Raw genomic sequence first — 56,559 nt, forward strand, 5'->3', positions numbered from 1 at the left:
ACGAATTACGCACCGAAAGCGGCCCGGCGGCCTACCAGGCTGATTGGCCGGTGGTGGCCATGGGGCCGGAAAAACACCTGGCTTATGCCGTGCAGTGGTTCGCCATGGCGATCGCCCTGCTGGGCCTTTATCTCTATCTCGGTTGGCACAACGCAAAGGAGAAACACCATGGGAGCGGCCATGAATCCACCCAGCATGTCTGAGGCGAAATCCTCATCGAGCCGGCGCAAGGGGCGCGTGCAGTTGCTGCTTATCCTGTTGGGGGTGATCGGTCCGATGGTCCTCGCCACCGGCATGTACAAATTGCAGTTCTGGGTGCCGGAGGGTCGCAGTTACCACGGTGAACTGATCGGCAACGGACAGACCCGCGCCGATCTCGGCGTGCAGGCCCAGGACGACCGCTGGCAGGTGCTGGTGACGGCGCCCAAGGCGTGTTCGGTGGACTGCCAGCAACTGGTGTATCTGGCGCGCCAGATCCAGATCGGCCTCGGCCGCGATGCTTCCCGCGCCAGCCATGCATTGGCTGCCGCACAACCTTTGAGCGGCGACTACGAAGCCAAGCTGACCCGCGAATACCCGCAGCTACAGCGCTATCCCATGGACCTGACCACGTTCAGTAAAACCACCGGGGATCAGGCTGCACCGCAGCTGTGGATCATCGATCCCCACGGCAACCTGGTGCTGCGTTATGGCCCCACTGTCAAAGGCAAGGACCTGCTCAACGACCTGCGCCATCTGCTGAAACTGTCGAACATCGGATAAGGGCATCGTCATGGCCAAACCTGGATTTCGCCTCGCGCTGTTTGCCACCTTGCTGGCACTGATTGTCGTGTTGCTGGGTGCCTACACCCGGCTGACCCACGCTGGCCTGGGCTGCCCGGACTGGCCGGGGTGCTACGGCTTTATCAGCGTGCCGAAAAGCGAAGCCCAACTGGCCCATGCCGAGCTGCATTTTCCCGACACCCCGGTGGAAGCCCACAAGGGCTGGAACGAGATGATCCACCGCTACTTCGCCGGCACCCTGGGCCTGCTGATCGCGCTGTTGGCGGTGCGCGCCTGGACCCATCGCCGGCATCCCGACCAACCCTTGAAGCTGCCGTTGTTCCTGCTGGTAGTGGTGTTTGCCCAGGCCGCCTTCGGCATGTGGACGGTGACGCTCAAGCTCTGGCCACAGGTGGTGACCGGGCATCTGCTCGGCGGGTTTGCCACCTTAAGCCTGCTGTTTCTGTTGACCTTGCGCTTGTCCGGGGTGCTGCCGGCATTGATTGTGCCGCGCCGCTTGCAGTACTGGGCAACGGCCGGCTTGCTGCTGGTGATCGGACAGATCGCCCTGGGAGGCTGGGTCAGCTCCAATTACGCGGCGGTGGCGTGCATTGACTTCCCGACCTGCCATGGCCAGTGGTTGCCGCCGGCGGATTTTGCCAACGGTTTTCACCTGACCCAACACATTGGCCCCAATTACCTGGGTGGGCAGTTGGACAGCGATGCGCGCACGGCCATCCACCTGACCCACCGTATCGGTGCCTTGCTGGTGACCTTGGTGTTGCTCGGCCTGGCCTTGCAACTGAAGGGGGTCGGCATGACCCGCCTCGCCGGCCTGGTGCTGGTGGCCCTGGCAGCGCAAATCAGCCTGGGTATCAGCAACGTGCTGTTCCATTTGCCCCTGCCGGTCGCCGTGGCCCACAACGCGGGTGGCGCGGCATTGTTGCTATGTCTGGTGCTGGTCAACTATCACGCCCGCACCAGCCTGGTCCGGGTCAAGCAGCCGGCGCTGCGACGCTGGCGCTTCAGCCCCCGTAAACATGCGGCCGGGCTCATAACAATAAAAGGAGAAATGCCATGGCGACTCTGATCGGCGAACGGCCCAGCCAGGCGATTTGGCGCGATTACCTGGAGCTGACCAAGCCCAAGGTGGTGGTGTTGATGCTGATCACCTCGCTGGTCGGCATGTTCCTCGCCACCCGCGCGGGCGTACCCTGGACCGTGCTGGTGTTCGGCAACCTGGGCATTGCCCTGTGTGCCGGAGGGGCGGCGGCGGTCAATCATGTGGTGGATCGGCGGATCGACGCGGTCATGGCCCGCACCCATAAGCGGCCGCTGGCGGAAGGCCGGGTGTCACCCGCAGCAGCGCTGACCTTCGCCCTGGTGCTGGCGCTGAGTGGCCAGGCGTTGTTGCTGGCGTTCACCAATCCGTTGACGGCCTGGCTGACCCTCGCATCCTTGCTGGGTTATGCGGTGATCTACACCGGCTTCCTCAAGCGTGCGACGCCGCAGAACATTGTCATCGGCGGCCTGGCCGGTGCCGCCCCACCCTTGCTCGGCTGGGTCGCCACCACCGGGCACGTCAGCGCAGAGCCCCTGCTGCTGGTGCTGATCATCTTCGCCTGGACCCCGCCGCACTTCTGGGCGCTGGCGATCCACCGCAAGGAGGAATACGCCAAGGCCGATATCCCGATGTTGCCGGTAACCCACGGCGAGCACTACACCAAGGTCCACATCCTGCTCTACACCTGCGTGCTGTTGGCGGTGAGCCTGATGCCGTACGTGATCCACATGAGCGGCCTGCTGTACCTGGCCTGTGCGCTGGGGCTGGGCGCGAGGTTTCTGCAATGGGCCGTGGTGCTGTACCGTGGCACTCGGCCGCACGCGGCGATCAACACCTTCAAGTACTCTATTTACTACTTGTTCCTGCTGTTTATCGCCCTGCTCGTAGACCATTACCTAATGTTGAACCTATGACTCGAACCCAGAAAACTGTCTTCATCCTTGTTGCCCTGATCGCGCTGGTCCTGGGGCTGACCATCAACAAGGTACTGTCTGGCAAAGGCCAGGGTGACCCGACTGCGCTGATCGACGCCGGGATCATCCTGCTGCCGCAAAGCCGCACCTTGCCGGCCCTGCAGATGACCAACCAGGATGGCCAGCCGGTGATGGTCAACGAGTTGAAAGGCAAGTGGAGCCTGCTGTTCTTCGGCTATACCTTCTGCCCGGACATCTGCCCGACCACCCTGGCCCAGTTGCGCCAGATCAAGAGCGAGCTGCCGGCCGATGCGGTCGACAAGTTGCAGATCATCCTGGTCAGCGTCGACCCTCATCGCGATACTCCCCAGCAGCTCAAGCAGTACCTGGGCTACTTCGATCCGCAATTCATCGGCCTGACCCCGACTTCGGTCGAGGAGCTGCAAAAAGTCGCCAACGCGGTAAGCATCCCGTTCATCCCGGCGGACACCAGCAAGCCCAACTACACCGTCGACCACAGCGGCAACCTTGCCGTCATCGGCCCGGACGGCACCCAGCGTGGCTTCATCCGCGCGCCGCTGAACAACGCGAAGCTGGTGGCGCAGTTGCCGGTGATGCTCAGCCGGCAATGACACCCGCCCCCACAAGGGCTGGTGTTTTGGGCACAAAAAAGGGGCGCAATCAATGCGCCCCTTTTGTTTTGTCGCGTGTTTCGTCAGATCAGAACGCCGGCAGTACCGCGCCTTTGTACTTCTCCAGGATGAAGGCTTTCACTTCTGGAGTGTGCAGGGCCGCTACCAGCTTTTTCATGGCATCGCTGTTCTTGTCGTCTTCACGCGCTACCAGGATGTTCACGTAAGGCGAGTCCTTGCCTTCGATGGTCAGCGCGTCCTTGGACGGGTCCAGCTTGGCTTCCAGGGCGTAGTTGGTGTTGATCAGCGCCAGGTCGACCTGGGTAAGCACGCGCGGGATGGTCGCCGCTTCCAGCTCACGGAATTTCAGGCCCTTGCTGTTCTCGGCGATATCCTTGACGGTCGACAGGATGTTGGTCGAATCCTTGAGCTTGATCAGGCCGGCCTTGTCCAGCAGCAGCAGCGCGCGGCCGCCGTTGGTGGCGTCGTTCGGGATCACCACGGTGGCGCCGCCAGGCAGGTCGGCCAGGGCCTTGAACTTGCTGGAGTAAGCGCCCAGCGGCTCGATGTGCACGCCCGCCACGCTCACCAGGTGAGTACCCTTGGCCTTGTTGAACTCATTGAGGTACGGCTGGTGCTGGAAGAAGTTGGCGTCCAGGCGTTTTTCCGCAACCTGTACGTTGGGTTGCACGTAGTCGGTGAAGACCTTGACCTTCAAGTCCACGCCTTCCTTGGCCAGGGCCGGCTTCACGAACTCAAGGATTTCCGCATGCGGCACCGGGCTGGCGGCCACGGTCAGGGTTTCGGCGGCTTGGGCAGAGAACGCGGCAACGGCGGCGAACGCGACGAGTAGTTTTTTCATCCGGCAAACTCCTTGTGAAGCGCCCTTTCGGGCGCCTGCCAGCATGATGCCGGCGATTGCATTTATTTTCGGGAAAAGTGCACCACCAGCTTATCGCCGACGGTTTGCAGTACCTGGACCAGCACCAGCAGCAACACCACGGTCACTACCATCACGTCCGTCTGGAAGCGCTGGTAACCGAAGCGGATCGCCAGGTCACCCAGGCCACCGGCGCCGACCACACCGGCCATCGCCGTGTAGGACACCAGTGTGATGGCGGTCACCGTGATTGCAGCAAAGATGCCTGGGCGCGCTTCCGGCAGCAAGGCATTGGTGATGATCTGGCGGGTGCTGGCGCCCATCGCCTGGGTGGCTTCGATGATGCCGCGATCAACTTCACGCAGGGCGGTTTCCACCAGGCGCGCAAAGAATGGCGTAGCCCCTACCACCAGCGGCGGGATCGCACCGCCGACACCCAGCGAAGTGCCGGTAATCAATACGGTGAACGGGATCATCACAATCAGCAGAATGATGAACGGCAGCGAGCGCAGGATGTTGACGATCAGCGACAGCAGCGCGTAGACGCCCTTGGCCTCGAGCAACTGGCGCGGGCTGCACAGGAACAACAGCACGCCCAGGGGCAGGCCCAGCAAGACGGTGAACAGCAGCGAGCCACCAAGCATCAGCAGGGTGTCGCCGGTGGCCAGCCAGATTTCATACCAGTCGATATTGGCGAAGAAACTTGTCAGCAGTTCCATTAGCGCAGCACCTCCATGTGGACATCGGCTGCGGTGAAGTGGGCAAAGGCCGCTTCCATGTCACCGCCAGTGATGGCCAGGGTCAGTTGCCCGTAAGGGACGTCTTTGATGCGGTCGATGCGGCCGGCGAGAATGCTGTAGTCCACCCCCGTTTCGCGGGCCACAGTGCCCAGCAGCGGCGCGTAGGTGGCATCGCCCTGGAAGGTCAGGCGCACGATACGGCCCGGTACGTGGGCGAAGTCATCGCGTTGTTCGCTTTCATCGACTTGCTCGTCTTCCTGGACGAAGCGCTTGGTGGTCGGGTGCTTGGGGTGCAGGAATACCTGGGCCACCGGACCTTGCTCGACGATCACGCCTGCGTCCATCACGGCCACCTGGTCGCAGACTCGGCGAATCACGTCCATTTCATGGGTGATCAGCACGATGGTCAGTTTCAGCTCGCGGTTGATCTCGGCCAGCAGTTGCAGGACCGACGCCGTGGTTTGCGGGTCCAGGGCACTGGTGGCTTCGTCGCACAGCAGGATCTTCGGTTTGGTTGCCAGGGCACGGGCGATGCCTACGCGCTGCTTCTGGCCACCCGACAGCTGCGCCGGGTATTTCTTGGCATGGTCGGACAGGCCCACCCGGGCCAGCAACTCGGCCACGCGCCGGTCGATGTCGGCGCGCGACAGTTCACCGGCGAGCGTCAGCGGCAGCGCCACGTTGTCGGCCACGGTCTTGGAGGCCAGCAGGTTGAAGTGCTGGAAGATCATCCCGACTTGCTGGCGGAAACGGCGCAGCGCATTGGCGTCCAGCGCAGTGACTTCCTCGCCATCGACGATGATCTTGCCGCCGCTGGAGTCTTCCAGGCGGTTGATCAGGCGCAGCAGGGTACTTTTTCCTGCGCCGGAATGGCCGATCAGGCCAAACACCTGGCCGTTCTCAATCGTCAGACTGGTCGGGTGCAGGGCAGGAATATCCCTACCGGCAACGCGGTAGGTTTTATGGACGTTTTGAAACTCGATCACGTAGCGAACCTTGTGGGGCGCGTTAGAAAAGGATCAGCGGTTAGCCGGGCGCGCATTTTAGCCTGTCCGTATAGAGGTTCTTAGCATTTATTTCGTATTCATCCTTTCATTTGGCAATAACGCGATCAAAGGTCATAAAAAAGGAACGGCCCCACTCCACGTCAGTCACTACTTCAGCACTGAAAAACACCCGGGACCGTGCCTGGGGACTTAGCTCATGGATCTCGCCGTACGCGCGAATCCCCATCGAGGAGTTCAGCACTGATGAGTACCAAAAAACCTGACGCCGGCAAGAGCCAACTGGCCGGCACCGATACCCCGGACCGCGCCAACAGCAACGCCAAGCTGCAAAGCCTGGAAGCCTTTCGTTCGGACGCCAGCGAACAAGCGTTGCGCACCAATCAGGGGGTAAAGGTCGCCGATAACCAGAATAGCTTGAAGGCTGGCGCGCGCGGGCCTTCGCTGCTCGAAGACTTCATCATGCGGGAAAAGATCACCCATTTTGACCATGAGCGGATTCCCGAACGCATCGTGCATGCCCGGGGCACCGGGGCGCATGGCTTCTTTCAGAGTTACGAGAACCACGCCGAGCTGACCAAGGCCGGTTTCCTACAGGACCCCGGGCATAAAACACCGGTGTTCGTGCGGTTTTCCACGGTACAAGGCCCGCGTGGCTCCGGTGATACCGTGCGAGATGTGCGTGGGTTCGCCGTGAAGTTCTTCACCGAGCAAGGCAACTTCGACCTGGTTGGCAACAACATGCCGGTATTTTTCATCCAGGATGCCATCAAGTTTCCTGACTTCGTCCACGCCGTAAAACCCGAACCCCACAACGAAATACCTACCGGTGGTTCGGCGCACGATACGTTCTGGGATTTTGTGTCACTGCAGCCAGAGTCGGCGCACATGGTGATCTGGGCCATGTCCGATCGGGCGATTCCCAAAAGCCTGCGTAGCATGCAGGGCTTTGGTGTCCACACCTTCCGCTTGATCAATGCGGCCGGTAAGTCGCGTTTTGTGAAGTTCCACTGGCGCCCCACCGCAGGCACCTGCTCGCTGGTGTGGGATGAAGCCCAGAAGCTTGCGGGCAAAGATACCGACTATCATCGCCGCGACCTGTGGGACGCGATCGAGATGGGCGACTATCCCGAGTGGGAGCTGGGGGTTCAAGTCATCGAGGAGGAAAACGAGCATGCCTTCGATTTCGACATCCTCGACCCCACCAAGTTGATTCCCGAGGAGTTGGTGCCGATCACTCCGCTGGGCAAAATGGTGCTCAACCGTAACCCGGACAACTTTTTCGCCGAAACCGAGCAGGTGGCGTTCTGTCCTGGGCATATCGTGCCGGGGATCGATTTCTCCAATGACCCGCTGCTGCAAGGCCGGCTATTTTCCTACACCGACACGCAGATCAGCCGACTCGGCGGACCGAATTTTCACGAGATACCCATCAATCGTCCTATCGCGCCGTTCCACAACGGCCAACGTGATGCGTTGCACCGCACCACCATCGACAAGGGGCGCGCGGCCTATGAGCCGAACTCCATCGATGGCGGCTGGCCGAAAGAAACCCCTCCGGCGGCCGTTGATGGCGGCTTCGAGAGCTATCCCGAGCGCATCGACGCCAACAAGATCCGCCAGCGCAGCGAATCCTTCAGTGATCACTTCTCCCAGGCGCGGCTGTTCTTCCACAGCATGAGCAAGCACGAGCAGGAGCACATCATCGCGGCCTACAGCTTCGAGCTGGGCAAGGTCGAACGTGAATTCATCCGGGCGCGGCAGGTCAATGAAATCCTTGCCAACATCGACCTGGATCTGGCCGGGCGTGTAGCGCAGAACCTCGGACTGCCGGCACCCAAGGCGGGCACCGTGCAAGTGCGCAAAACCGTGCTGGAGCGCTCTCCTGCGCTCAGTCAGGCCAATTTGCTGCCGGAAAACATCAAGACCCGCAAAGTCGCGATCCTGGCGGCCAACGGCGTCGATGGCGCGGCGATCAATGCCATGAAAAAAGCCCTGGAGGCAGAAGGCGCACATGCCAAGCTGTTGGGGCCGACGTCGGCGCCAGTGAAAACCACAGATGGTAAAAGCCTGCCGGTGGATGGGTCCATGGAAGGGTCGCCGTCGGTGGCTTTCGATGCGGTGTTCGTGCCGGGTGGCGCTGCGTCAATCAAGGCGTTGAGTACCGATGGCGTGGCGCTGCACTACCTGTTGGAGGCGTACAAGCACCTCAAGGCGATCGCGCTGCAGGGCGAGGCCAAGCAATTGCTCGATGTGTTGAAGCTGCAAGCCGATGCCGGGCTGTTGGTGGGCGCGGGTGCCACGTTGACCAAGGGGTTCTTTGCCGCGATCGGGCAGCATCGGGTGTGGGATCGTGAGGCGAAGGCCAAGGCGGTGCCGGCGTAGGCAAAAAGAGCGCTTTCGCTGGCGCCCGCTTTGTGGCTCGCCAGCGAACAGCGCTTATCAATCCTTGCGCGGTGCCAAGACCATTTGCGCCGGAATGTGGCGCAGGATCTGCCGCTCGATCTTCAGGTCAAAATCGGGGTCGAGTTTCTTTACCCGCTTGCTCAGCAAGGTCGCCAGCCACGGGTAATCCTGGGTGCGGGGTGCCTGGATGCTGACGTCACACTGGTAATTCACTACATCGGCGGCAATCGCATCCAGTTGGCGCCGAAGTTGCCGACTATCGGTGATGTTCAGTGCCACGGTGGTACTTTCGGCGGTCGGGTCGATGACCTTGGCCTGGGGTTTGGCAGCGGCAGCCAAGAGGGCGGCCTCGGCTTTTTCCAGCTCGGCTTTACGGGCCTCGGTGATGGCACCGTTGACGCCGCCGGTCAGTGCCGGCGCCTTGGGCATCAGCACCCGTGCGCGGCTAAGGGCAGTGGCTGCCGCGTTGACGTCACCTTTTTGCAGGACGATCTGGCTGCGCTGCAAATAGGCTTCGGCCAGTTGGCGCTGGTATTGCTCCAAGGACTGGTCGTTGGGCGATTGCGCCTGCAAGGCCGCCAGTTGATCTTCGGCGGTGGCCAGCTCATTGCTGGCCAGGCTTTGTTCCAGCTGGGCGATGGCCGTCGCGCGCGCGTCCGGGATCTCGGGCGCTGGCGGTGTGCTTTGGCAGGCGCCCAGCAGCAAAAATGCAGCAAGGAGCAGATAACGGGAGGCGAACGGCTTCATTCCTGCGACTCTCTGATTGCGCAAAAAACGAGCAAGTCTACACCCCTCGGCGGGGCAGGACAAAACTCAGCAGAAACAGCGCGGCGGCAACGACCACAATCGAGGGGCCGGCCGGCGTGTCCTTGAACCACGACAGCGCCAGGCCACCGCAGACCGCGAGTATACCCAGCAAGCTTGCACCCAAGGCCATTTGCTCGGGCGAGCGAGCGTGGCGTTGTGCCGCAGCCGCCGGAATGATCAGCAATGAGGTGATCAGCAACACCCCGACGATTTTCATCGCCACCGCGATCACGACCGCAATCAACAGCATCAAGGTCAGGCGCAACGCCGCCACGGGCAGGCCTTCGACCATGGCCAGCTCTTCGTGCACGGTAATGGCCAGCAATGGCCGCCACAGCGCCACCAGCAACAGCAGGACAGCCGTACTGCCGCCGAGGATCCAGGCCAGGTCGCCGGGGCTGATCGCCAGCAGGTCGCCGAACAGATAGGCCATCAGGTCGATCCGCACTTCATGCATGAAGCTTAGTACCACCAGGCCCAGAGAGAGGGTGCTGGGTGCAAGAATCCCTAGCAGGGTGTCTGAGGCCAGTGGTTGACGCTGTTGCAGGGTCACCAGCAGCACGGCCAGCAACAGGCAGCCGACGGTGACGGCGATGGTCGGGCTGACATCCAGCAAGAAGCCCAGGGCCACGCCAAGCAAGGCCGCGTGGGATAGGGTGTCGCCAAAATAGGCCATGCGCCGCCAGACCACGAATGATCCCAGAGGGCCAGCCACGACGGCCAGGGCCAGGCCTGCGAGCAGGGCATACAACAGAAAATCAGCCATGCTTGCAGCCATCTCCGTGAACGTGGGTATGAGCGGCGGGCGCCGCGCTGACGACCGAGCCGTGCAGGTCGTGGGCATGATCGTGATGGTGGTGATAGATCGCCAGGCTTTGCGCGTTCTTGCCGAACAGCTCGACAAAGGCCGGGTCGCCGCTGACCTGCTCCGGGTGGCCGGAGCAGCAGACATGGCGATTGAGGCAGACCACCTGGTCGGTGGTGCTCATCACCAGGTGCAGGTCGTGGGAGACCATCAGCACACCGCAGCCGTGACGGTCGCGCAGGCGGGTGATCAAGCTGTACAGCTCGGCCTGCCCGGCGACATCGACACCCTGGACCGGCTCGTCGAGCACCAGTAGTTGCGGCTCGCGCAGCAGCGCCCGGGCCAGCAGCACGCGCTGCATTTCACCGCCGGAGACGCTCTGCACCGGGCTGTCGATCACCTGTTCGGCACCGACTTCCTTGAGTGCGGCCAGGGCTCGTGCCCGGTCCACGCCGGGCACCAGGCGCAAAAAGCGCAGTACCGACAGCGGCAGGGTGGGGTCGACGTGGAGTTTTTGCGGCATGTAGCCGACCCGCAGCTTCGGCTTGCGCCACACACTGCCGCTGTCGGGCTTGAGCAGGCCGAGCACGGCGCGCACCAGGGTAGTTTTGCCGGCACCGTTGGGGCCGATCAGGGTGACGATCTGCCCTGGCTCGACGCTGAGCTGGATGTTGTCCAGTACGTTTTGTCCGGCAAAGGTCACCGTCACCTGTTCCAGGCGAATCAACGCAGTGCTCATCAAGCCCCCTGGCAGCCCGAACAGAGCCCGACCACTTCGACCGTCTGGCCTTCGACCACAAAGCCAACTTCGCCGGCGCTGTGGATGATGCTGTCGCTGATGGTTTTCTGTTCCAGCTCGATAGCCGCGTGGCATTCCCGGCAGATCAGGAACTGGCCCTGGTGGGCGTGCCCTGGGTGGTTGCAGCCAACGAAGGCGTTGAGCGACGAGATGCGATGCACCAGGCCGTTGTCCAGCAGGAAGTCCAGGGCGCGGTACACGGTGGGCGGCGCGGCGCGACGGCCGTCCTGCTCACTGAGCACTGCCAGGATGTCGTAGGCGCCCAGCGGCTTGTGGCTCTGCCACACCAGCTCCAGCACCCGACGGCGCAATGCAGTCAGGCGCAAGCCTTGGCGTGCGCAGATCGCATCAGCCTCGGACAGCGCGGTGTGCACGCAATGGGAGTGGTCGTGGGGACGACTGGCAAGCGGTGTTTTAGGCATGAGCGGCGACGAATTTTGTGAGAGACGTTATTATATTACCCGTTCTCGCCTCTTTGAGTGGTCATCGTGTCCAGACTTTTTGCCATCCTTGTCACATTTGCTGCCAGTTTCTTCACGATCAACGCCGCTCACGCCGAAGTCAGGGTCCTGACCAGTATCAAGCCGGTACAGCTGATAGCTGCTGCGGTGCAGGACGGCCTCGGCGTGCCGGAAGTCCTGTTGCCGCCGGGCGCTTCACCCCATAACTACGCCTTGCGACCTTCCGACGTACGGCGCGTGCAGTCGGCAGACCTGCTGTACTGGATCGGCCCCGACATGGAAGGTTTCCTGCCCCGAGTCCTCAAGGGGCGCAACTTGCCATCGGTGGCCCTGCAGGGGCTGCCGGGCCTGAAGCTGCGCCATTTTGCCGAGGACAATCACTCCCACGCCGAAGAGGCCGACGAGCACGATCACGATCATCGCCCCGGCAGCCTCGATGCCCATCTGTGGCTATCGCCGGTGAATGCGCGGGTGATTGCGGCGAAAATCGCTACTGACCTGAGCGCTGCCGATCCGGCCAATGCTCCGCGTTATCAAAACAACCTGAAGGCTTTCGATGAGCGTCTCGATGCGCTGGACCTGCGTTTGAAAGCACGCCTGGCGGTGGTCGAAGGCAAGCCTTACTTCGTGTTCCACGAAGCGTTCGACTATTTTGAGGACGCCTACGGTCTCAAGCATGTGGGTGTGTTCAGCGTGGCCGCCGAAGTGCAGCCGGGTGCCCAGCATGTGGCGGCGATGCGTGCGCGCCTGCAGGCCGTCGGCAAGACCTGCGTGTTCAGCGAACCGCCACTGCGCCCTCGTCTAGCGGAGACCCTGGTGGCCGGTTTGCCGGTGAAGCTGGCCGAGCTGGATGCGCTCGGCGGCTATACGCCAGCAACTGCCCAGGGTTATGAGCAGGTGTTGGATAAGCTGGGCAATGACCTGGCAGGGTGCCTGGAGTCGCTGTAAGCGCCGAGATATGTGGCGATCCTATCGCGGGCGAGCCTTGTTCCTACAGGCGCAGGAATTGCTCTGCGTAGGGGCGAGGCTTGCCCGCGAAGCTTTTAAAGCGCGAACGGCAACGGCGTACTGACCTGCTGGCGCTGGGCCAGACGCTGCTCGAATTCCATCGGATCGTGAATCAGCACGTCTTGCCCGGCAAAGGATTCGGCAGCGATCAGGCGTGACAGCCAGAACCGCACGCAGGCCACGCGCAGCAGGGTCGGCCACAGTTCGGCCTCGGCAGCGCTGAACGGGCGCAGCGCCGCATAGGCCCCGAGCAGGGCCCGTGCGCGTGGGCCGTCGATCAGGCCATCGTCGTCCGAGCACCAGTCGTTCAGGGCGATGGCCACGTCATAGAGCATCGGGCCGGAACAGGCGTTGTAGAAGTCGATCAGCCCGGTCAGGTGAGTGCCTTCGAACATCGCATTGTCGCGGAACAGGTCGGCGTGGATGTTGGCCCGTGGCAGGGCGAGGATCTTCACCTTCTGCTCGTTGATCTCGTCCAGGGCGCGTTGCAGCAGTTGGCGCGACTCGTCGCCCAAGTGCGAGAGCAACTGCGTGCCTTCTTCGAGCATCCAGTCCAGGCCGCGATCGGTCTTGCGCTTGATCATCTGGTCCTTGGTCGCCAGATGCAGGTGCGCCAGCAACTCGCCGACTTGCGCGCAGTGCTGCGCGTTGGCCACCTTGATGTGCTTGCCCGCCAGCCGCGGCTGCAACAGCGCAGGTTTGCCGGCCAGCTCGCGCAAGGCGACGCCATCGGTAGTGCGCAGGGCGTAGGGCACCGGCAGGTTGGCGTTGTGCAGGACGTCCAGCAGTTCGATGAAGAACGGCATTTCCTGCACTGGGCCGCGCTCGACCAGGGTCAGGACGAACTCGCCCTGTTCCAGGCTGATGAAAAAATTGGTGTTTTCGCTACCAGCGGCAATCCCCTGGAAATCAAGCAGGCGGCCAAGCCCATAAGGGGCGAGAAAGGTTTCCAGCTCGGGCCGAGCCAGGGGGGTGAACACAGACATGGTTAAAAACTGCTCAGTTCGGGCGCGGCGATCAAGCCAGCGCCGATTAAAGTTAAGAAACTACTTCCACTCAAAGATCTTCCACGCCGGGATCAGCATATCGGGCTGATCCGAGCGAATAAAGTTGGCATCCGTACCGTCCGAGCGCACCAGGAAGTACGGCTTGCCACCCTTGGGGGTGACCTTGATCGCATACAGGAAGCCGTTCTGGCGGTACTCCTGGATGGTCTTGTCGCCTTCGGTACGGATGGTGACTTCCGGATCCGCAGTCGGTGCATCGTCCGCCGCCATGGCAGCCAATGGAATGAAGCTAAACAAGCCAGCCAGCAACAGGCGATTGAGTGTGCGCATGATAACCTTGTCCCTTTGTCGTCAACGGTCCCGCTATTCTAGCGCCGGACCCGCCGAAAAGGTTGATCCTGCTCATGAGCCAAGCCCCCCTCGTCCTGGTGGACGGTTCTTCATACCTGTACCGCGCCTTTCACGCGCTGCCACCTTTGACCACTTCCAAAGGCCTGCCGACCGGAGCGGTCAAGGGCGTGCTGAACATGCTCAAGAGTCTTCGCAAGCAGTACCCGGACAGCCCGTTCGCCGTCGTGTTCGACGCCAAGGGTGGGACCTTTCGCGACGACATGTACGCCGAATACAAGGCCAACCGACCGAGCATGCCTGACGACATGCGCGTCCAGATCGAGCCCCTGCACGCCAGCGTGATCGCCCTCGGCTTCCCGCTGCTGTGCGTCGAAGGCGTCGAGGCGGACGATGTGATCGGTACGCTGGCCCGCAGCAGCGCGGCCGCTGACCGCCCGGTGGTGATTTCCACTGGCGACAAGGACATGGCGCAACTGGTCGACGGGCACATTACCTTGGTCAATACCATGACCGGTAGTTCGATGGACGTGGCTGGCGTGAAGGAGAAATTCGGTGTCGCTCCCGAGCAGATCATCGACTACCTGGCGCTGATGGGCGACTCCTCCGACAACATTCCCGGGGTTCCGGGGATTGGACCCAAGACCGCATCCGGCCTGTTGGTTGGGGTGAACGGCGGTCTGACCGAACTCTATGCGCAGCTCGATATGGTCCCGAGCCTGCCGATTCGTGGCGCCAAGACACTGCCGGCCAAGCTCGAAGAACATCGGGAAATGGCGTTCCTGTCCTACCAGTTGGCGACCATCAAGGTCGATGTACCGCTGGATGTGGGCCTGGATGACCTGCACCTGCGCGAGCCGGACCGCGACAAACTGGCCGAGCTGTATGCCCTGCTCGAGTTCAAGAGCTGGTCCGACGAATTGCAGCGTGATACCAAGCGCGTCGAGCTGGCGGCAGCGGCTCAGCCCGAGCCCGCGACCGATCTGCTGAGCGCGGTCGAGACCGACGTAGCCGTTGCAGAGCCCGTGGCGGCTGAGGCGCAGTACGAAACCATCCTCGATCAGGCGCGTTTTGAGGTCTGGCTGCAGAAACTCAGCAACGCCAAGCTGTTCGCCTTCGATACCGAGACCACCGGCATCGACGCCCAGCAGGCGCAATTGGTGGGTCTGTCCTTCGCGGTGCAGGCCAACGAAGCGGCCTACATCCCGCTGACTCATTCCTACATCGGCGTGCCGGAACAGTTGGACCGCGACACGGTCTTGCGCGCGCTCAAGCCGCTGCTCGAAGACCCTGCAAAGCTCAAGGTCGGCCAGCACGCCAAATTCGACATGAATATCCTGGCCAACTGCGCCATCGGTGGCGATCACGCGTGTGGTATCACCGTGCGTGGAATTGCCTTCGACACCATGCTTGAGTCCTACGTACTCAACTCCGTAGCCACCCGCCATGACATGGACAGCCTGGCGCAGAAGTACCTGGATCACACCACCGTCAGCTTCCAGGACATCGCCGGCAAGGGCGTCAAGCAACTGACCTTCGATCAGATCGCCTTGGAACAGGCTGGTCCGTATGCCGCCGAAGATGCCGACGTGACCTTGCGTCTGCACCAGACCCTGCACGAAAAACTGGCGGCCATCCCGAGTCTGGCCAGTGTCCTGAGCGATATCGAGATGCCGTTGGTGCCCGTGCTGGCGCGGATCGAGCGTCAGGGCGCGCTGGTAGATGACAAGCTGCTCGGCGAACAGAGCGTCGAGTTGGGCAACAAGCTGGTGGCGCTGGAGCGTGAAGCCTTCGAGATTGCCGGTGAGGAATTCAACCTCGGCTCTCCCAAGCAGCTTGGAGTGATTCTTTACGAAAAACTCGGCTACCCGGTGTTGAAGAAGACTGCCAAGGGCCAGCCGTCCACCGCCGAAGAGGTACTGGCCAAGCTCGCGGAAGAGGACTACCAACTGCCCAAGGTACTGATGCAGTACCGCTCGATGAGCAAGCTGAAAAGTACCTACACCGACCGACTGCCTGAGCAGATCAACCCCCGTACCGGCCGTATCCACACCTCCTATCACCAGGCGGTGGCATCTACCGGGCGGCTGTCCTCCAGTGATCCGAACCTGCAGAACATCCCGGTGCGCACCGCCGAAGGCCGGCGCATCCGTCAGGCCTTCATTGCGCCGAGCGGCTACAAACTGCTGGCGGCGGACTATTCGCAGATCGAGCTGCGGATCATGGCCCACCTGTCCCGCGATGAAGGCCTGCTCAATGCCTTTCGCAACAACCTGGACGTGCACACCGCCACGGCTGCGGAAGTGTTTCGGGTGGAGCTGGCGGATGTCACCACCGAGCAGCGCCGCGGCGCCAAGGCCATCAACTTCGGCCTGATCTACGGCATGGGGGCACAGAAGCTGGGCAAGGACATCGGCGTCGACACCAAGACCGCCAAGGCTTATATCGACACCTATTTCGCACGCTACCCGGGCGTGCGTGAATACATGGATCGCACCCGCGCCCAGGCGGCGGAACAGGGCTATGTCGAGACTCTGTTCGGTCGCCGGCTGTACCTGCCGGAGATCAACTCCAATAAGCCGCAGGAGCGCGCCGGCGCTGAACGCACCGCGATCAACGCACCGATGCAAGGTACGGCGGCGGACATCATCAAGAAGGCCATGGTGGCTGTGGATAACTGGCTGGAGAGTTCTGGGCTGGACGCCCGGGTGATCCTGCAGGTACACGATGAACTGGTGCTGGAAGTTCGCGAGGACCTGGTCGATCAAGTGCGCGAAGAAATTCGCCAGCACATGAGCGCTGCGGCCACCCTCGATGTGCCACTTTTGGTGGAAGTCGGCGTTGGCAACAACTGGGATGAGGCTCACTGAGCCGTTTTTTCGCGATTTTTTGCGGGGAGCGCCGCGGCATAGTGTCGCGGCAATTGCGGGGTTCAAGGCGCTTAGGTCGAAAAAATCTTGGGCTTATTGCTAATCGATTTTGTCGCCGTCAGGAACTAAACCCGTGAAACACCACTCAGAGTTACTGAATGGGTGGTGAAGCCCTTCGATGCTCCTATGTTGTGTTAAGTGTTGGCAGATATCTGGACCCCGCCCTAGCGGTCCAGAAGCTTAAACCCCGAATTTCTCCCTCCCCATATGAAATTCGGGGTTTTTTTTGCCTGCGACTTTTACTCGGTCGCCTCGGCGCCCTTGTCCGCAAGCTCCATCCAGTCCGCCAAAACAGTGTAGGCGTCTTCCAGACCCAAGCGTTTGGGGGCCGAGAACAGCTGGATGGTCACGGCTTCGCCCCAGCCTTTGCGGATTTCCGCCTGGACCTTGAGCAGGGTGTTTTTCGCTGCGCCGTAGGTCAGCTTGTCGGCTTTGGTCAGCAGAATGTGCATCGGCATGCCGCTGGCCACGGCCCAATCGAGCATCAGCAGGTCGAAGTCGGTCATTGGATGACGGATGTCCATCATCAGGATCAGACCCTTCAGGCTCTCACGGCTGCCCAGGTAGGCTTCCAGGTGGCGCTGCCAGTGCTGCTTCAGTGGGATCGGTACTTTTGCGTAGCCGTAGCCAGGAAGGTCGACCAGACGCCGTTCTTCGTCTAGTTTGAAGAAGTTCAACAGCTGTGTGCGCCCTGGCGTCTTGGAGGTGCGCGCGAGGCTGGCGTGGGTCAGGGTGTTCAGCGCACTGGATTTACCGGCGTTGGACCGCCCGGCGAACGCCACTTCGAAGCCTTCGTCGTCGGGGCATTGATCGACTTTGGCAGCGCTGAGCATGAAGGTGGACTGTTGGCACAGACCGAGGATGGGGTTCTTGAGTTGCATGGGATTTCCGATGTGGGCGGTGCCGAGATTGGTCGCAAAGAGCAGCGTCGTTTCCGTTTCAGTGACGCCAGTATATAATGCCGCAGATTTTGTGTGCGCTTTGTCCCAGCGTAGGATGAAGTTCACGAGAGCGATTGACCTTGATTGCGCATTAGAACGCAGCACGCTCTCAACCCTGAAAAGGTCGTTTATGACGAAATGGCTGCTAGCTGCCGGTGTCTTGATGCCGCTATATGGCGCGCAGGCTACACAGGATCCGGAAGCTGTGTACAACCGTGTTTGTGGAGCCTGTCATTCCGGCCAACTGCCAATGGCGCCTCGAAAGGGCGACCAGCAGGCATGGACGCCAAGACTGGCGCAAGGTATGGAGACGCTGGTGCAACACGTGACCCAGGGTTTCAAGGCGATGCCGCCGCGTGGTTTGTGCATGGACTGCAGTGCCGAGGATTACCAGGCCATCATCCAGTGGATGAGCGAGTGATCCCGGTCCATAACTCTTTAACCCTTAGCCGTAGTTGGATTAGCTGATGAACAAATTGATCGTGAGTCTGCTGTTGACCGTGGGGATCTCCGGCATTGCCCATGCTGCAGGTGATGCGACTGCTGGTCAGGCGAAAGCCGCAGTATGTGGCGCTTGCCATGGCCCGGATGGCAACAGCATGGCGCCAAATTTTCCAAAACTGGCGGGTCAGGGTGAGCGTTACCTGAACAAGCAACTGCACGACATCAAGTCGGGCAAGCGCACCGTTCTGGAAATGACCGGCCTGCTGACCAACCTGAGTGATCAGGACCTGGCAGATATTTCTGCCTACTTCGCCAGCCAGAAAGGCAGCGTCGGCGCAGCGGATCCGAAAGTCGTGGCTCGCGGTGAAGAGTTGTTCCGCGGCGGCAAGCTGGACCAGGGCATGCCTTCCTGCACCGGTTGCCACTCGCCTAACGGCGCTGGCAACGCAGCAGCGGCCTTCCCGCACCTGGGTGGTCAGCATGCGCAATACACCGCCAAGCAACTGACCGATTTCCGTGAAGGTAACCGTACCAACGACGGTGACGCGAAAATCATGCAAAGTGTTGCAGCGAAGCTGAGCAACAAGGACATCGAAGCCGTGTCCAACTACATCCAGGGCCTGCACTAAGGCCGGTTGAGCGGACGCTGCGCGAGGTATCGTCCCCGCGCGACGTTAACGCTCGATTAATCCTTCGATGCAAGCATAAAAAGGGTGGCCTAGGCCGCCCTTTTTTGTGGCCGCTGCCGTTACACTAGAAAACTGATGCCCGCCATGACCTGCCAGACCGCAGGTCGCGCGAGGCGAGCCAATGTGTCCAGGAGCAAAGCATGCGTAATCTGATTCTCAGCGCCGCACTCGTCACCGCCAGCCTGTTCGGCATGACCGCCCAGGCTGCTGAACCGCTTGAAGCCGGTAAACAATATGTCGAACTGAGCAACGCCGTTCCGGTGGCGGTGCCTGGCAAGATCGAAGTCGTGGAACTGTTCTGGTATGGCTGCCCGCATTGCTATGCATTCGAGCCGACCATCAACCCATGGGCCGAGAAACTGCCTGCCGACGTGAACTTCGTGCGTATTCCGGCCATGTTCGGCGGTATCTGGAACGTCCACGGCCAAATGTTCATCACCCTGGAAGCCATGGGTGTGGAGCACAAGGTCCACAAGGCCGTGTTCGAAGCGATCCACAGCGGCAAGAAACTCGCGACCCCGGAAGAAATGGCCGAGTTCCTGGTCGGCGAAGGCGTCGACAAGGACAAGTTCCTCAGCACCTTCAATTCGTTCGCCGTCAAAGGCAAGGTCGAGGACGCCAAGAAAAAGGCCCAGGCCTACCAGATCTCCGGCGTACCGACCATGGTCGTCAATGGCAAGTACCGCTTTGACCTCGGCACCGCCGGTGGCCCGGAAGGCGCCCTGAGCGTGGCTGATCAGTTGATCGCCAAGGAGCGCGCCGCTAAGTAAGCGGCGCACGCCATGCGCCGCTGGAGTACTGAACGCATCGTTGGCCGGCATGATCCGCGGGTCAACGAGCACCACCTGGAGCCCTCGGGCTTGCCCGCAGACAGCCGTCTGCGCCTACTCAGCTTCAACATCCAGGTCGGTATCAGTACCGAGCGTTATCGGCATTACCTGACCCGGGGCTGGCAGCATCTGCTGCCACACACCGGGCGTGCCGACAATCTGCAGAAGATTGGCAACCTGCTGGGCGACTATGACCTGGTCGCGTTGCAGGAAGCCGATGGCGGCAGCCTGCGTTCAGGCTACGTCAACCAGGTCGAACACCTGGCCCAGCTCGGCGCCTTCCCCTACTGGTACCAACAGCTCAACCGCAACCTCGGTCGGCTCGGCCAGCACAGCAATGGCGTGCTTAGCCGTCTACGTCCGTGGGTGATCGAAGATCACCCATTGCCCGGGCCCAAGGGGCGCGGTGCGATTCTGGTGCGGTTTGGCGAAGGGCCAGAGGCGCTGGTGGTGGTGATGATGCACCTGGCACTGGGCGCCCGGGTCAGGACCCTGCAACTGGCGTACATACGCGACCTGATCGGCGACTATAAGCACCAGGTGCTCATGGGCGACATGAATACCCACGCCAGTGACCTGCTGCAAAGCTCGCCCCTGCGTGATCTTGGCCTGCTCGCGCCCCAAGTCGAGGCGACCTTCCCCAGTTGGCGTCCGCAACGCTGCCTGGACCACATTCTACTCAGCCCGTCGCTGACCCTCGAACGGGTCGAAGTGCTGGCGCAACCGATTTCCGATCACCTGCCGGTCGCGGTAGAGATTCGTCTGCCGGGTTCGCTCACGGCTGATGCATTGCCCGCGTTGAGTCCTGCCCCTCGCGGAACCCCTGAATGAGCGACGAAGCCAACCGCTGGAAAGAGAAGTACCTCAAAAGCATCGAACAACAGGAAAAACTCGAACGTCGTTGGGATGCCCGCCTCGACTTGCTGCGTCGTGGCCTGGTGCGCAGCACGCTGGCGGCAGAAGGCACAGACCGCGCGGTTGACCAGTGCATGAAGGAAATGCGCGAAGTCATCCGCACCGACGACATGGATGCAGGCCTGGCCGCCCTGCTGCCGCGCCTGGAAAAAGCCGTACTCGACTCCGAGCAGCGGCGCGAGACCCGGGTCGATCAAATCGGCACGGCGTTGTCCGAGCTGGTCCGGCAACTGCAGCGCTTGCCCCTGCCCCGTGAGGTCAGCCGGCCGCTCAAGACCTTTGCCAAGCAACTGGATGGGCGCGTCGGCCATGCCCGCGAGATACCGCTGCTGTTGGGTGAGTACAGCGGCTTGCAAGGCCAGGCGCTGAACCTTCTCGACAATCCCGCGGAGCTCAATCGCCCGGGGTTGTTGCAACGTCTGTTCGGTGCTCGCGATCAGGAGCTGGATTTGCTGCCGGCCGTTGCGACACACGCTGCGCCAGCAGCCCCTGAGCTGTTGATAGAGACGCCATCATCAGCCGCTCCGGCGGTAGTCGCCCCAGCAACAGTGGCGCCTCAGGCCCAGCTTGAGGTCGAGGCTGACGTGGCGTTGCTGCAGGAACCTGTCTTCGCCCCGCTGCCGGAGCCGGTTGCCGAATGCGCAGCTGCTGACGCGCAACCGGACGACGAAGCGCCCCCGGCGCCAGCGGACGAATTGCCTACAGCCCCTGCCCTGACAGACGTCCTTGCCGAGCAGGAGCCGCAGCCGGGCGAGCCGGAGCTGTTCTACGCGCTGCCGGATTCGCCAGAACCATCCTATAGCTCGGTGGCCAAGCACATAGAAAGCACGCTGTTGGGGCTGTTGGATGATCTGTCCTTGCCCGAACGCCATCGACCGCAAGCCGAAGCCATGCGCGAGCGCCTGAAAAACGGGTTGAACTGGTACGAACTGCTGCCGATCCTCGATGATCTGGCGGTGTTGATGCTGGCGATCACCGACAGTGGCCAGCATGAGTTCGAGGTCTACCTCAAGCAGCTCAACGAGCGCCTGGAGTCGTTTCAGAGCAACCTGCAGGCGGCCAGCGCAGGCCACGCCGACAACCGCTCGGCGGCGCGGGAGCTGGATACGCAGATCCGTGAACAGGTCGACGGCTTGCAGAGCAGCATGCAGGAGGCTGCTGACCTCGAGGGGCTCAAGCACGTGCTGGAGAACCACCTTGAAGGTTTGCTGAGCACCATGGATCAGCACCAGAAGCAACGTGACGAGCGCGAGCAGGAAGTCGCGGCGCGCCTGCAGGGCCTGGCCGCGCGGGTGGCCAGCATGGAGCAGGAAGCCCAGGGATATCGCGAGCACCTTGAAGAACAGCGCCAGAAAGCCCTGGTCGACCCATTGACCGGCTTGCCCAATCGCGCGGCCTGGAGCGAGCGCCTGGAGCATGAAGTCGGCCAATGGCAGCAACACGGCAATACCTTGTTGCTGGCGATGCTCGATCTCGACCATTTCAAGCACATCAACGATAACTACGGCCACCTGGCCGGCGACAAGGTGCTGAAAATCATCGCCACGGTGTTGCGCAAACGCCTGCGCGGTACGGATTTCATCGCCCGCTTTGGCGGTGAAGAGTTTGTCCTGCTGATGCCTGCAACCGCGCTGGTAGCGGGGGTCAAGTTGCTGGAAAGTTTGCGCGCCGCAATTGAAGCCTGCCCGTTTCATTTCAAGGGTGAGCCAGTGACCATCACGGCGTCCATCGGCGTGTCGGCGTTCAAGGCGGGAGAACACAGCGATCTGGTACTCAAAAGAGCCGATCAGGCGCTGTACCGGGCAAAAAATGCCGGGCGCAACCGTGTCGAGGCGGGTTGAGGGCATTTGTCCCATTTTGTTTAAATGGCGGGCTTTTGCCGGTCTGGAATCGGGCGGTACGTTACGCTTGTTGCATTATTGTCCGCAGAGTACTGCCCTCCTCATGAAATTCATCGCCCTGCTTGTATCCCTCCTAGTCCTGGCCGGTTGCGCCAGCGGTCCGCGTATCGATACCAGCCATCCCTCGGTCAATCAAGACAACCGGATCCAGTTCGTGGTGGTGCATTACACCTCCGCTTCGCTGGAGCGATCGTTGGCGTTGTTGACCCGTGGCGAAGTCAGCAGCCATTACCTGGTGGGCGATGACAAGAACGCAACCATCTACAAGCTGGTGGATGAGAATCGGCGCGCCTGGCATGCCGGGGAAAGCGAATGGCAAGGGCGCACCTGGCTGAACTCCAGCTCGATCGGCATCGAGATCGTCAACCCGGGGTTCACCGATACGCCGACTGGGCGCGTCTGGTATCCCTACAGCGAAGCCCAGGTGCAATCGCTGATCTTCCTGCTCAAGGACATCAACAAGCGCAATGGCATCAGCCCGCGGCAGGTGATCGGTCATAGTGACATTGCGCCACTGCGCAAGCTCGATCCGGGTCCGCTGTTCCCATGGAAGCGCCTGGCCGAGGCCGGGGTTGCGCTGTGGCCCAATGAACAGGCGGTGGCGCGCCAGCAAGCGCAGTTTGCCGCCCAGTTGCCAAGTATCGGTTGGTTCCAGGAACAGTTGTCGCACCTGGGCTACACCACGCCGCAGACCGGCGAGCTGGATGTCGCCACCCGGCACGTCCTGGCGGCCTTCCAGATGCGCTTTCGCCCGACGCTGTTCGACGGTACGCCCGATGCGCAGAGTGCGGCGATCCTGCAGGTGTTAAATCAGACAAAATAATGACGCCCGCCCGACGGTCAGCGCTAAATCTCAATCAGTAGCTATAACTCATTGGTAATCCTTTGGATGTTCAATGATGGCCGCCGCACGAGAGACCCTGCGCAGTTGGTTTTATCGCCCTTGGTCTTTGGCGATACTGGCGGCTGCGTTGAGTGTTGCTTTACTGCTGGCCGGCAGCCTGGGCGTGGCTTTGCGTCAGGTGCAACTGCGCGAAAGCGAACAGATGAACAGCCAGGGCGAACGTTTTCTCGAACGTCTCGAGCAGTTGTTCGGGCAGTTGCGTGAAGGCCTGGACGACCTCGAGGCCCAGCCATTGCGCGGCTGCGACATGAAAATGTTCACCACCCTGCAGCAGGTCAGTTTCAGCTACCGCTTCGTCTATGAAGCGGCCTACATCGACCAAACCCAATTCTGCTCCAACCGTCCACACCAGGATGCCCTCTCGGCCATCCGCCCCCCTGACATCAAGGGGCCGACCTACAGTTATTGGCTCAACACCTCCACCGAACCCGATGAAAACCGCGCGGCGTTGATGCTGGGGCGTGGCAGTTTCCGGGTGGCGACCTCTCGCGGGCATTTGACCGATATGGTCGACCTGTCACCCGGCAGCAGCCTGCTGGTAGTGCTCGACCATGGCACCCGGGCAATCCCGGTCCTGGGGGCTCCGCAAGCCTGGCCACCGTCGGAGCCCTGGTCGCCGTTCAGCAATGAGCCGTTGCAGATCACCCAGAACCGCCTGATCTACCGCATGCCGACCAACAACCCGGAATATCAGCTGGTGCTGATTTCTCCACGCACCGCCATGCACCTGCCGACCTTGTGGTGGTGGCTGGTGCCGGCGAGCCTGATGCTGGGCTTGAGTATTGGTGCGCTGGTGTTTCTGTTAGCCCGCCAGCGCCAGTCCATGGGCGGCGAGCTGCAGGGCGCCCTCAAGCGCGGCGAGTTGCAGGTGCTCTATCAACCGATCTTCGATCTACGTAGCCGTAATTGCGTGGGCGCCGAGGCCTTGTTGCGCTGGCGTCGACCGGACGGCACCCTCACCAGCCCCGACCTCTTCATCCCTATGGCCGAAGACAGCGGGCAGATCCGGCAAATCACCGATTTCGTCCTGCAGCGCCTGTTGGAACAGCTGGGTCAACTGCTGCGCGCCAACCCGCAGCTGTACATCTCCGTCAACCTGGCGGCGTGCGATGTGATGGTGCCGAGGATCGGCGAAGTTATGTCGCGCTTGCTGGCCTTGCACCGGGTGGCGGCCCGGCAGATCGCGTTTGAGGTCACCGAACGCGGCTTGATCGATGTGGTGGTCGCCCGGGAAAACCTGCAAGCCCTGCGCGACGCCGGGCATCAAGTGTTGATCGACGACTTTGGCACCGGTTATTGCAGCCTGGCGTATCTGCAAACCCTGCCCGTGGATTGCCTGAAAATCGACAAGGCCTTCATCGATGCCCTAGGTCATGACGCGGCCAGTAGTGGCGTCGCGCCCCATATCATCCGCATGGCCCATGCCCTGGAGCTCAAGGTGATCGCCGAAGGCATCGAGCACGAAGCCCAGGCCATGTACCTGAGCAGCGAAGGCGTCAACTACGGCCAGGGCTGGCTGTTCGCCCACGCCCTGACCGCCATGCAGTTGATCGAACTGGTGACACGCGGCCGTCGCATGGCGCCACGGCGGATTGATGACGAGGCGTGAACGCACGCTATAGCGGCAACGCCAGATAAAACTGTGTGCCCTGCCCCGGTCTTGAGTAGACGCCCATGCGGCCGCCGTGCAACTGGACGATTTCCTTGCACAGCGCCAGGCCCAGCCCCGCGCCGCCTTTCTTGCGACCGACCTGTACAAAAGGTTCGAAGATCCGGCCTTGCTGGCCATAGGCGATACCTTCGCCATTGTCTTCGACGCTGACAATCACTCGTTCGCCATGGCGCCGGGCCTGCAGGCGGATCTGGCCTTTTTCGCTGGTATGGCGCAGGGCGTTGTCGATCAGGTTGTCCAACACCCGCTCCAGTTGCGGCTGATCGGCTTGCAAGCGCGGCAGCGGTGTCTGGATTTCCACCAGCAATTCGATGCCTTGCTCATGGGCTCGCTCAAGGAAGCGGCCCTGGGCCTGCTCCAGCAAGTCATCAATGTTGCAGGGGGCCAGGGTGAGTTTTTGCAGGCCGTTCTGATACCGCGAGAAATTCAGCAGGTCGTTGATCAGCTGCATCAGGCGCTGCATTTCTTCGTTGACGGTGTCGAGCAGGTCGGTTTCCCGGGAGTCTTCGGCAAAATGCGCGCGTTCGCGAAACAGGCCGAAGGCCATGTGCATGCCGGTGACCGGTGTGCGCAGCTCATGGGAGGCACGTAGTACGAATTCGCTGCGCACCCGTTCGAAGGCCCGCTGTTCGGTGACGTCGTGCAGCACCATCACTGCCCCGAGGATATGGCCTTCGGTATGGCTGACCGGGGTCAGGCTGTAGGTCAGCAGGCGCGATTCACCGTCGACCTCGATGCTCAGGTCATCCGGCGCGCGCTCCAGTGAACCGCCGCGCAATACCAACTGCAGTTGTTCGTCGAGTTCCGGGCGTTGCAGCGCGACACCCAGGGCCAGGCCAAGGCGGTCGTCATCCCAGCCGAGTTGGCGTTGTGCTACCGGGTTCATGTGTTCCAGCTGGCCTTGGCGGTCGATCATCAGCAAGCCGTCATCGATGCTGTCGAGTACCGCCTGCAGGCGCTGCTGGCCGGCCAGCAGTTCATCGACGTTGGTGGCCTGATGTTCGCGCAAGGCTTCGGCCATGATCCCGAAGCGGCGAGTCAGCAGGTTCATTTCCGCCGCAGGGGACAGTGGCAGGGTGACGTCGAAATTACCCTGGCCGATATTGTCGGCGGCCTTGGCCAGCGCTTCGATCGGCGCGCCGAAACGGCGGGCGATGCCATGGGCGGTGATAAATCCGATGATCAGTACCGCCAACCCGACGAGGCCCAGCGAGCCGGCCACCAGCAACGCACGTTCGCGGTCTTTGCGTTGGGTGCTGTTGATATTCTCCAGCGCTTGTTTGTGTTCGCCGATCAGGCCATTGCGCAGGACGTTGAATTTGTCGGTCAGTTCCTGATTGCCGCTCAGGCTGCCGGAATGATTCTGGGACTCGCTGAAGGCCTTGAGGAAGGACAGATAATCATCCCGGGCTTGCTGGAAGCCTTGGTGGCCGTTGTCCAGGCGGTTTTCATGGGTGATGCCTTGATCCAGCAACTCGAAATAGTGCCGCTCGGAGTTTTCCAGCGCCGCCAGGTCGGGGGTCTGGTTGAGCATGATCATCAATTGATCGCCCAAGGTCTGGCGCAGCTTGAGGCCCAGGTCCAGGGTGATGAAGTTGTCGCGGATCAGCACCTCCTGATTACTCGCCATCTGCATCACGCTGACCAGCCCGAGCACCAGCCCGAGCAGCGCCACGGTCATCAATGCCGAGATACTCAGAAACAGACGGGTGCGCAACTTCATCGCCAGTTTCATAGGGGGGCGCTCACAGGTTGTACTGTTTGCGTTTGCGGTACAGGGTCGAGGCGTCGATACCCAGGGTCTTGGCTGCTTGATCGAGGGTGCCGGCGCTGGCAAGTACGGCGCCGATGTGGGCTTTTTCCAGCTCATCCAGGCTCAAGGCGGCGCCGATGCGCGGGGCGTTGTTGGTGGGCTGTTCGGCCATCCCCAAATGACTGATCTCGACCCGCTCCTGCGGACAGATGATGCTCGCCCGCTCCACGACGTTTCGCAGTTCGCGGATGTTGCCGGGCCAGCGGTAGCCCAGCAGCGCTTCGCGTGCCTCGTCGCTGAAGCCGCGGGCCGGGCGCGCATACTCCTTGACGAAGCGGGCCAGGAAGCGATCGGCCAGGGTCAGGATGTCTTCGGCGCGCTCACGTAGCGGTGGCAGGTGCAGGGTGATGACGTTCAGGCGGTAGAGCAGGTCCTCACGGAAGCGCCCGTCGCGGACCATGTCTTCCAGGTTGAGGTTGGTGGCCGCGAGGATTCGTACATCAGCGCGCCGGGTAACCGGGTCGCCGACCCGCTCATATTCCTTGTCCTGAATGAAGCGCAGCAGTTTGGGCTGCAAAGTCAGGGGAAAGTCGCCGATCTCGTCGAGGAACAGGGTGCCGCCGTCTGCCTGGTTAACCCGGCCGAGGGTGCTTTCGCTGGCGCCGGTGAACGCCCCCCGACTATGGCCGAACAGCTCGCTTTCCATCAGCTCGGCGGTCAGTGACGGGCAGTTGATGGTCACGCAGGATTTTTTCGCGCGCTTGCTCCAGCCATGAATGGCTCGCGCCAACTCGCCTTTACCGGTGCCGGACTCGCCGAGTATCAGGATATTGGCGTCGGTGCTAGCGACCTGGCGGGCGGTTTCGAGCACCACCTTCATGGCCGGGCTGTGGGAATCCAAACCGTCGCTGGGTTTGCGCATTTCACCTTCAAGGGCTTCAAGGCGGGCCGAGAGCTGCCGCACTTCAAGCTGCTTGGCGGTGGCCAGGCGCAGTTGGTCTGGGCTGCATGGTTTTACCAGGTAGTCGGCGGCGCCGGCTTGAATGGCGTCGACGGCGGTGTCCACGGCCGAGTGAGCGGTGACGATGACCACGCGCATCCAGGGTGCCTGGATGCGCATTTGCGCCAGCACGTCGAGGCCGTTGTCCTCGCCCAGGCGCAAGTCGAGGAAACACAGGTCGAAGACTTGGCGTTGCAGCAGGACATCGGCCTGGGCAGCGCTGTTGGCGGTGGCGACGCTGTAGCCTTCGTCTTCAAGGCAGTAGCGGAAGGTGCGCAGGATGGCGGACTCATCGTCCACCAGCAGAATGCGGCCTTGATGCTCGTTGGCGGATTCCATTTTTCCTACGCTCCTTAAATGAATGATCTTAGTTAGTCCCGACGAAATCGGGCAAGTTGCATGGTTGATTCTGGTCGCTTCTGCTCAAAGCCGGGGAGTTATTCCCTCTCAACTTAGCTAACTATATGAAATAGCTCGATTTTTAGCGAAAAATCGGAGTCCTGCAGCGCACCTGTCTCCTTTTCTGACATCTGCGGCACCTCATACATTCCAAAAATTTTCCCTCGGCTGCAAATCAATCGTGCAGAACGCACGACCCGTGCTCGGTGCATCGTGCAGGATGCGTTCAGCTTGGATTTTTAATTAAAGATAAGTGTTTGATTTTATTGAGTTTATTTCTGACAGGAAAGATGGCATGCAGGCTGCAATGTACTGAATAGCCCAGGGCGTTCAAGCAGGTCCGCCCTAAACCAATAATAACCACCAGTGTGGGAGGAGTTTCAGGATGAATCGCCAACGTGCCGCCCAATTGCGTCTTTCGCCACTGTATGTCCAGCAAGGGCTGTTCACCGTCCTTGCGCTGGTGATCACCTTGATCGGCGGCCAGCAATTCATGCTCTGGCAGCACAGCCAGCAGCCCGATGCTGCGATTACGCCGACTCAACACCTCACCCAGACCCATTTCAGCGCCGTCAGCAGCCAGACGGCTGATGCGGCCCCCCTGCGCATGATGGACGTCGACCAGGCCCAGCCTGGGTTCGACATGCCCCGTCAGGAGCGTTGGGTGTTCTAGGCAACAGACCTGGTGCCGGCTCCATGCATCGGGAATCGCAGCACCTCTAATCGAAGCGTAAGGAGAGTCATCATGTTGAGCTGGGCAATCACATTCTTGATCATTGCCATTGTCGCTGCCGTACTGGGCTTCGGTGGTATCGCGGGCACCGCCACGGGTATCGCCAAGATTCTCTTTGTCGTGTTCCTGGTGATGTTTGTTGTTTCCTTCTTCTTCGGCCGTCGCGGTCGAGGCTGACACTGAGCGGTTGCGTGAAGGCACTGGCGCCACCCCGTTGCCGGGTGGCAAAGCCAGGGTTCGTTGGATGAGCACAGGAATTGAAAACCGAAAGAGCCCGATAGCGTCTCTTTCCTTTACGCCCACCCGAGGAAGGTGCGCGTATGACCAGGGGGCCGGGACGTTCTGATTGTTGCAGGATCGGAGTGACCTACGGGTACAGGGAGTGCCTGCGTAAGGGCCGGGTCAGGCAAAGCAGCGTCGCCCGTTCGCCGGTCAATCTCGACTGGGGGAACGGGCGGCGCGCTTACGTGGGCAAAACACTGAGTTAGAGCGCTTGAGCTATTCTGCTCGGGTCACAGACAACAATCCTTTCTGCCAAACCATTTCCCAGTGTTTCCTGGCGACCGTATATCGAGAAATTTGCGATTATTTTCTGACCATTTTTCGACGCGTTGCGTAGGGAAAATCGCTGATTTTTGTACGTAATTGACTGGTCAATTAATAACCACCCTGCTCTGCAATGGCCGGTTCACGGCACTTATGCCTGCCGAAATGTCGTATTCGAACCGGTTGGGACGGTCGTTTTACTAAAAAAAACTCATGCCGATTCGGCATAGGGTAGGCGTTTACGGCATTAGACGTGGTCCCGTTGCATCGGAATAGTTGCGCCTTTTTTCGCCTGCCAGAGAGCCGAAATACGCGCTCCGGGTGACCTTATACGGGGGCAGGTGCACAAACTTTTACGCCATTGGGTGTTCCAGTTCGTGCATCTGCTCGAGTCAAACGCAAGTAAGGGTAATGATATGAAGAAGGCAAAGCTTAGCCTCGCCTGGCAGATCCTCATCGGTCTGGTCCTGGGTATAGCAATCGGCGCACTGCTCAACCACTTCAGTGCTGAAAAAGCCTGGTGGATCAGTAACGTCCTGCAACCAGCGGGCGATATCTTTATCCGTCTGATCAAGATGATCGTGATCCCGATCGTGATCTCCTCGCTGATCGTCGGCATTGCTGGCGTGGGTGATGCGAAGAAACTCGGGCGCATTGGCCTGAAGACCATCATCTACTTCGAAATCGTCACCACCATCGCCATTCTCGTGGGCCTGGTGCTGGCCAACCTGTTCCATCCGGGCTCCGGCATCGACATGAGCACCCTGGGTACTGTGGATATTTCCAAGTACCAGGCGACGGCGGCCGAGGTTCAGCATGAACATGCGTTCATCGAAACCATCCTCAACCTGATTCCATCGAACATCTTTGCCGCCATGGCGCGTGGTGAGATGCTGCCGATCATCTTCTTCTCGGTGCTGTTCGGTCTCGGCTTGTCGAGCCTGCAGTCGGACCTGCGCGAACCGCTGGTGAAGATGTTCCAGGGCGTATCGGAAAGCATGTTCAAGGTCACTCACATGATCATGAACTACGCGCCGATCGGTGTGTTTGCCCTGATCGCGGTGACCGTGGCCAACTTCGGCTTCGCCTCCCTGCTGCCGCTGGCCAAACTGGTGATCCTGGTTTACTTCGCCATCGCCTTCTTCGCCTTCGTGGTGCTGGGCATCATCGCTCGCCTGTTCGGCTTCTCGGTGATCAAGCTGATGCGCATCTTCAAGGATGAGCTGGTGTTGGCCTACTCCACCGCGAGCTCGGAAACCGTGCTGCCGCGCGTGATCGAGAAGATGGAAGCCTACGGCGCGCCGAAAGCCGTTTGCAGCTTTGTGGTACCGACTGGCTACTCGTTCAACCTCGACGGTTCGACCCTGTACCAGAGCATCGCGGCAATCTTCATTGCCCAGTTGTACGGTATCGACCTGTCGATCAGTCAGCAGTTGCTGCTGGTCCTGACCCTGATGGTCACCTCCAAAGGTATCGCCGGCGTGCCGGGCGTGTCCTTCGTGGTCCTGCTGGCCACCCTGGGCAGCGTTGGTATTCCGCTGGAAGGCCTGGCGTTCATCGCCGGTGTCGACCGCATCATGGACATGGCGCGTACCGCTCTGAACGTGATCGGCAATGCCCTGGCCGTACTGGTCATCTCTCGTTGGGAAGGCATGTACGACGATGCCAAGGGCCAGCGTTACTGGAACTCCCTGCCGCACTGGCGCAGCAAGGACAAGCTGCCGGCTGGTGAGACGACCAACCACTAAATGCGACTCTTGTAGGAGCTGGCGCCGCAAGCTGGCGCCAGCTGCTCCTAGATCCCAGACAAACCCCGGAGAAATCCGGGGTTTGTCGTTTCTGCCCACCCCGCTATCATTCGCCGCATCTTCTGGGGGATTTGACTGATGCTCAACGGCCTGTGGCTTGGCTTTTTCATCGTGGCGGCCATTTCGGCATTGGCGCAGTGGCTGATCGGCGGCAATGCCGGGATCTTCGCGGCGATGGTGGAAAGCATTTTCGCCATGGCCAAACTGTCGGTCGAGGTCATGGTACTGCTGTTCGGCACCCTGACCCTGTGGCTGGGCTTTTTGCGGATCGCCGAAAAGGCCGGGATCGTCGAGTGGTTGGCCAAGGCCCTGGGCCCGCTGTTCCTGCGCCTGATGCCGGAAGTGCCGGCGGGCCATCCAGCCATCGGCCTGATCACCCTCAACTTCGCGGCCAACGGCCTGGGCCTGGATAACGCGGCGACGCCGATCGGCCTCAAGGCGATGAAGGCACTGCAAGAGCTCAACCCCAGTGCAACGGTGGCGAGCAATGCGCAGATCCTGTTCCTGGTGCTCAACGCCTCGTCGTTGACGTTGCTGCCGGTGACGATCTTCATGTATCGCGCCCAGCAAGGCGCGCCGGACCCGACCCTGGTGTTCCTGCCGATCCTGCTGGCCACCAGCTGTTCGACGCTGGTCGGGCTGCTGTCGGTGGCGTTCATGCAGCGCCTGCGCCTGTGGGACCCGGTGGTGCTTGCCTACCTGATTCCCGGTGCGTTGGTCCTGGGTGGCTTCATGGCCCTGCTGGCGACACTCTCAGCTACCGCGCTGGCGGGGTTGTCCTCGATCCTCGGCAACCTGACGCTGTTCGGCCTGATCATGCTGTTTCTGGTGATTGGCGCGCTGCGCAAGGTCAAGGTGTATGAAGCATTCGTCGAAGGCGCCAAGGAAGGCTTCGATGTGGCCAAGAACCTGTTGCCCTACCTGGTGGCCATGCTGTGTGCGGTAGGCGTATTGCGGGCTTCCGGGGCGCTGGACTTCGGCCTGGACGGCATTCGCCATCTGGTGGAGTGGGCGGGCTGGGACACGCGCTTTGTCGACGCCTTGCCGACCGCGATGGTCAAGCCGTTCTCGGGCAGTGCCGCGCGGGCGATGCTGATTGAAACCATGCAGACCTCCGGCGTCGACAGCTTCCCGGCGCTGGTGGCCGCGACCATTCAGGGCAGCACCGAAACGACCTTCTATGTGTTGGCGGTGTACTTCGGTGCGGTGGGTATCCAGCGTGCCCGGCACGCCGTGGGGTGTGCGCTGTTGGCGGAACTGGCCGGGGTGCTGGCGGCCATCGCGGTCTGCTACTGGTTCTTTGGCTGAACCCATTATCGTTGACGACTTCCTCGAGCAAGCCGCAAGCGGGCTCGACAGCTGCTACAAGGATGCTGCTGCGGGTTTGGGAGCGTGCCTCTGTCCCTGCTCCACTGTCCAGGCAACCACTTGCCGGGTCAGCGTATCGCCGGCCTGGCCAAACCCGGTGACCACGCCTGGCACCTTGACGTCACTCACCGGCTGGCGCACTTCAAAGCGCTTGCTGGCGAGGATGCGCTGATCGCTGCCGCGCACCAGCAGGGCATCCAGGCGAATCACCACCTGCACGCCATTGCCCTGGTACTCACTCTGGAACGCCTGCAGGTTGCCAGCCAGTTCCAGGTCAGTCTGCAGGTTGCTGTCATCGGTGCTCAGCAGGCGCACCCGGCCATCCTCGGCGAAGCCGTCGAGCAGGCGGTTACGCAGCAGGATCGGGGTGGGATCGCTCCAGCGCGAGGCCTTGTAGCTGCTGATCAGGTCGCCTTGGGGGATCACTGCGATTTTCGCGCTGTTAAGCACATCGCCCGCTTGCGGCTTGGCCAGACGCAGCGACCATGTCACAGGAGTGGCTCGCGTCGTGGTTGCCAGGCCTTGGGTTGCAGGCAGGCGATACACATCCTGCGGCTCGGCCTTGGGCAGAATCGAGCAGGCGCTGGCCAGGGCCAGGCTTGCCAGCAGGGCGCCGTGGGCGAATGGGCGGTAGACGCGCTTCATGGTGTGAACTCCTTGTCCGTGTCGCTGCCGAGCAGGTAACCGCTAGGGTTGGACTCCAGGCGACGAGAGATGGCCCGCAGCGAGCTCAGGGTATCGCGTAATTCGCGCACGGCCGGCGCCAGGCCGTTGAGACCCTGCATGCCGTTGCTCAGGGCGTCCTGATTGCTCGTCAGCAGCGTATTGATGGTTGCCGTGCTTTGCTCCAGGGACTTCATCGCTTGTCCGGCGCTGCCGAACATCTGCTTGCCCTGGTCGTTGAGCAGGCCGTTGGCGTTGCGCATCAGCGCGGTGGTCTGTTCCAGGGTGGCGGTGGCCTGTTTGCCGATGGCCGACAGTTGCTGCATGGCTTGGCGGATATCGCCCCGCTGCTCGGCAATGGCCCCGGTGGTTTGCTCCAGGTTGGCCAGGGTCTTGCCGAGGCGGTCGACGTTCTCCGGCGAGAGCATCTGGTTGGCGTTGTACAGCAGGCGGTTAATGCTGCTCATCACGTCGTCGCTGTTGTTCAGCAGGCGCGCGATAGGCGATGGCGAGGCGACAATCACCGGCAACTTGCCGTCCTTGCCCCGCAATTCAGGGCTTTGTGGTGTACCGCCACTGAGCTGGATGATCGAGGTACCGGTGATGCCGGTCAGGGCCAGCTTGGCCTGGGTGTCTTCCTTGATCGGGGTCTCGCCGCCCAGGCGGATGCGTGCCAGGACCCGGCGCGGGTCCTTGGGGTCCAGGCGCAGGCTCACCACATCGCCAACCTTGATCCCGCTGTACTGCACCGCGCTGCCTTTGGACAGGCCGCTGACCGCCTCGTTGAAGACCACCTCGTAGTCCTTGAACTCGCTGTCGACGCTGGATTTGGCCAGCCACAGACCGAACAGCAAGGCACCGGCCACTACCAGGACGGTGAACAGGCCGATCAATACATGATGGGCTCGGGTTTCCATGTCATACCTCGTTGAGCTGTGAAGCGGCGCCAAGCGCCGCGCGGCCGCGAGGGCCATGAAAGTATTCGTGAATCCAGGCGTCGTCGGTTTCCGAGACGACATCGATGGCATCCGCCACCAGCACCTTCTTCTGCGCCAGCACCGCCACCCGGTCGGTGATGGTGTAGAGCGTGTCGAGGTCATGGGTGACCAGGAACACGCTCAGCCCCAGCGCATCGCGCAGGGTCAGGATCAATTGATCGAAGGCGGCCGCGCCAATGGGGTCGAGGCCGGCGGTCGGTTCATCGAGAAACAGGATGTCCGGGTCCAGCGCCAGCGCCCGGGCCAGGGCCGCGCGCTTGATCATGCCGCCGGACAGCGAGGCCGGGTATTTGTCGGCGGCCGACAGCGGCAGCCCGGCCAGCGCCAGTTTCACCGCGGCCAGGTGTTCGGCATCCGCGCGGCTCAGCCCGGCATGCTCGATCAGTGGCAGCGCGACGTTTTCGGTCACGGTCAGCGACGAAAACAGCGCGCCCTTCTGGAACAGCACGCCGAAGCGCCGTTCCACCATCGAACGTTCGTGCTCCGAGAGGCTCGGCAGGTTCTTGCCGAACACCGTCACAGCCCCTTCGCTAGGCTGGCGCAGGCCAATGATGCTGCGCAGCAACACCGACTTGCCGCTGCCGGAGCCACCCACCACGCCGAGAATCTCGCCCTTGTACAAATCCAGGTCGAGGTTTTCATGCACGCTCTGGCTGCCGAATCGATTGCACAGCCCACGGACTTCGATCACCGCCTCGGTCGGCGCACGGGGTAAGCGACTCACCAGCCCATCTCCATAAAGAACAGTGCGGCGACCGCATCCAGGACGATCACCACGAAAATCGATTGCACCACGCTGGAGGTGGTGTGGGCGCCGACGGACTCGGCACTGCCGCTGACCTTGAAGCCTTCCAGGCAGCCGACGGCGGCGATCAGGAAGGCGAAGATCGGCGCCTTGACCATGCCTACCAGGAAGTGTTGGACGCCGATATCCGATTGCAGCAGCGAGAGGAACATCGCCGGCGAGATATCCAGCGAGAGGGCACAGACCACGCCGCCGCCGACAATCCCCGAGAGCATCGCCAGGAACGTCAGCATCGGCAGGGCCACCAGCAACGCCAGGACCCGCGGCACCACCAGCAGTTCGACCGGGTCCAGGCCCAGGGTGCGGATGGCGTCGATTTCTTCGTTGGCCTTCATCGAGCCGATTTGTGCGGTAAAGGCACTGGCGGTGCGGCCCGCCATGAGGATCGCGGTCAGCAGCACGCCGAATTCACGCAGGAACGAGAACGCCACCAGGTCCACGGTAAAGATGCTGGCGCCAAAACTGGCGAGCACCGTGGCGCCGAGGAAGGCCACGACCGCGCCCACCAGGAAGGTCAGCAGCGCGACGATCGGAGCGGCATCAAGCCCGGTCTGCTCAATGTGCGCGACCATGGGCGTAATTCGCCAGCGGGAGGGACGAAACAGGCCGCGGGCGATGGTTTCCAGGATCAGGCCGACGAACCCCAGCAGTTTCAGCGAGTCTTGCCAGACGGTGTCCACGGCCCGGCCAATACGGGTCAGCAACTGAATGCCGACGTTGATCTCGGGTTGTTTTACCGGGACACAGAAGTCGGCCATCGAGTCATAGACCGTTTGCAGCAGCGCGCGGTCGGCGGCGCACAGGCTGCAGTCGGGATGCTCGGCGGTTTTGCCGAGGCGCTCTGCCCCCAGCAATTCGACCAGCAAGGAGGCACCGGCGGTGTCGAGCGCGCCCAGGCCATTGAGGTCAATGGTGGCGCGGTCGTCATACTGGCCCTTGAGGGTTTCGCTCAACTGCTTGAGGTTGGCGTAGTGGGCAAGCGTCCAGTCGCCCGTGACCCTGAGCTGCGCAGGGCTGTGGGAAGTATCGAGCTGGGCAGTGCCGGTTGTCGTATCGCTCATAAGCTCCTTGCTTGTTCGGCTGCGACGCAGTGCTACCTAATAGCACGAACCTTGTTACTTTGCCTGGTTCGGCGCCGGGTTGTCTTGACCTGTGTCGGTGACCACGAAGCGCAGCACACCAATCACCTGGCCGTCTTCGGTCAGCACCCGGACCTGCCATTTGCCGGCCGGGTTGCCAGGGAAGTTCTGCTTGTGGGTCCAGGCCCGGTAGCCTTCCTTGCGCCCACCGTGGATATCCAGGGCGATACGGTCGACTTCCTTGCCGTTGAATTTCCACACGTGATAGATCCGCTCGTCCAGGCCGCGCGGGGCGTTGATGGCGGTGTAGGCGTACAGGCCGTCGCCCCGCAACTGGGCGACGCTGACCTGCTCCAGGCTGGCGCCCGGGGTGCGGTCCTGCAATTGAGTGCTGATCGCCACCTCGGTCATCCACAGGGTGGCTGGCGGTACCCAGGAGCGCAGGAACCAGCCGGTGGCGCCGATCGCCACGGTGATGCACAGCACGCTGAGGCCACCGCGCACGGTGCGAATCGGAAAGATCGACGCCAGGCTTGGGAAGGACAGCAGCATGGCAATGCCCAGCGCCAGCTTGAAACTCTGCGAGGTGGTCAGGTGCAGGATGATCGGCAAGGCGGTCAGCAGGGCGGCAAACAACGTCAGGGTGTGCATCGCCAGGAACAGCCAGCGGCGTGGGGCCAGCCATTTGTAATAGAGTGGGTCAGTGATGGAAATCAGCGCTGCGGCGCCCAGCAGCCCGGTGAACGCCAGTTGCCCGCTGTTCCAGGTCGTGGTGATGAAAAAGAACGGCAGGACAAAAAACAGGCTTTCCTGGTGGATCATCTGGGTCGCGTAGCGCAGCAGCGGCTGGGGAATCTCGCGCTTGAACACCTTGGTGAACAACTGCGTCAGGCTGTTTTCCAGCATCAGCCAGACCCAGCTGACCAGCATGATGATCGCGATCCAGGTGGCCAGGCCTTGCTGGCGGTCCACCAGAATGAAGCTGCCGACCCCCGAGATGAAACCACCGAGCGCGATGACCCCGGGGTAGCGCTTCATCAGCTCGAGGATGCGCTGGACGTAGAGGGTCAGGTTCGGCATTTTGGCGGTTCACAATGTTCGTAGGAAAAACCCACCTAGGATACCAGCGCCGGGAGACATCCGGTCGCCACGCACCTTCATGTTCGGCGATGAAAGCGCCAACCCAGTGCGCCGAGCAGCAATAACCCGACTACCCCACCCAGCAGCCAGGTCAGTTGATCATAGCTGAGCAGCGGTTTTTCGATGCGCACGTATCCTGGCTGTTCGAGCAGTTGCCGCAGGGCCAGGTTCGCCTGTTTGAGCGTCACGGCACGCAGGCGCTTGACCGGGTCGGCAAATCGTCCGTCTGCAAAGTCGCCCAAGGCACCCCAGTAATAGTCGGCCAGTGCGCTATTACCCTGCACCGCCCAAGCCTGACGGGCGATGGCGGCCTGTTTGAGGCGCGCAAAAGTGGCCGGGTCGAGGCCCTTGTGCAGCAGGTCGGCCTTGAGCTGCGCCAGTACCTGCTGCGCCTGGGCCAGGTCATCGCGCTCCAGGTCCGCGTTCAGGCTCATGAAGCCGACTCCGCCAAACACTTCGCGCTCCGCTGCGGGGCCGTAGGACAGGCTGTGGGCCAGGCGCAACTGGCGGTAAAGCGCCCAGTCGAGGTAATCCTTGAGCAGGTCGTAGGTTTCGTCGTATTGGTCGTCGAGGATCGGCTCAGGGAATAGCCAGTGCAGCTTGGCTGCATCGCCGACCCAGCCGTGGATCAGATTCCGCTCGGCCTGGGCCGGGCTTTGTAACTGCGCCAGGGCCGGGTGCACCGTGGGTTCGACCGGCTTCAGATGACCGTAGGTGCGCTCCAGGTAGGCCGGCAACAGGCGATCGAGGTCGCCGACGACGATCAGTGTCATGTTGTTGGGGGCGTACCACTCCTGGCGTACCTGTTCCAGCTGTTCACGGGTCAGCGAGTGGACTTCGGAGCGCTCCTGGCACTTGAGCCCCAGTTCCACGGCCAACTGGTTGCTGGCGGTATGGCCCAGGTCCTGGCGATCGAGCCAGCGCTGCAGGTGGGAGTAGTGGCCACCGTCTTCACGTTCGACCACCTGTTTGGCGGCATTGATCGCGTTGTCGTCGATGTGGGTTTCGGTCAGCAGCGCCAGGAGCAAGTCGAGGACCTTGCGCTGGTTCTTCGCCGGAGCCTCGATGACAAAGGTGGTGTCGGCATTGCTGGTGAAGGCATTCCATTCCCCACCGAGGCCTTGCATGCGCTCCTCCAGCCCTCCTTCGCCGCCGGCATCGATACCACTGAACAGCACATGCTCCAGCAGGTGTGGCAGTTCCTTGTCGGCGCAGGAAAAGTCGTCGAGGCCCACGCCGACGACCAGGCGGATTGCCACATGCCCACGCTCAGCGCTCGGCTTGAGCAGGATCTGCAGACCGTTTTGCAGCACGTAGCCCTCGACTTGCAGACGGTCCAGGGCCCAGGTGCAGGAGGAGCCCAGCAGCAGGCACGCAAACAACAGACAACGCATAACAACCTTCCTGGCGGGTAAATGCGGGGAGCGGGGTTTTCCCTCAAGCTTTGCAAATGACTGCTGGCAACGCTAGACGTTCAGGGAGAATGGGTGATGTCAGCCATGTCGTCGACCGCCAGGGCGCCGGTTTCGGAGGTCTCCAGCACCACATAGGCGCTGCTGCAGAATAGCGAGTTCAAGCGTTTCATGTCGGCGATCAGTTCCAGGTGCAGGGAACTGGTCTCGATGCTTTGTACGATCTTGCGTTGCAGGCGGCTGACGTGGGCGTGGGCCAGGCGCCTTTCCTGGGCACGGAAGCGCCGTTTCTCACGCAGCAATTGCCGGGCGCTTTCCTTGTCGGCGCTGAGGAACACCGAGAGCCCCAGGCGCAGGTTGGCAATCAACTGCTGGTGCAGCCCGGCGAGTTCTTCCAGGCCCACATCGGAAAAGGAGCGGCGCTGCGAGGTCTTTTGCTGCTGGACTTTGCGCAACATGCGCTCGATCAGGTCCGAGGCCAGTTTCAGGTTGATCGCCAGTTCGATGATCTCTGCCCAGCGCCGGCTGTCCTGGTCACTCAGGTCTTCGCGGGGCATCTGCGCCAGGTAGAGCTTGATCGCGCTGTAGAGGGCCTCGACGTCATCGCTCAGGCTGCGCATTTGCTGGGGCACCGCGGTCTGCTTGCCATGCAGCACGTCGAGCATGGCTTGGAGCATGTTCTCGATCAGATCGCCCATGCGCAGGGTTTCCCGCGCTGCATTGGCCAGGGCCAGGCTGGGGGTGACCAGGGCGGTCAGGTCCAGGTGCCTGGCCTTGGCCTGGCCGTTGGTTTCCGGGCGTTCTGGCAGCAGCCAGGCACACAGCCGCGCCATGGGGCCGACGCTGGGCAGCAGCACCAGGCAGCGCGCCGTGTTGTAGAGCAGATGAAAGCCGATCACCAGGCCCTGCGGGCTGTAGTCGAGGCTGTCCATCCAGTGCACGAGGGGGTCGAGTACCGGAATGATCAGCAGCAGCCCGATCAACTTGTACAGCAGGCTGCCCAGCGCCACTTGGCGGCCAGCGGCGTTCTGCATGCTGGTACTGAGGAAGGCCAGCACCCCGCTGCCGATGTTGGCGCCAATCACCAGGCCGATGGCCACGGGCAAGCTGATGACCCCGGCACCGGCGAGGGTTGCGGTGAGCAGGACGGCAGCCAGGCTGGAGTAGGAAATCATCGCGAACAGTGCGCCGATCAAGGCATCGAGCAGGATGTCGCCCGTCAGGGAGGCAAACAGCACCTTGACGCCCTGGGCGTGGGTGATGGGCGCGGCCGCTTCGACGATCAACTGCAGTGCCAGGATGATCAGTCCCAGGCCAATGCTGACTCGACCCATCTGGCCCACGCGGGTCTGCTTGCGTGAGAGGAACAGGATCACCCCGAGGAAAATCAGCAGCGGCGACAGCCAGGACAGGTCCAGAGTCAGGACACGGGCCATCAGTGCGGTACCGACATCGGCGCCGAGCATGGTCGCCAGCGCGGGGGTCAGTGCCATCAGGCCTTGGCCGACAAAGGAGGTCACCAGCATCGCGGTGGCGTTACTGCTCTGGACCATGGCCGTGACCAGGATCCCGGCAATGAAGGCCAGCCAGCGCTTGGACATGTTGCGGCCAATGACATGGCGCAAGTTGGAACCGTAGACCCGCAAGATGCCGGTTCTGACGATGTGCGTGCCCCAGATCAGCAAGGCCACGGCAGACAATAAATTGAGCAGGGTCAGCATGACAGGCCCCCTGGTGGAATAGCGCCCCAAAGGGGCAAGTCAGCGGTACCGCGCGATTTTCTACATTCTGTACTTAAGCTGTAGTTCGCTAACGGCCGTGGCGCCAGCATCGCATGCCTAAAGCGTCAAATGAAACAAAACTGTCATGAAAACAGCTTCATGCGGACGTAAAAAAGGGGGCTTGCGAGAGCCCCCTTCTTCCTACACCCGGTTCAGGTTACTGGCCCGGGATGTCCTTGCGCAGCTTGACAGGGTCCTGTTGCTTGCGCTTTTTCGCGATTGCGGTGCGCATCTTGATGTTGACCGCTTCCACTGCCAGCGAGAACGCCATGGCGAAGTAGACATAGCCTTTTGGCACATGCACTTCGAAGGCTTCGGCGATCAGCACGGTACCGACCACCAGCAGGAACGACAGCGCGAGCATTTTCAGCGACGGGTGCTTGTCGATGAAGGTGCTGATGGTGCCGGCAGCCAGCATCATCACCAGGACGGCAACGACGATCGCGGCGACCATGACCGGCACATGAGAAACCATGCCCACGGCGGTGATGACCGAGTCCAGGGAGAACACGATGTCGATGATCGCGATCTGGATGATGGTGTAGAGGAAGTTGCCGCCCTTGCCGGTAGGCTCTTCGGATGTTTCGTCTTCACCTTCCAGTGCGTGGTACATCTCCTGGGAGCTTTTCCACAGCAGGAACAGGCCACCGAAGAACAGGATCAGGTCGCGTCCGGAAATACCCTGGCCGAAGACCACGAACAGGTCGGCGGTCAGGCGCATTACCCAGGTGATCGACAGCAGCAACAGGATCCGGGTGACCATGGCCAGGGCCAGGCCGAAGATCCGGGTGCGTGCCTGCATATGCTTGGGCATGCGGCTGACCAGGATCGAAATCATGATGATGTTGTCGATGCCCAGGACGATTTCCAGGGCCGTCAGTGTCAAGAAGGCAACCCAGATCTCTGGGTTGGTCAGCCATTCCATGTGTATTCCTTTGAGGATGTGTTAAACCACGCCGCCAGCGGCTTCAAAACTCGAAGTCTAGCTGGCGGCGCGGTGAGTTGATGCTCTTATAGAGTGCTGAACAGCGGAAATATCCCCATCAGCAACGCAGCGAACATTATGCACAGGCAAACCAGAACTGCCCACTTGAGGGTGAAGCGCTGGTGATCGCCGAACTCGATCCCGGCCAGCGCCACCAGCAGGTAGGTCGATGGAACCAGCGGACTGAGCAGGTGCACGGGTTGGCCAACGATCGAGGCGCGGGCCATTTCCACGGCGGTGATGCCGTAGTGGCTGGCGGCCTCGGCAAGAACCGGTAACACGCCATAGTAAAATGCATCGTTGGACATGAAAAAGGTGAACGGCATGCTCACCAGGGCTGTGATCACGGCCAGGTAAGGGCCGAGGAAGTCCGGGATCACTGCCAGCAGGCTTTTCGACATCGCGTCGACCATGCCGGTACCGGTCAGGATGCCGGTGAAGATACCCGCGGCGAAAATCAGCCCGACGACTGCCAGCACACTGCCGGCGTGAGCCGCGACGCGGTCTTTCTGCTGTTGCAGGCATGGGTAGTTGACGATCATGGCGATGCTGAACGCGACCATGAACAGCACCGGCAGTGGCAGCAGGCCGGCGATCAAGGCACACATCAGGCCCAGGGTCAGGGCGCCGTTGAACCAGATCAGCTTCGGCCGACGGGCATCCGGGAACTGCGACACGCTGATTTCGCTGTGGTCGATTTCATCGCCGATCAAATGCAGTTCACCCAGGCGCGCGCGCTCACGTTTACCGTACATGTAGGCAATCGCCAGGATCGCCACCACACCGGCGAGCATCGCCGGGATCATCGGCACAAAAATATCCGACGGGTCGACGTGCAGTGCACTGGCGGCGCGTGCGGTCGGACCGCCCCAAGGGGTCATGTTCATCACCCCGCCGGCCAGGATGATCAGGCCGGCCATGATGCGCGGGCTCATGCCGATGCGGCTGTACAGCGGCAGCATGGCGGCCACGCAGATCATGTAGGTGGTGGCGCCGTCACCGTCCAGGGACACCACCAGGGCCAGCACCGCGGTGCCGACGGATACTTTCAGCGGGTCACCCTTGACCAGCTTGAGGATCTTGCGCACGGCCGGGTCGAACAGGCCGGAGTCGATCATCAGGGCGAAATAGAGGATGGCGAACATCAGCATCACCCCGGTCGGGGCCAGCTTGGTGATGCCTTCGAGCATCATCGGGCCGATTTTCGGCGCAAAACCGCCAAACAGGGCGAACAGGATCGGCACGATGATCAGGGCGATCAGCGCCGACAGGCGCTTGGTCATGATCAGGTACATGAACGTGATGACCATGGCAAAGCCAAGGAAAGTCAGCATGGGAATACTCCAGACGTAGCGCGACTAGGGAATGGCGGACCGGTTGGGGGTCAGCGCAGAACGGGAAGCACGAGGCGTACGAAGGGAGTCGGGGCGAACAGGCGGGTGCGAGCGGACATCAGAATCACCATTGTTGTTGTTAATTGGGCCGGGCGAACGTTGCGGATTTCGCGTTGGCCAACCGGTCTTTTGCCGGCAGTGGGGGCGATCCTAATCGGCAAACCTTTCAGCTACCTTTCGCCAGACAAACACCGGACGAGATGTGCAAGCGCGCCTGGCGAGGCTTAAAGTGCTGGGCAGTGCCCCGGATTGATGGGGTGCAGTTGGGGAGCAGGAGGGTCGGCATGAGCGAACTTCACACCGGCGGCTGCCATTGCGGGCAGCTGCGTTATCAATTCAGCGGGCCATTGCAGGACATCGCCCATTGCCACTGCTCGATTTGCCGGCGGGTCAGTGGCGGCCTGGTGACCACCTGGATCACCCTGCCCCGTTCTGCCTTCCAGTGGCTGGCGGGCACCCCGGCGCAGTACGACTCTTCGGCCAGCTGTGTGCGCTACTTCTGTGGCCACTGTGGTGCCCAACTGGCGTTGATCACGCACCTGAGCCCGGACAGCATCGATGTGACCATTGCCACCCTGGATCACCCGGAGCGGGCGCCTGCCGAGCGGCACATCTGGACCGACAGTCGATTGCCTTGGCTGCACCTGGACGAACACCTCCCCGAAGAACCCGAGGAAACCCTGTAGCAGCTGTCGAGCTCGCGAGGCTGCGTCAACGGCCGCAGGACGTTCGTAATGCCCAGCGCAGGCTACCTTGCACCTGGGGCTCAGGGCAGTTCCAGGCCGCCTGCCGCCTTGTGCAGTGCCCGCAGGTGTTCACCCAATTGCTTGACGTTGGCTTCGTTGGCGGCGATCTCCGCTGCCCGGGCCGGCTCCAGCAGGGCGCGGGCCTCTTTGTCGAGGTCGCCGGTCAAGGCTTGCAGTATCTTCTGGCGGCTGCTGCTTTCAGCTTCCAGGCGTTGCCATTCGTTGGCTTGCGGCAACCCGTAGCCACCCTCGTCGAGCAATTCCGCCGGGCGACTGAGGAAGCCGCTGTTGGCGAGGATCTGCTGCAGGGTCTTGTTGGCCCGGTCCATGCCGCCATTCTCCAGCTCCCGCGCATCGAGGTAGCGTTGCTTGACTTCGTTCTGGGCCAGCAGCAGTTGCTGGCGGAAGCTTGCCTGCTCCAGCAACAGCAATGCGGCGCTGGTGCGCAGGTCGGCCTGGCCGAACCATTGACGACGATCGGCAGCGCTGGAAGTCAACCAGTCTTCGACCTTGTCCTGCTTGATCGGCAGGTGCTTTTTCAGCACCTCGAACATGGCTTGATAGCGGTCGCGGAATGAATCGAAGCGATAACCCAGGCGCAAGGCCTCACGTTGATCGTCGAGCACGCTGGTGTCGGCCAGGCCGCGGGCCTTGAGCACTTCCAGCAGGCCGTTGGGCATGATGCTGTCCAGGCCGACCAGTTGCGGATTGTTGCTACCACTGCGCAACAGTTTCAGGCTCTCTACGGCGCAGTTGTTGGACAGGAAGAAGTAATTACCGTCGTAGCTCCAGTGCATCTCGGCAGCGTGCTCCACCACTTCGTCGATCTCGCTGCGCGACAGGGTCAGCGGGACGGACGCCAGGCTGCGCAATTCGGTCTTGGTGTACTCGTCGATGACTTGTGCCAGGGGCAGCACAAATAGCCGCGAGGGGTACTTGCCGACCAGGCCATCCCAACTCGACAGCTGTACGTCACCGACGAAGGCGCGGTAGGACAGCACCAGGGAGTATTCCAGATCCAGCCGGCAATCCGGCCCACGCGGGCGCCCGGGTGCACAGATCACCAGGCGCAACATGCTGTGGCCCCAGCGGCTGACGAGGTTCTGGTTCGCTTCGGCGAGCAGGTAATCGACGGCGTAGACCCGCTCCGGATCGACCTGCCCCAGCGGCTGTTTGCCAAAGTCGTTGCCGGCATTGAGAAAGGCGAAAGACGTGGCGCAGTTGTCCTTGGCCGCCGGTGCCCAGCCAAAGTGCTCCTGGTAATAGCGGTACAGCGCCGGACGGCGGCAGGCGTAGCTCGGGTCGAGGAGGAAGTACTCCATGTTGACCGCGACGAACTCCTTGGGGCTGCTGGTTTCGTACAGGTCCGGGCTGCGCGCGATCTGGCGGTTGTGCTGTTCACGTTCGCCGCGCCGGCCCACGTATTGCTGCCAGCCGGCCAGGTCCAGCAGGCGCGGGTCATCGCTGAGGGTGAAGCGCCGGTCGTTCTGGCCACGGCATTGATCGGGCATGCCGATCAGGCCCGAACTGTTGTGCTGCCGGGTACAGCGCTGGATCAGCAGGCGTTCGGGGCCGGGCCATAAACGCGCACGGTCGTAGATGTGGGTCAGTTCGTGCAGCACCGTGGCCAGCATCTCGCGGCGTACGGTGCCGTGGGGACGGTGGGTCTTTTTAGTGGCAGCGCTCCCGTCCGTCAGGCCGGGTAGCAGCTTGCGGTTGAGGTCGAGTTCGGACACCAGGGAGGCCTGGCCGTAGGCGTTGGCCGGCATGTTGTCGGTCCAGCCGACATTGATCCGTCGGTCCAGTTGCTCGACGAAGTGCGGCGGCAGCGCCTGCATCGCCTCGTCCAGCAAGGCCTGGCTGGCCTGCTGTTCTGCCGGGCTCAAGCCTTCGGTCTTGAGGTGCAGTTGCAGGCCGGCCTGGGCCGTTGTGCCAAACAGCAGCGCGGCAGCGGTCAGCAGCCCGGTGACGAACGACCTCACAGTGCGAGGATGGCTTCGGCGAGTACCTGGTCACTGGCGTCGCGGGCTTCCGGCACGCGGGTGCGCAAGGTGTCGAAGGCCGCTTCCAGGTGCGCGCCACGAATATCGCCATTGCTGGCAACGAAACTTGCCGCGTCGTCGTGGGCATCGCGTACGACTTTCGAGTCGCGGATGGACGTCGTCGTGTCCGAGGTGAAATCGAGGGTGCGCTGGGAGGCACGGATAATGATGTTACTGGTGGCTACCAGGGTTTGGGCCTGGGCCATGTCGGCCAACAACAATAGGCCGAGGGTGGCAGCAATCAGCGGGCTACGCATGGAACGACTCCGGAAGAACGTGGGATAACTATTGGACGAGAATTGCCTGTGCCAGTTCAAGATCACTTGCATGAAGTTTTGCCCGGTTCTGGTGCAGGTAAACCAGGGCCGACTCCAGGCGCGCTCCTCGCAGTTGGCCATTGCTGGCAACAAAGGCTGCCGCATCATCGTGCGCGGCGCGCAGCAGTTTATGGTCGAAGGGGGCGCAGGTCACCATGCTTGTGGCATAGGCGGTGACGACCAGGTTCTGCGTGGTCAGGTCCAGGGCATGGGCCGAGGTGATCCAGCAGGCGATGAATGTGGCGGGGACGAACAGTGCTTTTGAAAGAAAATCCATGGGACCGGACAGCTGGAAACCAGCCCCAAGGCTAGCGCAATGCCCGGCCCAGAGCCAGGCCTTGGCAAGCGGGGCAGCTCAGGCCGCCCCGTCTAGAGCCTGCAATCAGATGGTCAGGATAGCCTGAGCCAGTTGGGCGTCAGTTGCGCTCAACTGTGGAACCTGCTTGCGGATGTGCTCCAGGGCACTTTCCAGGCGAACGCCGCGGATGGCACCTTCGCTGGCGACGAAGCTGGCCGCGTCATCACGGGCTGCGCGCACGATCTTGTCGTCTTTGAACGAAGAAGTGATGTCGGAGGTGGCGTCGGAAGTGGCTTTGAGTGCGCCGACTACAGCGTCCGTGGTGACGATGAAGCTGGTGGCGTGCGAATTGGCAGCCACGGCCAGCAGGGCTGCAGCGCTGAGCAGACGAAGACGGGACATGGGGTAACTCCTGTTAAGAACAAAAAAGAGGCGTTGGAAAACGCCGGACAACCACCGCGAGCCGCACGGTGCCTGAACAATCAGACGCGTACCGCGCAGTGTTCGCCACGTTGTATCTGGATATTAGGCGCATGTTCAGGGGTTCGAACAGTCCTGTCTTCCTTTTGCCGTCCACTATTGCCAGAAGGAGCGCTCCAGTTCGGCCATGCGGTCTGCGTGGCTGATACCGATATCGGACAGTTGCTGGTCATTGAGTTGGGCCAGCAAGTGCCGGGTACGCGCCCGTTCCCGGCATTGGCCTGTGGCCCTGATCAGCCTTGTCAACAGCCCCAGGAGGCCGCGCCGTGGGCGGTGCGATAGGGATATCTCGAGTGAAGTGTCCATGCTCAATTCCTCGCGCGAAGGCTGAAAGTGCAACCTTGGGAGATCATGTTGAACCCTTGCGGTTCAGCGGGTCAGTGACACTGGGGTTAAATTGTACTGGTGCAATTTTATATTTATTGCAACTGTACCTATCTTGCGCAGTACCTTCTGTACCAGCGTTTTTTTGCCCTGAAACGACAAGACCCGTCGCGGTTTCCCGCGACGGGTCTTGTGTGTGCAATTCAGAGTGCTGGCGGTGGACCCCTGAAGGTCAGAGCCAGCGACGCTAACTTAGCGCCAGAACGGCTTGCTCAGCTCTTCGTAGCGTTGTGCTTCGCTAATCCCTGCGTCAGCCAGCAGACGCGAATCCAGGCGAGCCAGTTGGTGGCGGCTGGAGATGCGGCGCTGCCACAGCATCAGGTTGGCGAGAACGCGAAGAGGCATGGAAGCCTGGGTTTTTACAGCGTTGTCTTCGAAGAACAGTTCGGAACTGAGTGTACGTTCCATGGTGACATCCTTCCGCTTGTGGCGGGATTAGGTAGTGGTTTAACTGGTGCCCATGATCCTCTCGTTTGGCCAGTCTCTGTAGATACAGTTCACCTGTATTGTGAGAGACCAGTTAACTGTTAAAGGGTGGTGTACTGGTCTAAATTGAGGCAACTGTACCTATCTGCACATTTATGGTGCGTTTTGTAGGTTTTAATCGGAAAAGGTAGGCTTTTTACCTAGGAAAAGACCGGTACAGCAGTACAGTTTTTGTCAGCTATTGGGTGAAAGATAGCGGGCCGGCAAAAAAGTGTTTTCGCCGGCCGCCATCTGTACCAATCACACGGCGAGCATGCGCCCGGTTTCTTCCAGGTTCATGTGCCAACTGAGGGCTTCGCGCAGGATGTGCGGGGTGTGGCCGCCGATGGCACAGGCCTTCTCGAAGTACTCATTGAGCGCTTCGCGGTAGTCCGGGTGCACACAGTTGTCGATAACCACCCGGGCGCGTTCCCGAGGGGCCAGGCCACGCAAGTCGGCAAGGCCGATCTCGGTTACCAGGATGTCGACGTCGTGCTCGGTATGGTCAACGTGGCTGACCATCGGCACGACACTGGAAATCGCGCCGCCCTTGGCAATCGACTTGGTGACGAAGATCGCCAGGTGGGCGTTGCGGGCAAAGTCACCCGAGCCGCCAATGCCGTTCATCATCCGCGTGCCGCAGACGTGGGTGGAGTTGACGTTGCCGTACAGGTCGAACTCCAGCGCGGTGTTGATGCCGATGATGCCCAGGCGACGCACCACTTCAGGGTGGTTGGAGATTTCCTGCGGGCGCAGTACCAGTTTGTCCTTGTAGCGCTCCAGATTGCCAAAGACATCGGCATTGCGCCGTTGCGACAGGGTGATCGAGCTGCCCGAGGCAAAGCTCAGCTTGCCGGCGTCGATCAGGTCGAAGGTCGAGTCCTGTAGCACTTCGGAGTACATGGTCAGGTCTTCGAACGGCGAATCGATCAGCCCGCACATCACCGAGTTGGCGATGCTCCCGATGCCAGCCTGGAGCGGGCCCAGTTTGTTGGTCATGCGGCCGGCGTCCACTTCCTGCTTGAAGAAGTTGATCAGGTGGTCGGCGATGGCCTGGGTCTCGTTGTCCGGTGGCAGCACCGTGGACGGCGAGTCCGACTGGTTGGTGATGACGATGGCGACGATCTTTTCCGGTGGAATCGGGATCGCGGTGCTGCCGATGCGATCGTCGACCTGGGTCAGCGGGATCGGCGTGCGGGTCGGACGGTAGGTCGGGATATAGATGTCGTGCAGACCTTCCAGGTTCGGGTTGTGCGCCAGGTTGATCTCGACGATCACCTGTTTGGCGAAAATCGCGAAGCTGGCGGAGTTGCCGACCGAGGTAGTCGGCACGATGTGGCCTTGTTCGGTGATGGCCACGGCTTCAATGACTGCGATGTCCGGCAGCTTCAGTTGCTGGTTGCGCAACTGCTCCACGGTTTCCGACAGGTGCTGGTCGATGAACATCACTTCGCCGGCGTTGATCGCCTTGCGCAGGGTGCTATCGACCTGGAATGGCATGCGGCGGGCCAGGACGCCCGCTTCGGTCAATTGTTTGTCGAGGTCGTTGCCCAGGCTGGCGCCGGTCATCAGGCTGATCTTCAGCGGCGTGACCTTGGCGCGCTCGGCCAGTGCGTGGGGCACCGCCTTGGCTTCGCCGGCGCGGGTGAAGCCGCTCATGCCGACGGTCATGCCGTCCTCAATCAGAGCGGCAGCCTCGGCGGCGCTCATCACCTTATCCAACAACGAAGGCAAGCGAATACGGTCACGGTACATGGATTATTATCTCGGGCAACGGAAGCAAGATGCGCAGTCTAGTGATTTCGAAAACATTCGTCCCGCTACCATGGTCGAATGCAGGCCCCTGATTTAGAGCCTTTGGTCGGGTAATCGAGGCCAATAAAAAACCCCAGCCTACGGGAGGCTGGGGTTTTTGGTATTGCCGTGGAGCAGTGTTTATTCGACTGCCTTGACCATATCTTCGATGACTTTCTTGGCGTCGCCAAAGACCATCATGGTCTTGTCCAGGTAGAACAGCTCGTTATCCAGGCCGGCATAACCGCTGGCCATCGAGCGCTTGTTGACGATGATGGTCTTGGCCTTGAAGGCCTCCAGAATCGGCATGCCGGCGATCGGCGACTTCGGATCGTTCTTCGCCGCCGGGTTGACCACGTCGTTGGCGCCGAGCACCAGTACCACGTCGGCCTGGCCGAACTCGGAGTTGATGTCTTCCATCTCGAACACCTGGTCGTACGGTACCTCGGCCTCGGCCAGCAGGACGTTCATGTGCCCAGGCATGCGCCCCGCCACCGGGTGGATCGCGTACTTCACGGTCACGCCGCGATGGGTCAGCTTCTCGGTCAGTTCCTTCAGTGCGTGCTGCGCCCGTGCCACCGCCAGGCCGTAGCCCGGAACAATGATTACGGTATCGGCGTTGGTCAGCAGGAAGGTGGCGTCGTCAGCCGAACCGGATTTCACCGGACGCGCTTCCGCCGAACCGGCAGGACCTGCAGCGTCTGCGGTGTTGCCGAAGCCACCCAGCAGGACGTTGAAGAACGAACGGTTCATCGCCTTGCACATGATGTACGAGAGGATTGCACCGCTAGAGCCCACCAGGGAGCCGGCGATGATCAGCATCGAGTTGTTCAGTGAGAAGCCGATACCCGCCGCAGCCCAACCGGAATAGCTGTTAAGCATCGACACCACTACCGGCATGTCGGCGCCACCGATCGGGATGATGATCAGCACGCCCAGCACAAAGGCCAGGGCCAGCATCAGGGCAAACGCACTCAGGTTGCCGGTCAGCATGAAAGTGATGCCCAGGCCCAAGGTGGCCAGGCCCAGCACCAGGTTGATCTTGTGCTGACCGCTGAACTGTACTGGTGCGCCCTGGAACAGACGGAACTTGTACTTGCCCGAGAGCTTGCCGAAAGCGATCACCGAGCCGGAGAAGGTGATGGCACCGATGGCGGCACCGAGGAACAACTCCAGGCGGTTACCGGCCGGAATCGCGTCTCCCAACTGCTTGACGATGCCCAGCGACTGCGGCTCGACCACCGCGGCGATGGCAATGAATACCGCGGCCAGGCCGATCATGCTGTGCATGAAGGCGACCAGCTCTGGCATCTTGGTCATTTCAACCCGTTTGGCCATGATCGAACCGGCGGTGCCGCCGACCAGCAGGCCAACGATCACGTAGCCGATACCAGCGGTGGCCAGCTCGGCCCCCAGCTTATAGATGAGGCCGACGGTGGTGAGGATGGCCAGCGCCATGCCGAGCATGCCGAACAGGTTGCCGCGCCGCGAGGTGGTCGGGTGCGACAGGCCTTTGAGGGCCTGGATGAAGCAGATCGACGCGATCAAGTAGAGCGTCGTTACGAGGTTCATGCTCATTACTTGGGCGCCTCTTCTTTTACGGCTTTCGGGGCTTTTTTCTTGAACATCTCAAGCATGCGACGGGTGACCAGGAAGCCACCGAACACGTTCACCGCCGCCAGTGCGACGGCCAGGGTGCCCATGGTCTTGCCCAGCGGGGTCACGGTCAGCGCGGCCGCGAGCATGGCGCCGACGATCACGATTGCCGAGATCGCGTTGGTCACCGCCATCAAGGGGGTGTGCAGTGCGGGTGTAACGTTCCAGACCACGTGGTAACCGACATAAATCGCCAGCACGAAGATGATCAGGTTGTAGATACCGGGGGAGATAAGCTCTTCCATCGTCTGAATCCCTGCTTAGGCGTTTTTGCGGATGACTTGGCCGTCGCGGCACATCAGGCACGCGGCGACGATGTCGTCTTCGAGGTTGATCTCGAACTGGCCTTCCTTGGTGAAGACCAGCTTGAGGAAGTCCAGCAGGTTGCGCGCATACAGCGCCGAGGCATCTGCGCCGACCTGGGCTGCCAGGTTGGTCGGGCCGGCGATGGTCACGCCGTGCGCGACGATCACCTGGTCCGCGACGGTCAGTGGGCAGTTACCGCCCTGTGCCGCCGCCAGGTCGATGACCACCGAGCCCGGTTTCATCTGGGCGACAGTCTCGGCGCTCAGCAGTACCGGGGCCTTGCGGCCAGGAATCAGGGCCGTAGTGATGACAATGTCGGCTTGCTTGGCGCGCTCGTGCACGGCCAGGGCCTGGCGTTGCATCCAGCTGGCCGGCATCGGCCGTGCGTAACCGCCGACGCCAACTGCGCATTCACGCTCTTCGTCGGTTTCATAAGGAACGTCGACGAACTTGGCGCCCAGGGATTCGATCTGCTCTTTCACCGCAGGACGGACGTCGGAGGCTTCGATCACCGCACCCAGGCGTTTCGCCGTAGCGATGGCCTGCAGGCCCGCCACGCCAGCGCCGAGAATCAGCACGCGAGCAGCCTTTACCGTGCCTGCGGCGGTCATCAGCATCGGCATGAAGCGCGGATAGTGATGAGCGGCCAGCAGCACGGCCTTATAGCCGGCAATGTTGGCTTGCGAGGAGAGCACATCAAGGCTTTGCGCGCGGGAGGTACGCGGCGCGGCTTCCAGGGAGAACGCGGTAATGCCACGCTCGGCCAGTTTGGCAATGGTTTCATTGCTGAACGGGTTGAGCATGCCTACCAGCACGGTTCCACTTTTGATCAGGCTCAGTTCGCTGTCGCTGGGGGCGACAACCTTGAGGATCAGCTCTGCGCCAAATGCATCGTTGGCACTGCCAATCACTGCACCTGCCGCTTCATAAGCACTGTCGACAACGCTGGCGCTGATGCCGGCGCCGCTTTGCACAGTGACTTTATGACCCTGGCCGATCAGCTTCTTGATGGTTTCCGGGGTTGCAGCAACCCGCGTTTCACCGGTCTGGGTTTCGAGAGGAACACCAATGTGCACGTCAAATCTCCTGCTTGATCTTATTGCTTTCGATCTTTCTTAGAAGGCCAGCGCACTGCGGAGGGTGCGGCTGGGGCGGCCGATCAGCACGACCCCGCTGTATTTCGGGCGGGGCGCGGCATTTTGCAGGCGAACTTTGTGCCCTTCAAGGGATTATGACGGGTGACGGAAAATTAACTACAAGTCACCCCGTGACCGAATGTCGCAACCAGGCGGGTTAATCCCTTGTAGGCCGTGACTTGCAAGGACTCTGGCGAAAATTTGGGGATTTGCTCATCGGCTGCATGAATGTTGCACCATGGTCCTGATTTAAGGCGCGAAAGCCACGCCGTTAGGCGGCTGTGGGACGATTGTGCAGGTATTCCGTACAGTCTGCTTAAATGCGACAAATAGTTATATCTGTAGGGCTTTAAATTTGCTGACTACGAGGTCAGCTAATGCCTGTAGGCCCCTGTCCCTCTACGCTGTAGCTATGTGCCTGATGAATCAGCCAGTCGCGAAATGCGCGTAAAGACGCGGATTCGACCTTTCGGTCAGGAATCATCAGGTAATAGGCCTTGATGCTCGACAGGGCCTGGGGGTTGGCAATCACCAGCCTTTTCTCCGCCAGTTCGCGCTGGATCAGGAATGGCGGGATCAGGGCAATGCCCATGTCATGCATTGCCGCCTGGGCGAGCATGGAGAATAGCTCGTAACGGGGACCTGTCATGTCCCGGGGGATATTCAGGTTCTGGGAGTTGAACCACTGGCGCCAGGCGTACGGGCGTGTGGTCTGTTGCAGCAGGGGCAAGTCGGCAATCTGCTCGGCGCTGAGCTGCATGAACTGGCCGCGTAAGGCCGGACTGCACACCGGCATCGGGTTTTCGCCCATCAGCCTGTGGGATTCGGTACCGGACCAGTCGGCGTCGCCGAAGTAGATCGCGGCGTCGAAGTCGGTGTCGGCAAACAGGAAGGGCCGTGTGCGGTTGGTCAGGTTGACCGTTACTTCCGGGTGCTGCTCCTGGAAGTCTTTGAGTCGCGGCAGCAGCCATTGGGTGCCAAACGTCGGCACGACCGCCAGTTCGATCACGTTGGCGCCCTTCTGGCCCATCACCGACAGGGTGTCGCGTTCTACCGCGTCCAGTTGGGTTGCCACCCGGCGACTGTAGGACAGGCCGGCTTCGGTGAGTTTTACGCCGCGCCGTGAGCGTCGGAACAGTTCGACACTGAGAAACTCCTCCAGGCTGGCGATCTGTCGGCATATCGCGCCCTGGGTCAGCGAAAGCTCCAGGGCGGCCTTGGTAAAGCTCTCGTGGCGGGCGGCGGCTTCGAAGCTGATCAGGGCGGCGGTGCTGGGGATCTTCCTGCGCATGTACGGCAACCTCACTAATGATTCTCGTGTATGCCGTTTTGGGCAATTACGGAGTGAGAAATTAGCACAACAGCATGCAAAATCCTCGTTTGCCCATTCCGTGAGCGACGCCTAGGATCAGTCCACGATATTTGACCTACTTCGCGAGGACACGCTCATGGGCGGTAAAGCTAGCTTCAACTGGATCGATCCCCTGCTGCTGGATCAACAGCTCACTGAAGAGGAGCGCATGGTGCGCGACAGCGCAGCGCAGTTTGCCCAGGACAAGCTGGCTCCGCGCATCCTCGAAGCCTTCCGCCATGAAAAGACCGACCCGGCGATCTTCCGCGAAATGGGCGAGATCGGCCTGCTGGGTGCGACCATTCCCGAGCAGTACGGCGGCAGCGGCCTGAATTATGTCTGCTACGGGCTGATTGCCCGCGAGGTCGAGCGTGTCGACTCCGGCTATCGCTCGATGATGAGTGTGCAGTCCTCCCTGGTCATGGTGCCGATCAACGAGTTCGGGACTGAGGCGCAGAAGCAGAAGTACCTGCCGAAACTGGCGTCCGGTGAGTGGATTGGTTGCTTCGGTCTGACCGAGCCGAACCATGGTTCCGACCCGGGTTCGATGATTACTCGTGCACGCAAGGTGGAAGGCGGCTACAGCCTGACCGGCAGCAAGATGTGGATCACCAACAGCCCGATCGCCGACGTATTCGTGGTCTGGGGCAAGGATGATGCTGGCGATATCCGCGGCTTCGTCCTCGAGAAAGGCTGGAAAGGCCTGAGCGCCCCGGCTATTCACGGCAAGGTCGGCTTGCGTGCCTCCATCACCGGCGAAATCGTGATGGACAACGTATTTGTTCCAGAAGAGAACATCTTCCCGGACGTGCGTGGCCTGAAAGGTCCGTTCACTTGCCTCAACTCTGCCCGCTATGGCATCTCCTGGGGTGCACTGGGTGCCGCCGAGTTCTGCTGGCATACCGCACGCCAATACACCCTGGACCGCCAGCAGTTCGGCCGTCCCCTGGCGGCGACCCAGTTGATCCAGAAAAAACTGGCGGACATGCAGACCGAAATCACCCTGGCGCTGCAAAGTTGCCTGCGTCTGGGCCGCATGAAGGATGAAGGCACGGCGGCGGTGGAAATCACTTCGATGATGAAGCGCAACTCCTGCGGCAAGTCCCTGGATATCGTGCGCATGGCTCGCGACATGCTCGGCGGTAACGGCATCTCCGACGAGTTCGGTGTGGCGCGTCACCTGGTCAACCTCGAGGTGGTCAACACCTACGAAGGTACTCACGACGTTCACGCGCTGATTCTCGGCCGTGCACAGACCGGTCTCCAGGCGTTCTACTGACAGGAGAGCGGCCATGGGTGCGCTATCGCATTTGCGGGTACTGGATTTATCGCGCGTATTGGCCGGTCCCTGGGCTGGCCAGATCCTGGCGGACCTGGGGGCTGAGGTCATCAAGGTCGAGCGTCCGGGCAACGGCGATGACACGCGCGCCTGGGGGCCGCCCTTCCTGAAGGACGCCTACGGCGAGAACACCAGTGAGGCGGCCTACTACCTTTCGGCCAACCGCAACAAGCAATCGGTGACCATCGACTTCACCCGGCCTGAGGGGCAGCGCCTGGTGCGCGAGCTGGCTGCCAAGTCCGACATCCTCATCGAGAACTTCAAGGTTGGGGGGCTGGCGGCTTATGGCTTGGACTATGAGACGCTCAAGGCGATCAATCCTGATTTGATCTACTGCTCGATCACTGGGTTCGGCCAGACCGGACCCTACGCCAAGCGTGCAGGTTATGACTTCATGATTCAGGGCCTGGGGGGCTTGATGAGCCTGACCGGCCGCCCTGAAGGTGATGAAGGTGCCGGGCCGGTCAAGGTGGGTGTGGCGCTGACGGATATTCTGACCGGGCTCTACTCCACTGTTGCGATCCTGGCAGCTTTGGCGCATCGGGATCATGACGGTGGTGGACAGCACATTGATATGGCGCTGCTGGATGTCCAGGTCGCTTGCCTGGCCAACCAGGCCATGAACTACCTGACGACTGGGGTTGCTCCCAAGCGGTTGGGCAACGCTCACCCGAATATCGTGCCTTACCAGGACTTCCCGACGGCGGATGGCGACTTCATCCTGACGGTGGGCAATGACGGGCAGTTTCGCAAGTTTGCCGAAGTGGCAGGTCAGCCCCAGTGGGCAGACGATGCCAGGTTTGCCACCAACAAGCTGCGGGTGGCCAATCGCGCGGTGCTGATTCCGCTGATTCGTCAGGCCACGGTGTTCAAGACCACCGCCCAGTGGGTGGTTGAGTTGGAGCAGGCGGGTGTGCCCTGTGGGCCGATCAATGATCTGTCGCAGGTGTTTGCTGATCCGCAGGTCCAGGCGCGCGGACTGGCGATAGAACTGCCCCATGCACTGGCGGGTAGGGTGCCGCAGGTCGCCAGCCCGATTCGCCTGTCCGAAACACCGGTGGAGTACCACAGCGCTCCGCCGCTGTTGGGCGAACACACGCTGGAGGTCTTGCAGCGTGTGCTGGGTCTGGATGCTGCTGCAGTTGCCGCCTTCAAGGAATCTGGTGTGCTCTAGGCGTCCCTTCTATATAGAAGCGGTTTTGCCCTTGCTTATATAGAAGGCGCAGTACCGCCTTTTTTGGCTTTGCGTAACTCATTGATAGAAAAGCCAAATTAAAGGTTGACGGGAGATCTCAGGTGTCTATAATTCGCCCCACTTCCGGCGCAGTCGAAACGGAAAACTCCTTGGTAAACAATGAGTTACGCAGTTTTCGGCAGCAGGTTGCTTCAGTTCATCGAAGCACGAAAGGAGTTGAAAAAGAGGTGTTGACAGCAGCGTGTAACGCTGTAGAATTCGCCTCCCGCTACCGAGTGATCGGAAGCGCAAGTGGTTGAAGTTGTTGAAGAATTCTTCGAAAGC

At 61.3% G+C, this 56,559-nt stretch carries 54 protein-coding genes (1 of these 54 only partly in view); 22 read left to right on the forward strand and 32 right to left on the reverse strand.

The window, feature by feature from the left end; all coding sequences use genetic code 11:
- The 5 genes in view from PspS04_RS00280 to PspS04_RS00300 are tightly spaced (at most 10 nt apart) and all read left to right on the forward strand, a layout consistent with a single transcriptional unit that may run on beyond the window.
- Positions 1-203 carry the 3' portion of an SURF1 family protein gene (locus PspS04_RS00280; protein WP_159992979.1) on the forward strand. 538 nt of this gene lie to the left of the window's left edge, so 203 of the gene's 741 nt are visible here — the last part of the coding sequence; its start codon lies beyond the left edge, outside the window; the stop codon is at positions 201-203.
- Positions 169-762: a hypothetical protein gene (locus PspS04_RS00285; protein WP_095165205.1), complete on the forward strand. Its 594-nt coding sequence runs from the start codon at positions 169-171 to the stop codon at positions 760-762. The genes PspS04_RS00280 and PspS04_RS00285 overlap by 35 nt, the downstream gene beginning before the upstream one ends.
- Before the next feature lie 10 nt (positions 763-772).
- Positions 773-1,852, forward strand: a complete 1,080-nt coding sequence (locus tag PspS04_RS00290) for a COX15/CtaA family protein (RefSeq protein WP_159992981.1) — start codon at positions 773-775, stop codon at positions 1,850-1,852.
- Positions 1,840-2,739, forward strand: a complete 900-nt coding sequence (cyoE, locus tag PspS04_RS00295; RefSeq protein ID WP_095165132.1) for a heme o synthase — start codon at positions 1,840-1,842, stop codon at positions 2,737-2,739. Before PspS04_RS00290 ends, cyoE begins: the two co-directional genes overlap by 13 nt.
- Positions 2,736-3,371, forward strand: a complete 636-nt coding sequence (locus PspS04_RS00300) for an SCO family protein (RefSeq protein ID WP_095165133.1) — start codon at positions 2,736-2,738, stop codon at positions 3,369-3,371. Before cyoE ends, PspS04_RS00300 begins: the two co-directional genes overlap by 4 nt.
- Before the next feature lie 88 nt (positions 3,372-3,459).
- On the opposite strand, the gene PspS04_RS00305 is transcribed toward PspS04_RS00300, so the two are convergent.
- From PspS04_RS00305 to PspS04_RS00315, 3 genes are all read right to left on the reverse strand, one after another.
- A complete protein-coding gene (locus PspS04_RS00305) occupies positions 3,460-4,233 on the reverse strand; it encodes a MetQ/NlpA family ABC transporter substrate-binding protein (protein ID WP_095165134.1) in 774 nt (257 codons plus the stop codon).
- Between the two features lie 62 nt (positions 4,234-4,295).
- Positions 4,296-4,970, reverse strand: coding sequence for a methionine ABC transporter permease (locus PspS04_RS00310; RefSeq protein ID WP_095165135.1), 675 nt, complete (start codon positions 4,968-4,970; stop codon positions 4,296-4,298).
- Entirely contained in the window at positions 4,970-5,977 is a 1,008-nt protein-coding gene (locus tag PspS04_RS00315) for a methionine ABC transporter ATP-binding protein (protein ID WP_095165136.1), read from the reverse strand. Before PspS04_RS00315 ends, PspS04_RS00310 begins: the two co-directional genes overlap by 1 nt.
- Before the next feature lie 198 nt (positions 5,978-6,175).
- Here PspS04_RS00315 and katE point away from each other — a divergent pair, with 198 nt between their 5' ends.
- Positions 6,176-8,380, forward strand: coding sequence for a catalase HPII (katE, locus tag PspS04_RS00320; RefSeq protein WP_257792309.1), 2,205 nt, complete (start codon positions 6,176-6,178; stop codon positions 8,378-8,380).
- Between the two features lie 57 nt (positions 8,381-8,437).
- On the opposite strand, the gene PspS04_RS00325 is transcribed toward katE, so the two are convergent.
- The 4 genes from PspS04_RS00325 to zur are packed head-to-tail and all read right to left on the reverse strand — an operon-like array spanning position 8,438 to position 11,234.
- Positions 8,438-9,148: a PA5502 family lipoprotein gene (locus PspS04_RS00325; protein ID WP_159992985.1), complete on the reverse strand. Its 711-nt coding sequence runs from the start codon at positions 9,146-9,148 to the stop codon at positions 8,438-8,440.
- Between the two features lie 37 nt (positions 9,149-9,185).
- A complete protein-coding gene (gene znuB / locus PspS04_RS00330; RefSeq protein WP_095165140.1) occupies positions 9,186-9,974 on the reverse strand; it encodes a zinc ABC transporter permease subunit ZnuB in 789 nt (262 codons plus the stop codon).
- Positions 9,967-10,752, reverse strand: coding sequence for a zinc ABC transporter ATP-binding protein ZnuC (gene znuC, locus PspS04_RS00335; protein WP_159992987.1), 786 nt, complete (start codon positions 10,750-10,752; stop codon positions 9,967-9,969). Before znuC ends, znuB begins: the two co-directional genes overlap by 8 nt.
- On the reverse strand, positions 10,752-11,234 hold the full coding sequence (gene zur, locus PspS04_RS00340) for a zinc uptake transcriptional repressor Zur (protein WP_095165142.1): 483 nt from the start codon (positions 11,232-11,234) through the stop codon (positions 10,752-10,754). Before zur ends, znuC begins: the two co-directional genes overlap by 1 nt.
- A gap of 57 nt (positions 11,235-11,291) precedes the next feature.
- Between zur and PspS04_RS00345 the strand changes: the two genes are divergently transcribed.
- Positions 11,292-12,221 (forward strand): zinc ABC transporter substrate-binding protein, encoded by a 930-nt coding sequence (locus PspS04_RS00345; RefSeq protein ID WP_159992989.1) that lies wholly within the window; start codon positions 11,292-11,294, stop codon positions 12,219-12,221.
- Positions 12,222-12,316: 95 nt separating this feature from the next.
- Here the strand turns inward: PspS04_RS00345 and PspS04_RS00350 are convergent, their stop codons facing one another.
- Positions 12,317-13,267 (reverse strand): homoserine kinase, encoded by a 951-nt coding sequence (locus PspS04_RS00350; protein ID WP_159992991.1) that lies wholly within the window; start codon positions 13,265-13,267, stop codon positions 12,317-12,319.
- A 60-nt stretch (positions 13,268-13,327) separates the two neighbouring features.
- Positions 13,328-13,618, reverse strand: coding sequence for a DUF2782 domain-containing protein (locus tag PspS04_RS00355; protein WP_095165145.1), 291 nt, complete (start codon positions 13,616-13,618; stop codon positions 13,328-13,330).
- Positions 13,619-13,692: 74 nt separating this feature from the next.
- Between PspS04_RS00355 and polA the strand changes: the two genes are divergently transcribed.
- Complete coding sequence (gene polA, locus PspS04_RS00360) at positions 13,693-16,506, forward strand: DNA polymerase I (RefSeq protein WP_159992993.1); 2,814 nt, start codon at positions 13,693-13,695, stop codon at positions 16,504-16,506.
- 299 nt (positions 16,507-16,805) lie between these two features.
- Here the strand turns inward: polA and yihA are convergent, their stop codons facing one another.
- On the reverse strand, positions 16,806-17,447 hold the full coding sequence (gene yihA / locus PspS04_RS00365) for a ribosome biogenesis GTP-binding protein YihA/YsxC (protein ID WP_095165147.1): 642 nt from the start codon (positions 17,445-17,447) through the stop codon (positions 16,806-16,808).
- A gap of 190 nt (positions 17,448-17,637) precedes the next feature.
- Here yihA and PspS04_RS00370 point away from each other — a divergent pair, with 190 nt between their 5' ends.
- The 7 genes from PspS04_RS00370 to PspS04_RS00400 all read left to right on the forward strand — a co-directional run bounded on the left by PspS04_RS00370 (position 17,638) and on the right by PspS04_RS00400 (position 24,799).
- The gene (locus tag PspS04_RS00370; RefSeq protein WP_095165206.1) at positions 17,638-17,928 is read left to right on the forward strand and encodes a c-type cytochrome; all 291 of its coding nucleotides are present in this window, start codon (positions 17,638-17,640) and stop codon (positions 17,926-17,928) included.
- Positions 17,929-17,974: 46 nt separating this feature from the next.
- On the forward strand, positions 17,975-18,580 hold the full coding sequence (locus tag PspS04_RS00375) for a c-type cytochrome (protein WP_159992995.1): 606 nt from the start codon (positions 17,975-17,977) through the stop codon (positions 18,578-18,580).
- Positions 18,581-18,780: 200 nt separating this feature from the next.
- The gene (locus PspS04_RS00380; protein WP_095165208.1) at positions 18,781-19,410 is read left to right on the forward strand and encodes a thiol:disulfide interchange protein DsbA/DsbL; all 630 of its coding nucleotides are present in this window, start codon (positions 18,781-18,783) and stop codon (positions 19,408-19,410) included.
- Between the two features lie 12 nt (positions 19,411-19,422).
- Positions 19,423-20,301 carry an endonuclease/exonuclease/phosphatase family protein gene (locus PspS04_RS00385; RefSeq protein WP_095165150.1) on the forward strand — a complete coding sequence of 293 codons (879 nt, stop codon included), beginning with the start codon at positions 19,423-19,425 and terminating at the stop codon, positions 20,299-20,301.
- On the forward strand, positions 20,298-22,226 hold the full coding sequence (locus PspS04_RS00390) for a GGDEF domain-containing protein (protein ID WP_159992997.1): 1,929 nt from the start codon (positions 20,298-20,300) through the stop codon (positions 22,224-22,226). Before PspS04_RS00385 ends, PspS04_RS00390 begins: the two co-directional genes overlap by 4 nt.
- Before the next feature lie 103 nt (positions 22,227-22,329).
- The gene (locus PspS04_RS00395) at positions 22,330-23,109 is read left to right on the forward strand and encodes an N-acetylmuramoyl-L-alanine amidase (RefSeq protein ID WP_095165152.1); all 780 of its coding nucleotides are present in this window, start codon (positions 22,330-22,332) and stop codon (positions 23,107-23,109) included.
- 73 nt (positions 23,110-23,182) lie between these two features.
- Positions 23,183-24,799, forward strand: coding sequence for an EAL domain-containing protein (locus PspS04_RS00400; protein WP_159992999.1), 1,617 nt, complete (start codon positions 23,183-23,185; stop codon positions 24,797-24,799).
- A gap of 7 nt (positions 24,800-24,806) precedes the next feature.
- Here the strand turns inward: PspS04_RS00400 and PspS04_RS00405 are convergent, their stop codons facing one another.
- Positions 24,807-26,597 carry an ATP-binding protein gene (locus tag PspS04_RS00405; protein WP_159993001.1) on the reverse strand — a complete coding sequence of 597 codons (1,791 nt, stop codon included), beginning with the start codon at positions 26,595-26,597 and terminating at the stop codon, positions 24,807-24,809.
- A 10-nt stretch (positions 26,598-26,607) separates the two neighbouring features.
- Positions 26,608-27,954 carry a sigma-54-dependent response regulator transcription factor AlgB gene (gene algB, locus PspS04_RS00410; RefSeq protein WP_095165156.1) on the reverse strand — a complete coding sequence of 449 codons (1,347 nt, stop codon included), beginning with the start codon at positions 27,952-27,954 and terminating at the stop codon, positions 26,608-26,610.
- Positions 27,955-28,399: 445 nt separating this feature from the next.
- On the opposite strand from algB, the gene PspS04_RS00415 reads away from it, so the two are divergent.
- The 4 genes from PspS04_RS00415 to PspS04_RS00430 all read left to right on the forward strand — a co-directional run bounded on the left by PspS04_RS00415 (position 28,400) and on the right by PspS04_RS00430 (position 32,409).
- A complete protein-coding gene (locus tag PspS04_RS00415; protein ID WP_159993003.1) occupies positions 28,400-28,687 on the forward strand; it encodes a hypothetical protein in 288 nt (95 codons plus the stop codon).
- Between the two features lie 72 nt (positions 28,688-28,759).
- On the forward strand, positions 28,760-28,924 hold the full coding sequence (locus PspS04_RS00420) for a DUF1328 domain-containing protein (RefSeq protein WP_002555679.1): 165 nt from the start codon (positions 28,760-28,762) through the stop codon (positions 28,922-28,924).
- A 785-nt stretch (positions 28,925-29,709) separates the two neighbouring features.
- Positions 29,710-31,041 (forward strand): glutamate/aspartate:proton symporter GltP, encoded by a 1,332-nt coding sequence (gene gltP / locus PspS04_RS00425; RefSeq protein ID WP_095165158.1) that lies wholly within the window; start codon positions 29,710-29,712, stop codon positions 31,039-31,041.
- Positions 31,042-31,179: 138 nt separating this feature from the next.
- Entirely contained in the window at positions 31,180-32,409 is a 1,230-nt protein-coding gene (locus PspS04_RS00430) for a nucleoside recognition domain-containing protein (RefSeq protein ID WP_095165159.1), read from the forward strand.
- Between the two features lie 54 nt (positions 32,410-32,463).
- On the opposite strand, the gene PspS04_RS00435 is transcribed toward PspS04_RS00430, so the two are convergent.
- The 9 genes from PspS04_RS00435 to PspS04_RS00475 form a co-directional block, all read right to left on the reverse strand.
- Positions 32,464-33,114 (reverse strand): ABC-type transport auxiliary lipoprotein family protein, encoded by a 651-nt coding sequence (locus tag PspS04_RS00435; protein WP_095165160.1) that lies wholly within the window; start codon positions 33,112-33,114, stop codon positions 32,464-32,466.
- Positions 33,111-34,049: an MlaD family protein gene (locus tag PspS04_RS00440; RefSeq protein WP_159993005.1), complete on the reverse strand. Its 939-nt coding sequence runs from the start codon at positions 34,047-34,049 to the stop codon at positions 33,111-33,113. The genes PspS04_RS00435 and PspS04_RS00440 overlap by 4 nt, the downstream gene beginning before the upstream one ends.
- Before the next feature lies 1 nt (position 34,050).
- Positions 34,051-34,854 (reverse strand): ABC transporter ATP-binding protein, encoded by an 804-nt coding sequence (locus PspS04_RS00445; protein WP_095165162.1) that lies wholly within the window; start codon positions 34,852-34,854, stop codon positions 34,051-34,053.
- Positions 34,851-35,996, reverse strand: a complete 1,146-nt coding sequence (locus PspS04_RS00450; RefSeq protein WP_095165164.1) for an ABC transporter permease — start codon at positions 35,994-35,996, stop codon at positions 34,851-34,853. Before PspS04_RS00450 ends, PspS04_RS00445 begins: the two co-directional genes overlap by 4 nt.
- A 54-nt stretch (positions 35,997-36,050) precedes the next feature.
- Complete coding sequence (locus PspS04_RS00455) at positions 36,051-37,094, reverse strand: DUF5924 family protein (protein WP_159993007.1); 1,044 nt, start codon at positions 37,092-37,094, stop codon at positions 36,051-36,053.
- Positions 37,095-37,171: 77 nt separating this feature from the next.
- Positions 37,172-38,548: a M16 family metallopeptidase gene (locus PspS04_RS00460; RefSeq protein WP_159993008.1), complete on the reverse strand. Its 1,377-nt coding sequence runs from the start codon at positions 38,546-38,548 to the stop codon at positions 37,172-37,174.
- A gap of 80 nt (positions 38,549-38,628) precedes the next feature.
- Positions 38,629-40,287: a Na/Pi cotransporter family protein gene (locus tag PspS04_RS00465; RefSeq protein WP_159993010.1), complete on the reverse strand. Its 1,659-nt coding sequence runs from the start codon at positions 40,285-40,287 to the stop codon at positions 38,629-38,631.
- A gap of 217 nt (positions 40,288-40,504) precedes the next feature.
- Positions 40,505-41,272, reverse strand: a complete 768-nt coding sequence (locus PspS04_RS00470; RefSeq protein WP_095165168.1) for a TerC family protein — start codon at positions 41,270-41,272, stop codon at positions 40,505-40,507.
- Positions 41,273-41,358: 86 nt separating this feature from the next.
- A complete protein-coding gene (locus PspS04_RS00475) occupies positions 41,359-42,666 on the reverse strand; it encodes a CitMHS family transporter (RefSeq protein WP_095165169.1) in 1,308 nt (435 codons plus the stop codon).
- A 344-nt stretch (positions 42,667-43,010) separates the two neighbouring features.
- Between PspS04_RS00475 and PspS04_RS00480 the strand changes: the two genes are divergently transcribed.
- Complete coding sequence (locus tag PspS04_RS00480; RefSeq protein ID WP_159993012.1) at positions 43,011-43,412, forward strand: GFA family protein; 402 nt, start codon at positions 43,011-43,013, stop codon at positions 43,410-43,412.
- A gap of 80 nt (positions 43,413-43,492) precedes the next feature.
- Here the strand turns inward: PspS04_RS00480 and PspS04_RS00485 are convergent, their stop codons facing one another.
- From PspS04_RS00485 to PspS04_RS00535, 11 genes are all read right to left on the reverse strand, one after another.
- Positions 43,493-45,454 carry a DUF7844 domain-containing protein gene (locus tag PspS04_RS00485; protein WP_159993014.1) on the reverse strand — a complete coding sequence of 654 codons (1,962 nt, stop codon included), beginning with the start codon at positions 45,452-45,454 and terminating at the stop codon, positions 43,493-43,495.
- Positions 45,451-45,771, reverse strand: coding sequence for a DUF2388 domain-containing protein (locus PspS04_RS00490; protein WP_095165173.1), 321 nt, complete (start codon positions 45,769-45,771; stop codon positions 45,451-45,453). The genes PspS04_RS00485 and PspS04_RS00490 overlap by 4 nt, the downstream gene beginning before the upstream one ends.
- Positions 45,772-45,799: 28 nt before the next feature.
- Positions 45,800-46,108, reverse strand: coding sequence for a DUF2388 domain-containing protein (locus PspS04_RS00495; RefSeq protein WP_159993016.1), 309 nt, complete (start codon positions 46,106-46,108; stop codon positions 45,800-45,802).
- Between the two features lie 105 nt (positions 46,109-46,213).
- Positions 46,214-46,531, reverse strand: coding sequence for a DUF2388 domain-containing protein (locus tag PspS04_RS00500; protein WP_095165175.1), 318 nt, complete (start codon positions 46,529-46,531; stop codon positions 46,214-46,216).
- A gap of 174 nt (positions 46,532-46,705) precedes the next feature.
- The gene (locus PspS04_RS00505; protein ID WP_095165176.1) at positions 46,706-46,915 is read right to left on the reverse strand and encodes a DUF1127 domain-containing protein; all 210 of its coding nucleotides are present in this window, start codon (positions 46,913-46,915) and stop codon (positions 46,706-46,708) included.
- A gap of 270 nt (positions 46,916-47,185) precedes the next feature.
- Positions 47,186-47,401, reverse strand: a complete 216-nt coding sequence (locus tag PspS04_RS00510) for a DUF1127 domain-containing protein (RefSeq protein WP_095110346.1) — start codon at positions 47,399-47,401, stop codon at positions 47,186-47,188.
- A 318-nt stretch (positions 47,402-47,719) separates the two neighbouring features.
- Entirely contained in the window at positions 47,720-49,213 is a 1,494-nt protein-coding gene (locus tag PspS04_RS00515) for an acetyl-CoA hydrolase/transferase family protein (RefSeq protein ID WP_159993018.1), read from the reverse strand.
- 180 nt (positions 49,214-49,393) lie between these two features.
- On the reverse strand, positions 49,394-50,830 hold the full coding sequence (locus PspS04_RS00520; protein WP_159993020.1) for an NAD(P)(+) transhydrogenase (Re/Si-specific) subunit beta: 1,437 nt from the start codon (positions 50,828-50,830) through the stop codon (positions 49,394-49,396).
- The gene (locus PspS04_RS00525; protein ID WP_003187010.1) at positions 50,830-51,153 is read right to left on the reverse strand and encodes an NAD(P) transhydrogenase subunit alpha; all 324 of its coding nucleotides are present in this window, start codon (positions 51,151-51,153) and stop codon (positions 50,830-50,832) included. The genes PspS04_RS00520 and PspS04_RS00525 overlap by 1 nt, the downstream gene beginning before the upstream one ends.
- A gap of 15 nt (positions 51,154-51,168) precedes the next feature.
- On the reverse strand, positions 51,169-52,290 hold the full coding sequence (locus PspS04_RS00530) for a Re/Si-specific NAD(P)(+) transhydrogenase subunit alpha (RefSeq protein ID WP_095165179.1): 1,122 nt from the start codon (positions 52,288-52,290) through the stop codon (positions 51,169-51,171).
- 430 nt (positions 52,291-52,720) lie between these two features.
- A complete protein-coding gene (locus PspS04_RS00535; RefSeq protein ID WP_159993022.1) occupies positions 52,721-53,641 on the reverse strand; it encodes a LysR family transcriptional regulator in 921 nt (306 codons plus the stop codon).
- Between the two features lie 157 nt (positions 53,642-53,798).
- Between PspS04_RS00535 and PspS04_RS00540 the strand changes: the two genes are divergently transcribed.
- A complete protein-coding gene (locus tag PspS04_RS00540; protein WP_095165182.1) occupies positions 53,799-54,980 on the forward strand; it encodes an acyl-CoA dehydrogenase in 1,182 nt (393 codons plus the stop codon).
- A 13-nt stretch (positions 54,981-54,993) separates the two neighbouring features.
- Positions 54,994-56,214, forward strand: coding sequence for a CaiB/BaiF CoA transferase family protein (locus tag PspS04_RS00545; protein ID WP_159993024.1), 1,221 nt, complete (start codon positions 54,994-54,996; stop codon positions 56,212-56,214).
- Positions 56,215-56,559 lie beyond the last annotated feature (345 nt).

The organism is Pseudomonas sp. S04, from assembly GCF_009834545.1.
Taxonomy (GTDB): Bacteria; Pseudomonadota; Gammaproteobacteria; order Pseudomonadales; family Pseudomonadaceae; genus Aquipseudomonas.

Excerpts from the sequence above, each read along its gene's own strand:
- PspS04_RS00400 (WP_159992999.1), top strand. The coding sequence starts at position 23,183 with ATGATGGCCGCCGCACGAGAGACCCTGCGCAGTTGGTTTTATCGCCCT.
- PspS04_RS00415 (WP_159993003.1), top strand. The coding sequence starts at position 28,400 with ATGAATCGCCAACGTGCCGCCCAATTGCGTCTTTCGCCACTGTATGTC.
- PspS04_RS00355 (WP_095165145.1), bottom strand. The coding sequence starts at position 13,618 with ATGCGCACACTCAATCGCCTGTTGCTGGCTGGCTTGTTTAGCTTCATT.
- PspS04_RS00390 (WP_159992997.1), top strand. The coding sequence starts at position 20,298 with ATGAGCGACGAAGCCAACCGCTGGAAAGAGAAGTACCTCAAAAGCATC.
- PspS04_RS00310 (WP_095165135.1), bottom strand. The coding sequence starts at position 4,970 with ATGGAACTGCTGACAAGTTTCTTCGCCAATATCGACTGGTATGAAATC.
- PspS04_RS00300 (WP_095165133.1), top strand. The coding sequence starts at position 2,736 with ATGACTCGAACCCAGAAAACTGTCTTCATCCTTGTTGCCCTGATCGCG.
- PspS04_RS00285 (WP_095165205.1), top strand. The coding sequence starts at position 169 with ATGGGAGCGGCCATGAATCCACCCAGCATGTCTGAGGCGAAATCCTCA.
- cyoE (WP_095165132.1), top strand. The coding sequence starts at position 1,840 with ATGGCGACTCTGATCGGCGAACGGCCCAGCCAGGCGATTTGGCGCGAT.
- PspS04_RS00475 (WP_095165169.1), bottom strand. The coding sequence starts at position 42,666 with ATGCTGACTTTCCTTGGCTTTGCCATGGTCATCACGTTCATGTACCTG.
- PspS04_RS00395 (WP_095165152.1), top strand. The coding sequence starts at position 22,330 with ATGAAATTCATCGCCCTGCTTGTATCCCTCCTAGTCCTGGCCGGTTGC.
- PspS04_RS00510 (WP_095110346.1), bottom strand. The coding sequence starts at position 47,401 with ATGGAACGTACACTCAGTTCCGAACTGTTCTTCGAAGACAACGCTGTA.
- PspS04_RS00470 (WP_095165168.1), bottom strand. The coding sequence starts at position 41,272 with ATGGAATGGCTGACCAACCCAGAGATCTGGGTTGCCTTCTTGACACTG.
- PspS04_RS00385 (WP_095165150.1), top strand. The coding sequence starts at position 19,423 with ATGCGCCGCTGGAGTACTGAACGCATCGTTGGCCGGCATGATCCGCGG.
- PspS04_RS00370 (WP_095165206.1), top strand. The coding sequence starts at position 17,638 with ATGACGAAATGGCTGCTAGCTGCCGGTGTCTTGATGCCGCTATATGGC.
- PspS04_RS00500 (WP_095165175.1), bottom strand. The coding sequence starts at position 46,531 with ATGTCCCGTCTTCGTCTGCTCAGCGCTGCAGCCCTGCTGGCCGTGGCT.
- PspS04_RS00450 (WP_095165164.1), bottom strand. The coding sequence starts at position 35,996 with ATGAGCGATACGACAACCGGCACTGCCCAGCTCGATACTTCCCACAGC.
- PspS04_RS00520 (WP_159993020.1), bottom strand. The coding sequence starts at position 50,830 with ATGAGCATGAACCTCGTAACGACGCTCTACTTGATCGCGTCGATCTGC.
- PspS04_RS00290 (WP_159992981.1), top strand. The coding sequence starts at position 773 with ATGGCCAAACCTGGATTTCGCCTCGCGCTGTTTGCCACCTTGCTGGCA.
- polA (WP_159992993.1), top strand. The coding sequence starts at position 13,693 with ATGAGCCAAGCCCCCCTCGTCCTGGTGGACGGTTCTTCATACCTGTAC.
- PspS04_RS00420 (WP_002555679.1), top strand. The coding sequence starts at position 28,760 with ATGTTGAGCTGGGCAATCACATTCTTGATCATTGCCATTGTCGCTGCC.
- zur (WP_095165142.1), bottom strand. The coding sequence starts at position 11,234 with ATGCCTAAAACACCGCTTGCCAGTCGTCCCCACGACCACTCCCATTGC.
- PspS04_RS00435 (WP_095165160.1), bottom strand. The coding sequence starts at position 33,114 with ATGAAGCGCGTCTACCGCCCATTCGCCCACGGCGCCCTGCTGGCAAGC.
- PspS04_RS00490 (WP_095165173.1), bottom strand. The coding sequence starts at position 45,771 with ATGCGTAGCCCGCTGATTGCTGCCACCCTCGGCCTATTGTTGTTGGCC.
- znuB (WP_095165140.1), bottom strand. The coding sequence starts at position 9,974 with ATGGCTGATTTTCTGTTGTATGCCCTGCTCGCAGGCCTGGCCCTGGCC.
- gltP (WP_095165158.1), top strand. The coding sequence starts at position 29,710 with ATGAAGAAGGCAAAGCTTAGCCTCGCCTGGCAGATCCTCATCGGTCTG.
- PspS04_RS00405 (WP_159993001.1), bottom strand. The coding sequence starts at position 26,597 with ATGAAACTGGCGATGAAGTTGCGCACCCGTCTGTTTCTGAGTATCTCG.
- PspS04_RS00325 (WP_159992985.1), bottom strand. The coding sequence starts at position 9,148 with ATGAAGCCGTTCGCCTCCCGTTATCTGCTCCTTGCTGCATTTTTGCTG.
- PspS04_RS00535 (WP_159993022.1), bottom strand. The coding sequence starts at position 53,641 with ATGCGCAGGAAGATCCCCAGCACCGCCGCCCTGATCAGCTTCGAAGCC.
- PspS04_RS00480 (WP_159993012.1), top strand. The coding sequence starts at position 43,011 with ATGAGCGAACTTCACACCGGCGGCTGCCATTGCGGGCAGCTGCGTTAT.
- PspS04_RS00375 (WP_159992995.1), top strand. The coding sequence starts at position 17,975 with ATGAACAAATTGATCGTGAGTCTGCTGTTGACCGTGGGGATCTCCGGC.
- PspS04_RS00525 (WP_003187010.1), bottom strand. The coding sequence starts at position 51,153 with ATGGAAGAGCTTATCTCCCCCGGTATCTACAACCTGATCATCTTCGTG.
- znuC (WP_159992987.1), bottom strand. The coding sequence starts at position 10,752 with ATGAGCACTGCGTTGATTCGCCTGGAACAGGTGACGGTGACCTTTGCC.
- PspS04_RS00505 (WP_095165176.1), bottom strand. The coding sequence starts at position 46,915 with ATGGACACTTCACTCGAGATATCCCTATCGCACCGCCCACGGCGCGGC.
- PspS04_RS00350 (WP_159992991.1), bottom strand. The coding sequence starts at position 13,267 with ATGTCTGTGTTCACCCCCCTGGCTCGGCCCGAGCTGGAAACCTTTCTC.
- PspS04_RS00430 (WP_095165159.1), top strand. The coding sequence starts at position 31,180 with ATGCTCAACGGCCTGTGGCTTGGCTTTTTCATCGTGGCGGCCATTTCG.
- PspS04_RS00515 (WP_159993018.1), bottom strand. The coding sequence starts at position 49,213 with ATGTACCGTGACCGTATTCGCTTGCCTTCGTTGTTGGATAAGGTGATG.
- PspS04_RS00465 (WP_159993010.1), bottom strand. The coding sequence starts at position 40,287 with ATGCTGACCCTGCTCAATTTATTGTCTGCCGTGGCCTTGCTGATCTGG.
- PspS04_RS00460 (WP_159993008.1), bottom strand. The coding sequence starts at position 38,548 with ATGCGTTGTCTGTTGTTTGCGTGCCTGCTGCTGGGCTCCTCCTGCACC.
- PspS04_RS00495 (WP_159993016.1), bottom strand. The coding sequence starts at position 46,108 with ATGGATTTTCTTTCAAAAGCACTGTTCGTCCCCGCCACATTCATCGCC.
- PspS04_RS00455 (WP_159993007.1), bottom strand. The coding sequence starts at position 37,094 with ATGCCGAACCTGACCCTCTACGTCCAGCGCATCCTCGAGCTGATGAAG.
- PspS04_RS00545 (WP_159993024.1), top strand. The coding sequence starts at position 54,994 with ATGGGTGCGCTATCGCATTTGCGGGTACTGGATTTATCGCGCGTATTG.
- algB (WP_095165156.1), bottom strand. The coding sequence starts at position 27,954 with ATGGAATCCGCCAACGAGCATCAAGGCCGCATTCTGCTGGTGGACGAT.
- PspS04_RS00305 (WP_095165134.1), bottom strand. The coding sequence starts at position 4,233 with ATGAAAAAACTACTCGTCGCGTTCGCCGCCGTTGCCGCGTTCTCTGCC.
- PspS04_RS00540 (WP_095165182.1), top strand. The coding sequence starts at position 53,799 with ATGGGCGGTAAAGCTAGCTTCAACTGGATCGATCCCCTGCTGCTGGAT.
- PspS04_RS00380 (WP_095165208.1), top strand. The coding sequence starts at position 18,781 with ATGCGTAATCTGATTCTCAGCGCCGCACTCGTCACCGCCAGCCTGTTC.
- yihA (WP_095165147.1), bottom strand. The coding sequence starts at position 17,447 with ATGCAACTCAAGAACCCCATCCTCGGTCTGTGCCAACAGTCCACCTTC.
- PspS04_RS00440 (WP_159993005.1), bottom strand. The coding sequence starts at position 34,049 with ATGGAAACCCGAGCCCATCATGTATTGATCGGCCTGTTCACCGTCCTG.